The sequence below is a fragment of the Paracoccus sp. NBH48 genome, assembly GCF_015390265.1.
Classification (GTDB): domain Bacteria; phylum Pseudomonadota; class Alphaproteobacteria; order Rhodobacterales; family Rhodobacteraceae; genus Paracoccus; species Paracoccus marcusii.
In genome coordinates this window covers 281,526-337,879 of record NZ_VUOJ01000004.1, presented here as the reverse complement: position 1 = coordinate 337,879, position 56,354 = coordinate 281,526, and the positions used below count along the sequence as shown (strand labels likewise).

General features: G+C 66.8%; 53 protein-coding genes and 2 pseudogenes. 31 read left to right on the top strand and 24 right to left on the bottom strand.

The window, feature by feature from the left end:
- Positions 1-82: 82 nt before the first annotated feature.
- Complete coding sequence (locus F1642_RS08505; protein ID WP_045981894.1) at positions 83-613, bottom strand: nucleotide exchange factor GrpE; 531 nt, start codon at positions 611-613, stop codon at positions 83-85.
- 6 nt (positions 614-619) lie between these two features.
- A pseudogene (hrcA, locus tag F1642_RS08500) lies at positions 620-1,676 on the bottom strand (heat-inducible transcriptional repressor HrcA).
- Between the two features lie 86 nt (positions 1,677-1,762).
- On the opposite strand from hrcA, the gene rph reads away from it, so the two are divergent.
- The 5 genes and pseudogenes from rph to F1642_RS08475 all read left to right on the top strand — a co-directional run bounded on the left by rph (position 1,763) and on the right by F1642_RS08475 (position 4,970).
- Positions 1,763-2,476, top strand: coding sequence for a ribonuclease PH (gene rph, locus F1642_RS08495; RefSeq protein ID WP_046000531.1), 714 nt, complete (start codon positions 1,763-1,765; stop codon positions 2,474-2,476).
- Positions 2,473-3,081 (top strand): non-canonical purine NTP pyrophosphatase, encoded by a 609-nt coding sequence (locus F1642_RS08490; protein ID WP_194885996.1) that lies wholly within the window; start codon positions 2,473-2,475, stop codon positions 3,079-3,081. Before rph ends, F1642_RS08490 begins: the two co-directional genes overlap by 4 nt.
- Positions 3,074-3,448 (top strand): RidA family protein, encoded by a 375-nt coding sequence (locus tag F1642_RS08485; RefSeq protein ID WP_148910807.1) that lies wholly within the window; start codon positions 3,074-3,076, stop codon positions 3,446-3,448. The genes F1642_RS08490 and F1642_RS08485 overlap by 8 nt, the downstream gene beginning before the upstream one ends.
- Positions 3,445-4,610, top strand: a pseudogene (hemW, locus tag F1642_RS08480) (radical SAM family heme chaperone HemW). Before F1642_RS08485 ends, hemW begins: the two are co-directional and overlap by 4 nt.
- 3 nt (positions 4,611-4,613) lie before the next feature.
- A complete protein-coding gene (locus F1642_RS08475) occupies positions 4,614-4,970 on the top strand; it encodes a YbaN family protein (protein WP_194885994.1) in 357 nt (118 codons plus the stop codon).
- A gap of 42 nt (positions 4,971-5,012) precedes the next feature.
- On the opposite strand, the gene F1642_RS08470 is transcribed toward F1642_RS08475, so the two are convergent.
- From F1642_RS08470 to F1642_RS08440, 7 genes are all read right to left on the bottom strand, one after another.
- On the bottom strand, positions 5,013-5,906 hold the full coding sequence (locus F1642_RS08470; protein WP_194885993.1) for a ParB/RepB/Spo0J family partition protein: 894 nt from the start codon (positions 5,904-5,906) through the stop codon (positions 5,013-5,015).
- Positions 5,906-6,691, bottom strand: a complete 786-nt coding sequence (locus F1642_RS08465; RefSeq protein WP_045981902.1) for a ParA family protein — start codon at positions 6,689-6,691, stop codon at positions 5,906-5,908. Before F1642_RS08465 ends, F1642_RS08470 begins: the two co-directional genes overlap by 1 nt.
- Positions 6,684-7,274, bottom strand: a complete 591-nt coding sequence (gene rsmG / locus F1642_RS08460) for a 16S rRNA (guanine(527)-N(7))-methyltransferase RsmG (RefSeq protein ID WP_084693810.1) — start codon at positions 7,272-7,274, stop codon at positions 6,684-6,686. Before rsmG ends, F1642_RS08465 begins: the two co-directional genes overlap by 8 nt.
- Positions 7,271-9,130 carry a tRNA uridine-5-carboxymethylaminomethyl(34) synthesis enzyme MnmG gene (gene mnmG / locus F1642_RS08455; RefSeq protein ID WP_194885992.1) on the bottom strand — a complete coding sequence of 620 codons (1,860 nt, stop codon included), beginning with the start codon at positions 9,128-9,130 and terminating at the stop codon, positions 7,271-7,273. The genes rsmG and mnmG overlap by 4 nt, the downstream gene beginning before the upstream one ends.
- 12 nt (positions 9,131-9,142) lie before the next feature.
- A complete protein-coding gene (gene mnmE / locus F1642_RS08450) occupies positions 9,143-10,408 on the bottom strand; it encodes a tRNA uridine-5-carboxymethylaminomethyl(34) synthesis GTPase MnmE (protein ID WP_194885991.1) in 1,266 nt (421 codons plus the stop codon).
- Between the two features lie 10 nt (positions 10,409-10,418).
- Positions 10,419-11,690: a transcription termination factor Rho gene (gene rho / locus F1642_RS08445; RefSeq protein ID WP_045981904.1), complete on the bottom strand. Its 1,272-nt coding sequence runs from the start codon at positions 11,688-11,690 to the stop codon at positions 10,419-10,421.
- A 127-nt stretch (positions 11,691-11,817) separates the two neighbouring features.
- The gene (locus F1642_RS08440) at positions 11,818-12,264 is read right to left on the bottom strand and encodes a CopD family protein (protein ID WP_194885990.1); all 447 of its coding nucleotides are present in this window, start codon (positions 12,262-12,264) and stop codon (positions 11,818-11,820) included.
- Positions 12,265-12,756: 492 nt separating this feature from the next.
- On the opposite strand from F1642_RS08440, the gene F1642_RS08435 reads away from it, so the two are divergent.
- Genes F1642_RS08435 through F1642_RS08420 form a run of 4 tightly spaced genes read left to right on the top strand, consistent with a single transcriptional unit; the run spans position 12,757 to position 15,846 of the window.
- Positions 12,757-13,611 (top strand): shikimate dehydrogenase, encoded by an 855-nt coding sequence (locus tag F1642_RS08435; protein ID WP_045981968.1) that lies wholly within the window; start codon positions 12,757-12,759, stop codon positions 13,609-13,611.
- A complete protein-coding gene (gene coaE / locus F1642_RS08430) occupies positions 13,608-14,195 on the top strand; it encodes a dephospho-CoA kinase (protein ID WP_194885989.1) in 588 nt (195 codons plus the stop codon). The genes F1642_RS08435 and coaE overlap by 4 nt, the downstream gene beginning before the upstream one ends.
- Entirely contained in the window at positions 14,188-14,895 is a 708-nt protein-coding gene (gene dnaQ, locus F1642_RS08425) for a DNA polymerase III subunit epsilon (RefSeq protein ID WP_194885988.1), read from the top strand. Before coaE ends, dnaQ begins: the two co-directional genes overlap by 8 nt.
- Before the next feature lie 60 nt (positions 14,896-14,955).
- On the top strand, positions 14,956-15,846 hold the full coding sequence (locus F1642_RS08420; protein ID WP_232303326.1) for a YihY/virulence factor BrkB family protein: 891 nt from the start codon (positions 14,956-14,958) through the stop codon (positions 15,844-15,846).
- 37 nt (positions 15,847-15,883) lie between these two features.
- On the opposite strand, the gene F1642_RS08415 is transcribed toward F1642_RS08420, so the two are convergent.
- Positions 15,884-16,687, bottom strand: a complete 804-nt coding sequence (locus F1642_RS08415; protein ID WP_194885987.1) for a response regulator — start codon at positions 16,685-16,687, stop codon at positions 15,884-15,886.
- Positions 16,688-16,818: 131 nt separating this feature from the next.
- On the opposite strand from F1642_RS08415, the gene F1642_RS08410 reads away from it, so the two are divergent.
- From F1642_RS08410 to F1642_RS08380, 7 genes are all read left to right on the top strand, one after another.
- Entirely contained in the window at positions 16,819-16,929 is a 111-nt protein-coding gene (locus F1642_RS08410) for a NepR family anti-sigma factor (protein WP_231558891.1), read from the top strand.
- 55 nt (positions 16,930-16,984) lie between these two features.
- Entirely contained in the window at positions 16,985-17,551 is a 567-nt protein-coding gene (locus F1642_RS08405; protein WP_045981909.1) for an RNA polymerase sigma factor, read from the top strand.
- Between the two features lie 76 nt (positions 17,552-17,627).
- On the top strand, positions 17,628-19,352 hold the full coding sequence (locus F1642_RS08400) for a sensor histidine kinase (RefSeq protein WP_255522284.1): 1,725 nt from the start codon (positions 17,628-17,630) through the stop codon (positions 19,350-19,352).
- Between the two features lie 78 nt (positions 19,353-19,430).
- Complete coding sequence (locus tag F1642_RS08395; protein WP_194885985.1) at positions 19,431-20,126, top strand: paraquat-inducible protein A; 696 nt, start codon at positions 19,431-19,433, stop codon at positions 20,124-20,126.
- Positions 20,123-20,785, top strand: coding sequence for a paraquat-inducible protein A (locus F1642_RS08390; protein WP_194885984.1), 663 nt, complete (start codon positions 20,123-20,125; stop codon positions 20,783-20,785). Before F1642_RS08395 ends, F1642_RS08390 begins: the two co-directional genes overlap by 4 nt.
- Positions 20,786-20,827: 42 nt before the next feature.
- Positions 20,828-22,879, top strand: coding sequence for an intermembrane transport protein PqiB (locus tag F1642_RS08385; RefSeq protein ID WP_139598278.1), 2,052 nt, complete (start codon positions 20,828-20,830; stop codon positions 22,877-22,879).
- A 2-nt stretch (positions 22,880-22,881) separates the two neighbouring features.
- Positions 22,882-23,547: a membrane integrity-associated transporter subunit PqiC gene (locus tag F1642_RS08380; protein ID WP_255522283.1), complete on the top strand. Its 666-nt coding sequence runs from the start codon at positions 22,882-22,884 to the stop codon at positions 23,545-23,547.
- Between the two features lie 118 nt (positions 23,548-23,665).
- Here F1642_RS08380 and F1642_RS08375 read toward each other — a convergent pair whose 3' ends face one another.
- The 3 genes from F1642_RS08375 to F1642_RS08365 all read right to left on the bottom strand — a co-directional run bounded on the left by F1642_RS08375 (position 23,666) and on the right by F1642_RS08365 (position 26,996).
- Entirely contained in the window at positions 23,666-24,043 is a 378-nt protein-coding gene (locus F1642_RS08375; RefSeq protein WP_045981913.1) for a hypothetical protein, read from the bottom strand.
- A 77-nt stretch (positions 24,044-24,120) separates the two neighbouring features.
- A complete protein-coding gene (locus F1642_RS08370; protein WP_194885983.1) occupies positions 24,121-25,947 on the bottom strand; it encodes a hypothetical protein in 1,827 nt (608 codons plus the stop codon).
- Positions 25,938-26,996, bottom strand: coding sequence for a phosphatase PAP2 family protein (locus F1642_RS08365; protein WP_194885982.1), 1,059 nt, complete (start codon positions 26,994-26,996; stop codon positions 25,938-25,940). Before F1642_RS08365 ends, F1642_RS08370 begins: the two co-directional genes overlap by 10 nt.
- A gap of 97 nt (positions 26,997-27,093) precedes the next feature.
- On the opposite strand from F1642_RS08365, the gene F1642_RS08360 reads away from it, so the two are divergent.
- Complete coding sequence (locus F1642_RS08360) at positions 27,094-28,632, top strand: SARP family transcriptional regulator (protein WP_194885981.1); 1,539 nt, start codon at positions 27,094-27,096, stop codon at positions 28,630-28,632.
- On the opposite strand, the gene F1642_RS08355 is transcribed toward F1642_RS08360, so the two are convergent.
- From F1642_RS08355 to F1642_RS08345, 3 genes are all read right to left on the bottom strand, one after another.
- Positions 28,629-29,405 (bottom strand): 3'(2'),5'-bisphosphate nucleotidase CysQ, encoded by a 777-nt coding sequence (locus tag F1642_RS08355; protein ID WP_194885980.1) that lies wholly within the window; start codon positions 29,403-29,405, stop codon positions 28,629-28,631. The genes F1642_RS08360 and F1642_RS08355 overlap by 4 nt on opposite strands.
- A complete protein-coding gene (locus F1642_RS08350) occupies positions 29,392-30,753 on the bottom strand; it encodes a TldD/PmbA family protein (RefSeq protein ID WP_045981916.1) in 1,362 nt (453 codons plus the stop codon). Before F1642_RS08350 ends, F1642_RS08355 begins: the two co-directional genes overlap by 14 nt.
- A 66-nt stretch (positions 30,754-30,819) precedes the next feature.
- Positions 30,820-32,436, bottom strand: coding sequence for a DUF2125 domain-containing protein (locus F1642_RS08345; RefSeq protein ID WP_194885979.1), 1,617 nt, complete (start codon positions 32,434-32,436; stop codon positions 30,820-30,822).
- 75 nt (positions 32,437-32,511) lie between these two features.
- On the opposite strand from F1642_RS08345, the gene F1642_RS08340 reads away from it, so the two are divergent.
- The 4 genes from F1642_RS08340 (at position 32,512) to F1642_RS08325 (ending at position 35,480) form a co-directional block, all read left to right on the top strand.
- On the top strand, positions 32,512-33,138 hold the full coding sequence (locus tag F1642_RS08340; RefSeq protein WP_194885978.1) for an enoyl-CoA hydratase/isomerase family protein: 627 nt from the start codon (positions 32,512-32,514) through the stop codon (positions 33,136-33,138).
- A gap of 173 nt (positions 33,139-33,311) precedes the next feature.
- Complete coding sequence (locus F1642_RS08335) at positions 33,312-34,067, top strand: amino acid ABC transporter substrate-binding protein (RefSeq protein ID WP_045981919.1); 756 nt, start codon at positions 33,312-33,314, stop codon at positions 34,065-34,067.
- 1 nt (position 34,068) lies between these two features.
- Positions 34,069-34,743, top strand: coding sequence for an amino acid ABC transporter permease (locus tag F1642_RS08330; protein ID WP_045981920.1), 675 nt, complete (start codon positions 34,069-34,071; stop codon positions 34,741-34,743).
- Positions 34,740-35,480, top strand: coding sequence for an amino acid ABC transporter ATP-binding protein (locus tag F1642_RS08325; protein WP_194885977.1), 741 nt, complete (start codon positions 34,740-34,742; stop codon positions 35,478-35,480). The genes F1642_RS08330 and F1642_RS08325 overlap by 4 nt, the downstream gene beginning before the upstream one ends.
- On the opposite strand, the gene F1642_RS08320 is transcribed toward F1642_RS08325, so the two are convergent.
- From F1642_RS08320 to F1642_RS08310, 3 genes are all read right to left on the bottom strand, one after another.
- On the bottom strand, positions 35,481-35,903 hold the full coding sequence (locus F1642_RS08320) for a hypothetical protein (protein ID WP_045981922.1): 423 nt from the start codon (positions 35,901-35,903) through the stop codon (positions 35,481-35,483).
- A gap of 69 nt (positions 35,904-35,972) precedes the next feature.
- Positions 35,973-37,385 carry an ATP-binding protein gene (locus F1642_RS08315; RefSeq protein WP_194885976.1) on the bottom strand — a complete coding sequence of 471 codons (1,413 nt, stop codon included), beginning with the start codon at positions 37,383-37,385 and terminating at the stop codon, positions 35,973-35,975.
- Positions 37,372-38,076, bottom strand: coding sequence for a response regulator transcription factor (locus tag F1642_RS08310; RefSeq protein ID WP_194885975.1), 705 nt, complete (start codon positions 38,074-38,076; stop codon positions 37,372-37,374). The genes F1642_RS08315 and F1642_RS08310 overlap by 14 nt, the downstream gene beginning before the upstream one ends.
- A 181-nt stretch (positions 38,077-38,257) precedes the next feature.
- On the opposite strand from F1642_RS08310, the gene F1642_RS08305 reads away from it, so the two are divergent.
- From F1642_RS08305 to F1642_RS08275, 7 genes are all read left to right on the top strand, one after another.
- Positions 38,258-39,499: an ABC transporter substrate-binding protein gene (locus F1642_RS08305; RefSeq protein WP_045981925.1), complete on the top strand. Its 1,242-nt coding sequence runs from the start codon at positions 38,258-38,260 to the stop codon at positions 39,497-39,499.
- A gap of 65 nt (positions 39,500-39,564) precedes the next feature.
- Entirely contained in the window at positions 39,565-40,437 is an 873-nt protein-coding gene (locus tag F1642_RS08300; protein WP_045981926.1) for a carbohydrate ABC transporter permease, read from the top strand.
- A complete protein-coding gene (locus F1642_RS08295; RefSeq protein ID WP_194885974.1) occupies positions 40,427-41,281 on the top strand; it encodes a carbohydrate ABC transporter permease in 855 nt (284 codons plus the stop codon). The genes F1642_RS08300 and F1642_RS08295 overlap by 11 nt, the downstream gene beginning before the upstream one ends.
- Positions 41,282-41,284: 3 nt before the next feature.
- Positions 41,285-42,391 carry an ABC transporter ATP-binding protein gene (locus tag F1642_RS08290; RefSeq protein ID WP_045981928.1) on the top strand — a complete coding sequence of 369 codons (1,107 nt, stop codon included), beginning with the start codon at positions 41,285-41,287 and terminating at the stop codon, positions 42,389-42,391.
- Between the two features lie 14 nt (positions 42,392-42,405).
- Complete coding sequence (locus F1642_RS08285; protein ID WP_194885973.1) at positions 42,406-43,332, top strand: glucokinase; 927 nt, start codon at positions 42,406-42,408, stop codon at positions 43,330-43,332.
- A 113-nt stretch (positions 43,333-43,445) separates the two neighbouring features.
- Complete coding sequence (locus F1642_RS08280) at positions 43,446-45,305, top strand: autotransporter assembly complex family protein (RefSeq protein WP_045981930.1); 1,860 nt, start codon at positions 43,446-43,448, stop codon at positions 45,303-45,305.
- Complete coding sequence (locus tag F1642_RS08275; RefSeq protein WP_194885972.1) at positions 45,305-49,783, top strand: translocation/assembly module TamB domain-containing protein; 4,479 nt, start codon at positions 45,305-45,307, stop codon at positions 49,781-49,783. Before F1642_RS08280 ends, F1642_RS08275 begins: the two co-directional genes overlap by 1 nt.
- Here F1642_RS08275 and F1642_RS08270 read toward each other — a convergent pair whose 3' ends face one another.
- On the bottom strand, positions 49,784-51,376 hold the full coding sequence (locus F1642_RS08270) for a PAS-domain containing protein (RefSeq protein WP_370582836.1): 1,593 nt from the start codon (positions 51,374-51,376) through the stop codon (positions 49,784-49,786).
- A gap of 65 nt (positions 51,377-51,441) precedes the next feature.
- Positions 51,442-52,788: an ActS/PrrB/RegB family redox-sensitive histidine kinase gene (locus F1642_RS08265; RefSeq protein ID WP_245008407.1), complete on the bottom strand. Its 1,347-nt coding sequence runs from the start codon at positions 52,786-52,788 to the stop codon at positions 51,442-51,444.
- Between the two features lie 92 nt (positions 52,789-52,880).
- Between F1642_RS08265 and F1642_RS08260 the strand changes: the two genes are divergently transcribed.
- From F1642_RS08260 to F1642_RS08250, 3 genes are all read left to right on the top strand, one after another.
- Positions 52,881-53,510: an SCO family protein gene (locus F1642_RS08260; protein ID WP_194885971.1), complete on the top strand. Its 630-nt coding sequence runs from the start codon at positions 52,881-52,883 to the stop codon at positions 53,508-53,510.
- A gap of 77 nt (positions 53,511-53,587) precedes the next feature.
- Positions 53,588-54,139, top strand: a complete 552-nt coding sequence (locus F1642_RS08255) for an ActR/PrrA/RegA family redox response regulator transcription factor (RefSeq protein WP_042252328.1) — start codon at positions 53,588-53,590, stop codon at positions 54,137-54,139.
- A gap of 80 nt (positions 54,140-54,219) precedes the next feature.
- Positions 54,220-54,531: an H-NS family nucleoid-associated regulatory protein gene (locus F1642_RS08250; protein ID WP_046000505.1), complete on the top strand. Its 312-nt coding sequence runs from the start codon at positions 54,220-54,222 to the stop codon at positions 54,529-54,531.
- 54 nt (positions 54,532-54,585) lie between these two features.
- Here F1642_RS08250 and F1642_RS08245 read toward each other — a convergent pair whose 3' ends face one another.
- The 3 genes from F1642_RS08245 to F1642_RS08235 are packed head-to-tail and all read right to left on the bottom strand — an operon-like array spanning position 54,586 to position 56,313.
- Complete coding sequence (locus tag F1642_RS08245) at positions 54,586-55,194, bottom strand: HD family hydrolase (RefSeq protein WP_046000504.1); 609 nt, start codon at positions 55,192-55,194, stop codon at positions 54,586-54,588.
- A 6-nt stretch (positions 55,195-55,200) separates the two neighbouring features.
- Positions 55,201-55,716, bottom strand: coding sequence for a protein-export chaperone SecB (gene secB / locus F1642_RS08240; RefSeq protein ID WP_045981936.1), 516 nt, complete (start codon positions 55,714-55,716; stop codon positions 55,201-55,203).
- Positions 55,717-55,773: 57 nt separating this feature from the next.
- Positions 55,774-56,313, bottom strand: a complete 540-nt coding sequence (locus F1642_RS08235; protein ID WP_139598295.1) for an FxsA family protein — start codon at positions 56,311-56,313, stop codon at positions 55,774-55,776.
- Between the last annotated feature and the right edge of the window lie 41 nt (positions 56,314-56,354).

Below are 56,354 nucleotides of genomic sequence, written 5' to 3'. Positions count from 1 at the left end.
TGACCAAGCGTCGCGCCATCGGGAACATTCGGCAAGTCAGCGGAAGGTAGCAGCCCGGCCCGCGGACCGGGCTGCGAATCGGTCAGCTGGCGGGGGTCGAGGACACGCCGACCTTGGCCGGGCGCAGCAGGCGGTCGTGCAGCATGAAGCCGTTATCCATCACCTGGATGATGTGGCCCGCGACGGTGCCGGGGACCGCGGCCTCGAACATCGCCTCGTGGTGGGTGGGGTCGAACTTGTCGCCGGCCTCGGGGCGGATGATGGTCACGCCGTGCTTGGTGAACACGTTGGACAGCTCGCGCAGGGTCAGTTCGACCCCCTCGATCAGGGCGGCGGCGGCGGTGCGCTGCTCCTCTCCCGCGGCGTCCAGCGCGCGGGTCAGGGCGTCATGCACGGGCAGCAGGTCGCGTGCCAGGCGCGATCCGCCGTAATTCTCGGCGTCGCGGCGGTCCTTGTCGGCCCGCTTGCGCGAGTTTTCGGCATCGGCCAGCGCGCGCATCCACTTGTCGCGCAGCTCGTCGCGCTCGGCGGTTAGCTGGGCCAGCGCGTCATCGGGCTCTGCCAGGGGGTCATCCATGAATTCGTCCATGGGCTGTTCGTTCTGCTCGGTCATTTCACTTCATCCTTTCCGGCCGGACAGCACCCGCCCGACCAGCTGCGCGGTATAATCGACGATCGGCACGATCCGGCCGTAATTCAGCCGGGTCGGCCCGATGACACCCACCGCACCCACAATTTTCCGGTCGGCATTCATATAGGGTGAAACCACCAGAGCGGAACCCGAAAGTGAAAAAAAGCTTGTTCTCGGAGCCGATGAAAATGCGCACACCCTCGCCCCGTTCGGTCAGTTCCAGGAACTCGACGATGTCGCGCTTGCGTTCCAGGTCGTCGAACAGCACGCGGATGCGGTCCAGGTCGGCGGCCTCGCGGTCCAGCAGGTTCGCGCGTCCCCGCACGATCAGGCGCGGGTCGGTGGCCTCGGCCCCCCACAGCGCGATGCCCGATTCCACCAGCTCTGCGGCCAGCACGTCCAGTTCGCGCCTGCGGGCGTTGATCTGCTGGGACAGATGGCCGCGCAGTTCGGCCAACGTCTTGCCCTCGGCCATGGCGTTCAGGAAATTGCCGGCCTCGCGCATCGAAGACGGGGTCTGGCCGGGCGGCGGGGTAAAGATGCGGTTCTCGACATGGCCGTCGGCAAAGACCAGAACCACCAGCGCCCGATCCGGCCCCAGGCTGACGAATTCAATATGGCGGATCGGCGCTTCGTGCTTGGGCATCAGGACCAGCGACGCGCCGCGCGTGATCGAGGACAGCGCCGTGCTGACGCGGTCCAGCAGCACCCCGGTCTCGGGGTCGTCATTGCCAAGCGTCTGGTCGATGGCGGCACGGTCGCTCGAATTGACGGCGTCGATCTCCATCATGCCGTCGACGAACAGGCGCAGGCCCATCTGCGACGGCAGGCGCCCCGCGGATGCATGCGGGCTGTCCAGCAGGCCCATGAATTCCAGGTCCTGCATCACGTTTCGGATGGTCGCGGCGCTGACCTTTTCGGACAACGCGCGGGTCAGGGTGCGAGAGCCCACCGGCTCTCCGGTCTCCAGATAGGATTCGACGACCCGGCGAAACACCTCGCGGGACCGGTCGTTCATCTCGTGCAGCAGCGATTCCTGGTTCATGCGCCCCGTCTTGTGACCCCCGGTGGGGTTGCGTGATGGTGCCCCCGGACGGTATGGGCATCCTAACCTCACGAAAAGGAACAGTCATGCGCCCGTCCGGCCGGAATCTAGCCCAAATGCGTCCGATTTCAATTGAAACCGGGGTGATGCGCCACGCCGAGGGGTCCTGTCTGATCCGGTGCGGCGACACGCATGTCCTGTGCACCGCCACCATCGAGGACAACCCGCCGCGTTTCCTGAAAGGCACCGGCCTGGGCTGGGTCACGGCCGAATACGGCATGCTGCCACGCGCCACGAACACGCGCAACCGCCGCGAGGCAGCCCAGGGCAAGCAGTCGGGCCGCACGCAGGAGATCCAGCGCCTGATCGGCCGCAGCCTGCGCGCGGGCATCGATCGCAGCGCCCTGGGCGAACGCCAGATCAGCATCGACTGCGACGTGATCCAAGCGGACGGCGGCACGCGCTGTGCGTCCATCACCGGGGGCTGGGTGGCGCTGCGTTTGGCGGTGAACAAGCTGCTGAAGGCCGGCGCCATCTCCAGCGATCCGATCCTGGACCACGTGGCGGCCGTCAGCTGCGGCATCTATGCGGGTCAGCCGCTTCTGGACCTGGACTATGCCGAGGACAGCGAGGCCGGGACCGACGGCAACTTCGTGCTGACCGGTGCGGGGCGCCTGATCGAGGTGCAGATGTCGGCCGAAGGCGCGACCTTCTCGCGCGACGAGATGGGACGTCTGCTGGACCTGGCCGAGGCCGGGATGGCCGATCTGGTCGCAGCGCAGAAGGCGGCCGTGGCATGAGGCAGTTCACCGACAAGCGGCTGCTGGTCGCGACGCACAACGCCGGCAAGCTGGACGAGATGCGCGCCCTGCTGGCGCCCTATGGCGTCGAGGTGGTCGGCGCGGCCCAGATGGGCCTGGCCGAACCCGCCGAAACCGAGGACAGCTTCGTCGGCAATGCCCGCATCAAGGCACGCGCCGCCATGGAGGCGACCGGCCTGCCCGTCCTGTCGGACGACAGCGGCATCTGCGTCGATGCCTTGGGCGGCGCGCCGGGTGTACAGACCGCGGACTGGGCCGAAACGCCCCAGGGCCGCGATTTCGCCATGGCCATGGAGCGCACCTGGCGCGAACTGGAGGCGGTGGGCGCCCCTGCCCCGCGTCGCGCGCAGTTCCGCTGCACGCTGGTGCTGATGTGGCCCGACGGCCACGAGGAGGTGTTCGAGGGCGTTCTGCCGGGCCAGGTCGTCTGGCCGCCGCGCGGGGCCGAGGGTCACGGCTATGACCCGATCTTCCAGCCCGACGGACACCCCGTCACCCTGGGAGAGATGCCCGCCAAGACCAAGAACAGCCTCAGCCATCGCGCCCGCGCCGTGTCGCGCATGATCGAGGCCTGCTTTGCATAGGCTGACCACCGGATCGCCCTTCGAGGCGCGGCTGGCTTACAGCCGCGCCGTGGTCAAGGGCGACTGGTGCTTCGTGTCGGGTGTCACCGGCTACGACTATGCCGACATGACCATGCCGGAGGATGCCTGCCAGCAGGCGCGCAACTGTTTCACGACGATCTTCTTAGTGCTGGAGCAGGCGGGCTTTGCGCCCGCCGACATCGTTCGGGTGCAGTACACGATCACCGATGCCGCGCTGGTCGACGTCATTGCCCCTGCCCTGTCCGATGCGCTTGGCGACATCCGGCCTGCGGCCACGATGGTGGTCGCGGGCCTGATCCGCCCCGAGATGCGCGTCGAGATCGAAGTCACGGCGTTCCGCGGATGACGGTCCCGGGCGAGGATTGGCGTACCGGGGGTTCGGCCTTTATGTGCATTGGCCCTTCTGCGCGGCCAAGTGTCCCTATTGCGATTTCAACAGCCATGTCGTGGCCCATGTCGATCAGCGCCGATGGGCAGACGCTCTGTCCGCCGAGATCGCACGCCTTGCCGCCGAAACGCCGGACCGGCATCTGGGCAGCATCTTCTTTGGAGGCGGTACCCCATCGCTGATGCTGCCCGAGACGGTCGATGCGGTGATCCGCGCCGCCCGGGCCGGATGGGGCTTTGCCAACGACATCGAGATATCGCTGGAAGCCAATCCGACCAGCGTCGAAAAGGGCCGCTTTCGCGGATTTGCCGATGCGGGCGTGAACCGCCTGTCGATGGGCATCCAGGCACTGAACGACACCGACCTGCACCGGCTTGGCCGCATGCATTCCGTGGCCGAGGCGCGCACGGCATTCGACGTCGCGCGCAGCGTCTTCGACAGGGTTAGTTTCGACCTGATCTATGCCAGACAGGGCCAGGATCGCACCGCCTGGCGGGCGGAACTGCGCGAGGCGCTGTCCATGGCCGTAGATCATCTGTCGCTGTATCAGCTGACGATCGAGCCCGGCACCGCCTTTGGCGCGCGGGCCGAGGCGGGCAAGCTGCGCGACCTGCCGGATGACGACCTGTCAGCCGACATGTATTTCGACACCCAGGACCTGTGCGAGGCTGCCGGCATGGGATGCTATGAGATTTCGAACCACGCCCGCCCCGGCGCGCAGAGCCGTCACAATCTGGTCTACTGGCGCCAGGGGGACTGGGCGGCCGTCGGTCCCGGTGCGCATGGACGGCTGACCCTGCCACACGGACGCATGGCGACCGAGGCGCATCGCATGCCCGGAGCCTGGCTGCAGGCGGTGGAAACCACCGGAACCGGAGAGGTGCCGCGCGACGCCATTCCCGCGCATGAGCAGGCGACCGAGTACCTGTTGATGTCCCTGCGCCTGACCGAAGGCCTGAACGAAGCGCGCTATGCGGCCCTGTCCGGTAAGCCGCTGGAGGAGCATGCGGTGACGTCACTGATCGACATGGGGATGATCGACCGCCGTGATGGGCGCATCCGGGCAACCGCGCAGGGCCGGCCGGTGCTGAACGCGATTCTGCGCGAACTGGCGGCCTGACCGATGCGGCGCCGGATTTGGTTGGTCTTGGGATGGCTGTTTGCCTTGTGCGGGATCGTCGGTGTCGCCTTGCCGGTGGTGCCGACGGTCCCCTTCCTTCTGGTCGCCGCGTGGGCCTTTGCACGATCCTCTCCGACATTGGAGCGTCGGATCCTGGATCACCCCACCTACGGACCACCCGTGCGTGCGTGGCAGGAACGTGGTGTCGTTGGGCGGTTGGCCAAGATCTGGGCCATCACCGCGATGAGCTCCGGGGTCGGCATTTCGTGGTGGGTGGGGATGCCGCCTTGGGTCGTCGCGACTCAGGCGGCGATCTGTGGGCTGGTCGCGCTGTTTCTGGTAACGCGACCCAGCCAATAATCAGGATTTAGCAGTAAATTTCTTACTATATACTATATATGGTCAGCGATTGCCTCCAAGAAGCTGGCACAGCTGATCCAGCTGGTCCAGATCCCGATAGGTGATCGTCAACTGCCCACCATCCGCACCTCCATGTGAAATCTGCACGCGCATCTTCAGATGAGCACCCAGATCTGCCTCCAGCGCCTTGGTATCGGCATCCTTTGCAGCGCTTCGCGAGGCCTTGCGCGGCTTTTCGCCACCGTCCTGCGACAGCTTTCGCACCATCTCTTCGGTATCACGGACTGACAGGCCTTTTTCACTGACCCTACGGGCCAACTGCGCAGCGTTGGGAGCGGTAATCAAGGCGCGGGCGTGCCCCGCACTGAGCTTGCCGTCCTTGACCATATCCTGGACGGAATCGGGTAATGACAACAGCCTAAGAAGGTTTGCGATGTGACTGCGGCTCTTGTTCAGCGCTTCGGCCAGTTTTTCCTGCGTATGACCGAAACGGTCCATCAGTTGCCGGAACGATGCCGCTTCTTCGATCGCATTCAGGTCGGCACGCTGAATATTCTCGATAATGGCGACTTCCAAAACCTCTGTATCCGACATGTCTCGGACGATGACCGGCATCTCATGCAGTTGCGCCATCTGGCCTGCACGCCAGCGCCGTTCGCCCGCGACGATCTGATAGAGATCCTTGTCCTGTGGGTGGGGACGCACGATAAGGGGCTGAAGCACACCGCGCTGTCGCAGGGAGGCGGCAAGCTCCTGTAACGCGTCCGGATCGAAGGTACGACGCGGCTGGTCAGGATTAGCGGTGATCTGCTCGATCGGGAGCATCATGCGATCTCGCGATTGCGCAGGACCTGCGCTGTCCCCCAGGTCCATGTCGGCCATCAATGCGGACAGACCCCGGCCAAGGCCACGTTTCGCAATCTTGCTGTCCGACATCACGCAATCTCCGGGATCAGTTTCAGGCGCGCCGTGAATTCGGTCGCGAATTGACGATAGGCGTGGCTGCCCTTTGACGACGGATCATAGATCAACACCGGCTGTGCATGTGACGGGGCCTCGGACACGCGGACGTTTCTGGGAATGACCGTGGGATAGACAAGATCGCCAAGCGTCTCGCGCGCGTCTGCCTCCACCTGCTGCGACAAGTTGTTCCGATAATCGGACATCGTAAGAAGAATGCCATTTATGCGAAGCTTGGGATTGGCGCCTTGGCGGACCTGCTTCACCGTACCCAGCAATTGCGACAAACCCTCCAAAGCATAGAATTCCGCCTGAAGCGGAACAAGAACGCTGGATGCCGCGACCATCGCATTAACCGTCAACAGACCCAAGGCTGGAGGACAGTCGATCAGCACGATCGTTCCATGTGGTGCATCAGATAGCTGGCGTTCCAAAAGACGTGTGCGATCAGCAACTTGGGACAGTTGTACGTCGGCAGACGCAAGATCGGATGTCGATGGGACAACCCGCAGGTTCGGAACCGCAGTGTCAACGGCTGCAGTCATGAGATCCGCATCCCCGGTCAAAAGGTCATAGACCGTGAAATCACGGTCTTCAGTCCCAATCCCCAGTCCCGTTGACGCGTTTCCTTGAGGGTCCAGGTCGACAAGTATCGTCGGATAGCCTGCTTGCGCCAGGGCGGCACCCAAGTTAACAGCGGTCGTCGTCTTGCCAACGCCGCCCTTTTGGTTCGCGATTGCCACAATATGCTGTTCAGGCATGCGAGACTCCGGTAATTTTCAGGATGGCTGCGTCTGGATCTGTTTTACTTGGAAAGCTGGTAACGTCAAATCGCCATTCCTTCCTTGCTTCGGCGCATTCCGCTTTCCACGAACGGCCTTTCAGGAATATTGCGGTGCCGTTCTGGTGCATGTGCCTTTGGACCATCGAAAGAAGGGCCGATAATGGTGCAAGCGCCCGAGCAGAAACGAAGTTTGCGCCTAGTGGCGGAACATTTTCTATACGACCTGTCAGGATCGATACATTTTGCAACGATAGCTCTCGAATGACGGTGCGCAAAAACGCCGACTTCCGTTGATCGCTTTCAACTAAGGACACTGTCAGAGGGGCCTTCTGAGCATATATGGAGACAACTACTCCAGGGAGTCCGCCGCCGCTTCCAAGGTCTACCCAATTCCCTTCCGGAAATTGTAGTTGATTGAAGATCTGAATGCTGTCCTGAATATGTCTTGTGTTGAACTCCGGAAGTGTCGAAGGCGCAACCAAGTTTATTTTTGCATTCCATTTCCGTACGAGAGCTTCGTATGCAATAAGCCTCTCATGTGTTTCACGTGAAACAATCATGCAGTACGACGCACGCTTGTCTTCGAAGCGACGATCAATAGCGTCAAAGCGGCCGGCGTCATTCCTTCAATCTTTGAAGCCTCGAACACAGTTTTGGGTCGACGATCCGAAAGCTTTCCACGCAATTCAGACGAGAGACCACCCAAGCCGCTGTAGTCAATATCAGGGTCGAGAGATGTGGTCTCATTAGCTCTGATTAACTCAGCATCTTTATTTTGCCGATCAGTATACTGCTCGTACAAAGCATCGTTCCGAAGTTGCACCAATGTTTCACTGGAGACAGCAGCCAGTTCAGGAACAATATCTGCGAGTTTGTCCGGATTAATATCGCTATGACCGAGCAAGGTAAAGACAGTCCTTCTTTGCCCGTCCCTCGAGACGTGGAATCCGGCATTGCTCAGATCATTCGATGATAAGAAAACAGAACTGAGACGATCGCGTGCGTAAGTGTATTTCGATTGACGCGCCTGAAACGACACAGACCGTTCATTCGAAATGCACCCTATCTCCATTGCCATCGGGGTAAGACGTTGATCTGCATTGTCCGCCCGTAAGGTCAATCTGAACTCGGCGCGGGATGTAAACATACGGTAGGGTTCTGTCACGCCTCTCGTGACCAGATCATCGATCATCACACCGATATAGCTGTTTGTCCGACTAAAAGTTACAGGTGCCTTGTCTACCGCCTCAAGTGCGGCATTCAAGCCAGCAACGAGTCCCTGGGCAGCTGCTTCCTCGTATCCTGTCGTTCCGTTAATTTGCCCTGCCAAGAACAGGCCGCGAACTGATCTGACTGCAAGCGTCGTATCTAGGGACGTAGGGTCGATATAATCGTATTCGACCGCATACCCTGGCTGAGTGATCTCCGCGTTCTCCATCCCCCGGATGGAGCGAACATAAGCTAGCTGCACATCCTCAGGCAGAGAAGTTGAAATACCGTTTGGGTAAACGATGTCGCTATCCAATCCTTCCGGCTCTAGAAATACCTGATGAGAATCTTTGTCGGCAAAGCGAATTATTTTATCCTCGATCGAGGGGCAATATCTGGGTCCGCGACCACTGATGTGACCACCATACATCGCAGACTTCTGGATATTCTCGTTGATGATCCGGTGTGTCGTCGCATTTGTATGTGTGATCTTGCAATTGATTTGCTGAACCAACGACACCGCAGGAAGATAAGAGAAGGTGACCGGCGTTTCGTCACCTGGTTGAGATTCCAGACTATCCCAATCGATTGACGATTTTCTGATCCGCGGCGGCGTTCCAGTTTTCAGCCGACCCAGTGGCAGGCCAAACTTGGCAAGGCTTTCACCAAGCCTGCTTGCCGCCCTATCCCCCCAACGACCGGCAGGACGGCTGACGTCTCCAATATGTATCATGCCATTGAGGAACGTGCCTGTTGTTAAAACAACGGACTTAGCACGTACGTCTCTTCCGTCGGATAGGCTTACTCCTTCGACAACCTTTGCATCGCCAAGAAATTCAACAGCCTCGCCGAACACGATATCAACGCCAACGTAGCTGGAGATAAGCTCCCAAGCGGCGGCGCGATAAAGATCTCTATCCATCTGAGCCCTAGGCCCTTGAACTGCAGGCCCTTTTCGACGGTTCAGAAGCCTAAACTGGATACCTGCTTGGTCAGCCAAACGTCCCATCACGCCATCCATCGCGTCGACTTCACGGACTAAATGACCTTTGCCAAGTCCACCGATAGCAGGATTGCAGGATAACGTACCGATGTCCTCGCGGCGCATGGTGACCAGGGCTACGGTTGCACCAAGGCGCGCCGCAGCGGTAGCTGCTTCCAAGCCTGCATGCCCCCCACCGATGACTGCGACGTCGTAATGTTTCACGTGAAACAACTCCTACTTGCCGATGCAAAATGAGGAAAAGATAACATCAAGATAGTCGTCCGCACCGATTCTTCCAAGCAAACGATCTAACGATGCTGCAGATAGACGAAGCTTCTCCGCAATAAGTTCTGGGGGCAATCCCCCTACACCTTCAACTGCCTCAAGTGCGGTGATGATTTCTAAACGCTGCCGCTCATGACTGATCAGACCTGCAGAGGAAACACGGTTTCTCAGTATTTCACCGATGATACCAAGCATTTTATCAATACCATGCCCGGTCAGTGTGGATAGTGTCAGGTCGGCGTCACTTTCATGGATGTCAGCATGGCTGACCGCAATGACGTCATCAGGGTGCCAAAGTTCTTGAACGATATCCCCGTCACGCGAAAGATGGATACGCAGATCAGCACTTTTCGCGCGGTTCAATGCACGGTTTATCCCAATCCTCTCAACAGCATCCTCGGATTCCCGCAAACCTGCCGTATCAAGAAACGTCACGGGCAACCCGTTCAGATCAAACTTAAGTTCAATCACATCTCTTGTCGTTCCCTCCCGATCAGATACGATCGCCACATCTCTCTGGGCCAACCTGTTCAAGAGACTCGATTTTCCGGCATTTGGCGGTCCGATGATAGCGACTTCGAACCCCATCCTGAGCCGTTCGGCCGACGAGAATCCTGCCAACTCGCGCTGCAGCGCTTGGCGCAGTTCTGCGATTGCTTCGAAAACCCGATTGGGAACCTCATCAGGAACGTCTTCGTCTGCGAAATCAACACTGACCTCGACCAAAGCGCCAGCTTCAATCAGAAGTTGCCGCCATTCCAACGCCTTTTGGGCCAACTCGCCGCTCGCGTTGCGCAAGGCCAGCTTACGCTGAGCCTCGGTCTCTGCGGCAAGCAGATCACCCAGCCCCTCGATTTCGGCAAGATTCATCCGGCCGTTCAGAAAGGCTCGCCGTGTGAACTCACCCGCTTCCGCTGGTCTTGCACCCATGCACAGCAGCGCGGACCCGACTCGTCGTGAGATCACAGGTGCACCATGCAGATGCAGTTCTGCCACTTCGTCGCCGGTAAAACTCTGACCCTCTGGGAACCACATTGCCAAAACCTGATCGATTGGCTCGTCGTCGTGCCTCAAGGTCCGAAAATACGCATGACGCGCGTCAGGCATTTGGCCGACAAGACGCTCGGCAGTCAGCCGAGCATTCGTGCCGCTCAGACGGATGACAGAAACTCCCCCCCGCCCAGGCGGGGTGGCTTCTGCAAAGATCAGGTCCATGGCTGCCTCGTCAGGCGTTCATCGAGTCGAAGAACTCGGCGTTGCTCTTGGTCTGTTTCATCTTGGAAATCAGGAACTCTACAGCGTCGGTGGTGCCCATCGGGTTCAGGATGCGACGCAGCAGATAGGTCTTTTGCAGGTCCTTGCTGTCGACCAGCAGTTCCTCTTTCCGCGTACCGGATTTCAGGATGTCCATGGCTGGGAAGACGCGTTTGTCTGCAACCTTGCGGTCCAGGACGATCTCGCTATTGCCCGTACCCTTGAATTCTTCAAAGATCACCTCGTCCATGCGCGATCCGGTGTCGATCAGCGCCGTGGCGATGATTGTCAGGCTGCCACCTTCCTCGATATTGCGTGCCGCACCGAAGAACCGCTTGGGCCGCTGCAATGCATTCGCATCGACACCGCCGGTCAGGACCTTGCCCGAGCTTGGGACAACAGTATTGAATGCTCTACCAAGTCTTGTGATAGAGTCCAAGAGAATCACAACATCTCGTTTATGCTCGACCAGACGCTTTGCCTTTTCAATGACCATCTCGGACACCGCAACGTGGCGGCTGGCCGGTTCATCGAAGGTCGAGGACACGACCTCGCCGCGCACGCTGCGCTGCATGTCGGTCACTTCCTCGGGGCGCTCGTCGATCAGCAGGACGATCAGATAGCATTCCGGATGGTTTTTCTCGATCGAATGAGCGATGTTCTGCAGCAGAACCGTCTTGCCCGTCCGCGGCGGTGCCACGATCAACGACCGCTGACCCTTGCCGATCGGCGCCACCAGATCGATGATCCGGGCACTGCGATCCTTCACCGTGGGATCCTCGATCTCCATGTTCAGGCGTTCGTCGGGGTAAAGCGGCGTCAGGTTGTCGAATGCGACCTTGTGACGGGCCTTTTCCGGCTCTTCAAAGTTGATCTTCTCGACTTTCGTCAGCGCAAAATACCGTTCGTTGTCGCCAGGCGCACGGATGACGCCGTCCACCGTGTCGCCCGTACGCAGCGAGTGCTGACGGATCATGTCCGGGCTGACATAAATGTCGTCCGGTCCGGGCAGATAGTTCGCCTCGGTCGACCGCAGAAAGCCGAAGCCGTCCTGGACGACCTCCAGCACGCCTTCGCCGCCGATCTCCCAGCCCTCCTCGGCATGCTCCTTGAGGATCGAGAACATCATCTCGCCCTTGCGCATGGTTGAGGCGTTCTCGATCTCCCACTCCTCGGCCATCGACAGCAGGTCGGCGGGGCTCTTTGCCTTGAGGTCGGACAGATTCAGGCGTTCTTCGGTCATTCTGATGCAAACTTTCGGCCGCGCGACGTATCGGACGGAGCAGACAGGTGTTCAAGGGAATCCCGTACCGGACGGCCGGGGTTGGGGCGCAAATAAGGCCGCGCCGGTCACGAGTCAATCTTTTCGATCAGAACTTGACGATCACGGCGGTCACGATCCCGACCATCAGCAGGGTCGGGACCTCGTTCATCATCCGATAGGACCGCCCGGCACGGGCCATTCCGGCCGACAGATGCCGCCGTTCGCGCGCGCACCACATGTGAAACACGCTCATCGCGATCACGCAGGCCGCCTTGACCCACGGCCAGGTCATGTCCCAGCTGACGATGCCCGGCGTCATCACCAGGGCCAATCCGCTGACCCACGTGGCGATCATCGCCGGGTTCATGATCAGCCGCAGCAGCTTCTGTTCCATGATCACGAAGCTTGCGACCGGTTCGGCCGATTCTCCTCGGCGTTCGGCGTGATAGACGAACAGCCTGGGCAGGTAGAACAGGCCCGCCATCCACGAAATGACGGCCATGACGTGGAACGCCTTCACATAGGGATAAATCAGGGCCAGTCCGTCGATCATCGCGAAACCTCTCTTCGGTCTTCTCTTAAATAAGAAAGATAAAGAAAGGAATGTTGTTGAAGTAGGGCCTGTGGATAGCAGGAATTGGACTCTGTTCACCGGGATTTCCTCAGAATCGGCCGTTGTGGACAAGCATGTGCGAAAGCGGAAAGCCGACCTGAAAACCGTTTGTAAACAAAGCGATCATATGTGGATAACTTTGCGGATAATGATCTGGCCGCTGATTCCTCCACAGGCCGCCCGATCGGGATGCCCGATTCGTCCCCCTGTGGAAAACGCCCTGCTGTTTTTGCTTTGTTCCAAGGGCAAATCAGGACAGGCAGGGGATTGACGCGGGTTGCCACCAACCCCGGCGCCGATTCCTCCGAGGATTTGTCCACAGCGTGCCTGCCCGATCCGCCACGGATATGCCGCCACATGCCGACAGGGGCTTTCGCCACGCCGTCCGTGTGCCTAGTCTGCACCGAAAGACGCCATGTGATGATCAAGCCGATGCAAGACGACCTGCCCGCCAGCCAGATCACCCACGCGCCCCTGGCCGGCGTGATCGGCATGCCCATCGCGCATTCGCGCTCTCCGCGCCTGCACGGACATTGGTTGGCCCGCTATGGCCTGCCCGGCCATTACGTGCCGATCCCGGTAATGCCCGAACATCTGGCCGAGGTTCTGCGCATCCTGCCGCGTGCCGGTTTCGTCGGCGCCAATGTCACCATTCCCCACAAGGAGGCGGTCCTGACGCTGGCGGACACGGTCACGGACCGCGCGGCCCTGATCGGTGCCGCCAACACGCTGATCTTTCGCCCCGACGGCAAGATCCATGCCGACAATACCGACGGCTATGGCTTCATCGCGAACCTGCGGCAGAACGAACCCGACTGGCAGCCCGATCTGGGCCCCGCCGCGGTGATCGGTGCGGGGGGTGCGGCACGCGCGGTGGTCGCCTCCCTGCTGGACAGCGGCGTCAAGGAGTTGCGCATCGCCAACCGGACGCGGCTGCGGGCGGAACAGATCAAGGCAGAGTTCGGGGCGCGGCTGGTCGTCTATGACTGGGCCCAGGTCGGCAACATGCTGGAAGGCGCATCCACCGTCGTCAACGCCACCTCGCTTGGGATGGATGGAAAACAGCCGCTGCGGGTGCCACTGGACGCGCTGTCGCCCGGCGCCTTGGTCACAGACCTGGTCTATACCCCGCTGATGACCCCCTTCCTGACCGAGGCGCAGGCCCGCGGATGCCGCGTGGTCGATGGTCTGGGAATGCTGCTGCACCAGGCGGCCCCAGGCTTTGAACGCTGGTTCGGCCAGCGCCCCGATGTCGACGACGAGGCGCGGCGGGTCGCGCTGGAATGACCTTTCGTCTTGGCCTGACCGGCAGCATCGGCATGGGCAAATCCACCACGGCACAGATGTTCCGCGATCTTGGTCACCCGGTCTGGGACGCGGATCAGGCCGTCCATCGTCTGTATGCCCCGGGCGGATCGGCCGTGGCGCCGGTCGCCGCCGCCTTTCCCGCGGCCTTGGCTCAGGGCGGAATCGACCGGGGCGCGCTGAAGACCGCGCTTGCCGCCGACCCTGCCGCACTGGCGCGGCTGGAGGGGATCGTCCACCCCCTGGTTGCACGGGACAGGCAGGATTTCCTGGCGCGACATGTGGGCGCACCCCTGGTCGTCCTGGACATCCCCCTGCTGTTCGAAAGCGCACATCCCCCCGATCTGGATGGGATCGCAGTGGTGTCCACCGATCCTGCCACTCAGGCGGCCCGCGTGCTTGCGCGTCCGGGCATGACGCGCGATACGCTAGCCATGATCCTGGCACGCCAGATGCCCGACGCGGACAAGCGTGCGCGCGCCGACTGGATCATTCCGACCGACAGCCTGGATGGCGCCCGTGCCGCCGTCGCCCGCATCGTGAACGAGGTTGCCCCCCATGCGTGAGATCGTCCTGGACACCGAAACCACCGGCTTCGACGCCGAGGGTGCCGACCGCATCGTCGAGATCGGCGCGCTGGAGTTGATGAACCACCTGCCCACCGGGCGCACCTTCCACGTCTACATCAACCCCGAACGGTCGATGCCCAAGGAGGCGTTCGACGTCCACGGCCTGGGCGACGACTTTCTGCGCGACAAGCCGAAATTCGCGGCGATCGTCAGTGATTTCATGGACTTCATCGCCGACGACGCTAAGCTGGTGATCCACAATGCCAGCTTCGACATGAAATTCCTGAACGCTGAACTGAAACGCGCGGGGCACAAGCCGCTGCCATGGTCGCGGGCGCTGGACACGCTGATGCTGGCACGCGAGAAGTTTCCCGGATCGCCCGCGACGCTGGATGCGCTGTGCCGCCGCTTCGGCGTGGACAATTCGGGTCGCGAGCTGCACGGTGCCTTGCTGGACAGCGAACTGCTGGCCGAGGTCTATCTGGAACTGATCGGTGGACGGCAGCCCGACCTGGTCCTGGACAAGCCCGGTGCACAGGACGACGCTGCCCGCAGCCCCGACGGCCAGATGCGCCCGCGCGCCGCGCGTCCCCGCCCCCTGCCGCCCCGCCTGACCCGGGACGAGGCGCAGGCCCATGCCCAATTCGTGGCCAAGCTGGGCGAGGATTCGGTCTGGGCGCGCTTCGCCACGACCTGACGGCGGTCTTGCGCGGGCCGGTTTCGCGGACCATGCTGACGAAAAGAGATGCGGGGCGGGATGCTGGACTGGCTGCGGGATCTGGGATCATTCTGGGGCGCCATCTTCGAGCGGATGGACAAGACCCACATGACGCTGATCGCGGCGGGCGTCGCGTTCTATGCGATGTTTGCGGTGTTTCCCGGACTGGCCGCGATCATCGCGCTGTGGAGCCTGTGGTTCGACCCGATGGTGGTCCTGACCTATCTGGACGTCGCGCATGAATTCCTGCCTGACGGCGCGTCCGACATCGTCGACGACCAGGTGACCACGCTGACGCAAAATGGCCAGACCTCGGTCGGGTGGACGTCATTCGTGTCGTTCATGATCGCCACCGTCGCGGCGCGGGCGGGGGTGGACGCCCTGATCCGCGGTTTGAACGCCGCCTATGGGGTGCGGGCGCATTCGACGATCTTCGGCTTCGTGCTGGCCTATGCGCTGACACTGGTGATCGTCGGGATCTCCCTTGCGGGGCTGGCGACGATCGTTGTGGTGCCGGTGCTGCTGAACTTCCTGGTCTTTGCGCCGGTGCGGGCATCGTTGCTGACGGTGCTGCCTTGGGCGGGGATGTTCCTGCTGGTGATCGTGACCATCGGGGTGCTGTATCGCTACGGTCCCAACGTCAAGACGCCGCGGACGCCGATCTTCACCTGGGGAGCACTGTTCGCGGCCGTGCTGTGGTCGGCGGGGTCGATCGCCTTTTCCGCCTATCTGGGCAGCTTCAACAGCTACAACCGCATCTACGGCTCGATCGGGACCGTGGTGGCGCTGTTGATGTGGTTCTATCTGGCGGGGTTCTCGGTGCTGCTGGGCGCGCTGATCAATGTCGAACTGGCGCGGCGTCGCCGGATGCGTGCGGCACGCGAGGCACGGCGCGGCTTTGACGAACTGCTGGCCGAGAAGGCAAAGTGAAAGGGGCGCCCGGTCCGGGGCGCCCCTGTTCTTGTCCTCAGGCGTTCAGGCCCTCGGTCGAGGCAAAGAACATCGCCTGGCTGACCGCCGAACGCACCTGCTCCTCGCTGTAGGGCTTGGAGATCAGGAAGGCCGGCTCCGGGCGGTCGCCCGTCAGCAGGCGTTCCGGGAAGGCGGTGATGAAGATCACCGGGATGTCGCCCATGCTGCCCAGCAGCTCGTTGACGGCGTCGACGCCCGACGATCCGTCGGCCAGCTGGATGTCGGCCAGGATTAGGTCGGGACGGTGCTTGCCCGCCAGCTCGATCGCGGCGGTGTGTGTGCGGGCGACGCCGGTGACTTCGTGGCCCATCGCCTGGACGATGCCCTTCAGGTCCATCGCGATGATCATCTCATCCTCGATGACCATGACCTTGCCGCGCAGCGCCTGGCCCATCTCGTTCAGCGCGATCTGGACCAGTTCCTCCGCCTCGGCGGCCTCGATCTGCATCACGCGGGCGATCTGGTCGGCGCGCAGCTCCTCGATCGTGCGCAGCAACAGGGCCTCGCGCGAGTTTGGCGTCAGGCCGCGCAGATGGCCCTGGGCCCGGCGTTCACGTTCGGACATCTCGGCATCGTCCACCGGCTGGCCCGAGCTTTGCCAGATCACGTGGAATGTCTTGAACAGCGCGATGCGCAGGTCGTCTTCGCCGTCCAGGACGCTGCGATCGGTCAGGATCGCCTCCAGCGTGGCGGCTGCATAATTGTCGCCGGCGCGCTGGCTGCCGGTCAGGGCGCGCGCATAGCGACGCAGAAACGGAAGCTCGCGCCCGATGGATTGGGCCAGATCGGCAACAGTCATTACACAGTCCTCTTAAATCGCGTATTGCAGGGAACCAACTGAACCCCCTATCGGTTGCATGCTGTGCGCACAAGTTTGTCGGGACTGACACGAATATGACACCAAAGCGAGACGACCGCAGGAGAGCGGCTGTGGAAAAACAGATCGATGAGAACCTGAAACGCGTCTATGAGCAGGATGCAACTGACCAGATCCCCGATCGGTTTCTGGAACTGCTGAAGAAGTTGAAGGAACAGGAATGATCCGTTTCCCGGCCCGGCGTTCCTCGATCCCCAAGCTTTCCGGTGTTTCATTTCCATGACCAATTCCCCTTCGGTTCATCCGCGCGACCAGCTGGTCGACCACCTGCCCGCATTGCGGGCCTTTGCGCTGTCGCTGACCCGCGAGGGGGCGTCGGCCGACGATCTGGTGCAGGACACCATCGTCAAGGCGTGGACGAACATGGACAAGTTCCAGGCCGGAACGAACCTGCGCGCCTGGCTGTTCACCATCCTGCGCAACACGTTCTATTCGTCGCGCCGCAAGACCAAGCGTGAGGTCAGCGACAGCGACGGCATCCATGCCGCCCGCCAGGCGACGCGGCCCGATCATGACGGGCGCCTTGCCCTTCGCGACTTCCGCGCAGCCTTCGACAAGCTGCCCGACGAACAGCGCGAGGCACTGATCCTGGTCGGCGCATCGGGGTTTTCCTATGAGGAGGCGGCCGAGATGACCAAGGTCGCCGTCGGCACGGTCAAGTCGCGCGCCAATCGCGGGCGCCGCAAGCTGGCTGAACTGCTGCACCTGGAACAGGGTGAGGAGTTGAGCATGACAGACCAGGCGACCCTGGCCGTCATGGCGCAGAACAACTACAGTTCTCGCTGAGGCGGGCGGTGTGCTGAGGCGGATCACCCAACGGATGGAATTCACGCGGCGTCTCGGGTTTCGGCTCGGGGCGCTGTTGTCCATTGCGATCCTTCCGATCGGCCTGATCTCTCTTGTCCAGAACCTGCACCTGTCGCGCGAGGCGGAACGCAGTGCCGAAATCGCGCTGCTGGGCCGGACCGCATCGGCCGCCGCCGGAGAGCGGGCCCTGCTGCAAAGCGCATTGGGGGCCGCCGACGCCCTGGGCCCCGCGATCCTGGAAAGCGCCGGCCAGCCCGGCATGTGTTCGGATCTGCTGCGCAATTTCGTGCAGCGCAGCGGCACCTATCGCCATGCGGCCTTCGTGCCGGTGGATGGGCGCGTCGAATGCAGTTCCGCCGGGCCGGACGACCCGCAGCTGGACCTGTCGAACAGCGACATGGTCCGCGATTTCATGCAGAATCCGATGACCGCGGTGACCGCCATGGCCCAGGGGCCGGTCAGCCGGGAACCCGTCGTTGTCGTGCTGCAGCCCCTGTATCGCGACCGCGAATTCCTGGGCCTGACCGCCCTGTCCCTGACGCAGGAGCTGCTGCGTTCCACCCATGCGATGGATTTCGGGACCGAGGGCGCGCGTATCCTGACCTTCAACAATTCCGGCCGCGTGCTGATCGCGGATACCAGCCAAGGCGACGACCCAGCCCAGCTGCTGCCCCGCGACGTGCCCCTGGTCAGCCTGCCCGGACAAGGAGAAGCGACCTTCCGCGCCCGCGCCAACAGCGGAGAGATGCGCGTCTTCACCGTCGTGCCGGTGGTCCCCGGCCTGGTCTATGCCCTTGGCAGCTGGAGCCCCAGCATCGCCGGCGTCGGCCTGTTCCAGCTGTCGCGCTTTGGCGCGGTCATGTTGCCGGTGGCACTGTGGGTTGTGTCGTTGGCGGTCGCCTATTTCGCGGTGTTCCGGCTGGTCCTGCGCCACATCACCGTCCTGCGCGGACAGATGCGTCGTTTCGCCATCGGCAATCGCGACAGCCCGCCCCCTGTCCTGGCGGATGCGCCGACCGAGATCGCAGATGTCAGCCAGACCTTTCATAACATGGCCCGCATCCTGATCCGCGACGAAGAGGCGATGGAGCAGGCCGTCGCCGAAAAGACCGTCCTCCTCAAGGAGGTCCATCACCGGGTCAAGAACAACCTTCAGTTGATCGCCTCGATCATCAACATGCAAAGCCGCCTGATCGACGACCGCGACGCCAAGCGCGTGCTGCGCTCGGTCCAGGACCGGGTGGCGGCGCTGGCCACGATCTATCGCAACCTGTATCAGGCCGAACAACTGGATCAGGTCTATGCCGACCGGTTGATCGCCGACATCATCGCCCAGCTGACCACCGCATCGGCCAGCGCAGGCCGTCACCTGCAGGTTCAGACCGACATCCAGCCGCTGACGATGCTGCCCGACCAGGCGGTGCCGTTGACCCTGCTGACGACCGAAGCCTTCACCAACGCCATGAAATACGCGGGCAATCCGGCGGATGGCGGCGATCCGTGGGTGCGCGTGTCGTTGACCTCTCCCACGCCGGGGCAGGGCCTTCTGGAGGTGGTGAACTCCACCGGCCCGGACGAGGCCGCGGGCGGCACTGGCTTGGGCAGCCAGCTGATCGAGGCGTTCTCGATGCAGCTGGAGGGCGATGTCACCACCGATTCCCAGCCCGGCGCCTATCGCCTGGCGCTGACCTTCCGGCTTGGCCAGGCCGGTTCCGCGGGCGGAAACAGCCCGCGACAGGTCGTCCTGACATCGGCGGCGCGGGCCGGATCGCGGCATTAGCGCCGCGCCTGCGTGCAATTCTGCGTGGCCCGCTCGCGCCATGCTTGCACCGCAGGCCGTCAGGCTTATCTTCGGCGCATGGAACGCGAACAAACATATGATCTGTCGACCGGGGAAGGGCTGATTGCCTGCCCGCTCTGCGACGCCCTGCATGTCCAGGAGGATCTGGACGTCGGAGAGACCGCGCGCTGCATCCGTTGCGGCACGGTCCTGGCCAAGCCGCGCGACGGCGCGTTCGCGCAGCTGATCGCGCTGGCCTTCACCTCGATGGTGCTGCTGGTGGGGGCGGTGTTCTTTCCCTTCCTGGAGGTGTCGGCGATGGGCTTCGGCAATGCCAGCTCGCTGTTCGACGTGGCGCTGGCCTTTGCCGACGGGGTTCTGCTGCCGCTGGTCTTGGCGGTTCTGGCGATGATCATCGGCCTGCCGATCCTGCGCGCGTTCCTGCTGCTCTATACGCTGGTTCCGCTGGCGCAGGGGCGTCCTCCGCATCGCCACGCGGCCATCGCCTTCCGCTGGTCCGAACTGCTGCGCCCCTGGTCCATGGCCGAGATCTTTGTCATCGGCACCGCGGTCGCGCTGATCAAGGTCGCAGGTCTTGCCACCGTCCATCTGGGCCCGGCCTTCTGGGCATTCTGCGCGCTGATCTTCGTGAACCTCGCCAGCCGTGCCTTCATGTGCCAGACCTCGATCTGGGACGCGATCGAGGATGCCGGCATGAAAACCGAGTATCAGGCCAAGACCCCCGCCCCCCTGACCACCCCCGGCGACGCATGAGCGCGCCTGCCGGACAGCCCGATGCCCCCGTCCTGACCGCGCATCGCGCCGGGCTGTCGGGGTGCCACCGTTGCGGCCGGGTCTGGCCCCAGGATCAGGCCCGCTGTCACCGCTGCGGCGCGCATCTGGTCGCGCCCGACCGGCGCGGCCTGCAGAAGGTCTGGGCGTGGTGGCTGGCCGGGCTGATCGCCTATATCCCCGCCAACGTCTTCCCGATGATGAGCACCCAGACCTTCGCGGGCCTTGCCGGCAATTCCGAGGCGACGATCCTGGGCGGCGTGGTCGAGCTGATGCATTACGGCAATTACGACATCGCGCTGATCGTCTTCGTGGCCTCGGTCATCGTGCCGGTGGGCAAGTTCCTGGCCATCGCCTGGCTGGCCGTCGTCGCGGGCCGCCCGGCCAGCGTGGAGCAGGCCCATTCGCGGCTGAAGGTCTATGAGGTCGTCGAATTCATCGGTCGCTGGTCGATGATCGACGTCTTTGTCGTGGCCATCCTGTCGGCGTTGGTGCAGCTGGGCTTCGTCGCCTCGATCCGGCCGGGACCGGCCGCGGTGTCCTTTGCCCTGTCGGTTGCCTTCACGATGCTTTCTGCGCAAAGCTTTGACGCACGATTGATCTGGCGCGGCCTGCCCTTGCGCACCCGCCGCGAACCCTGACCAACTGCATTTCCAGTACGAACGCCCAAGGATCACGACCTCATGACGGACACACCCCCGCCCCTGACGCCGGCCAGCCCGGTGCGCAAGACGGCCGCCCGCGCGGCCCAGGCCGGTATCAACGTCATCTGGATCGTGCCCATCGTGGCGCTGATCGTGACGCTTGGCATCGCCTGGAACGCGTTCCGCGACCGGGGCAGCGTGATCGAGATCGAATTCGCGGACGCCACCGGCATCACGCCCGGAGAGACCACGCTGCGCTTTCGCGAGATCACCGTGGGCGGTGTCGAGGGGGTCAAGTTCACCGACGATCTGTCGCGGGTCGTGGTGTCGGTCCGCGTGGACACCGACGTGGCGCAGTTCATCGATGCCGACGCGTCCTTCTGGATCGTCCGCCCGCAGGTCAGCGCCCAGGGGGTCACCCGTCTGGACACGGTCCTCAGCGGCGCCTTCATCGAGGGTTACTGGGACGCAGAGGTGTCCGAGCCGGCCGCACGCTTCACCGGACTGGACCGCCCGCCGCTGATCCGCAACGATCAGCCCGGCACCTGGGTCACCCTGTCGATGGAGACCGCCGACGGCCTGTCCGAAGGAGCCCCGGTCCTGTTCCGCGGCGTTCAGGTCGGGCGGCTGGAGAACATCCGCGTGGATTCCGGCACCGACCGCGTCATCGTGGACGCCTTTGTCGAGGCACCCCATGACGCGCGGCTGACCAGCGCGACCGTCTTCTGGGACACGTCCGGCTTCTCGGTCTCGCTTGGGACGCAGGGGGTGGCGCTGAACGTCAATTCGCTGTCGTCGCTCCTGCAGGGCGGCGTGGCCTTCGAGACGTTTGTCAGCGGCGGCGCGCCCATCGAACCCGGACAGGAATTCGCCGTTCAGGCGGACGAGGGCACGGCCCGCACCGCCCGGTTCGAGGATGACGACACCCGCCTGCTGCGCGTGGGGATACTGATCGACGACAGCGTCGAGGGCCTGTCCACCGGCGCCGATGTCCAGTTCCAGGGCCTGCGCGTCGGTCGCGTGACCGACCTGGCCGTCAGCCTGACCGAGGATGAGCAGGGCAACACCGTGCCGCGCCAGCTGGTCAGCATGGTGATCTCTCCGCGGCGCATGGGCCTGCCGGACGGATCGACCGCCGACGACGCGCTGGCCCTGCTGACCGAGGAGGTCGGCGACGGCCTGCGCGCGCGCGTGGCTAGCGCCGGATTCCTGGGCACCACCCTGATGGTCGAACTGGTGGACATGCCCGATGCGGGCCCGGCGACGATCGATCTGGAAACGGGTCCGAACCCGCTGATCCCGTCGGTGCCCGGCGATCTGGACGATTTCACCGCCAGCGCCCAGGGGCTGGTCAACCGCATCGGCAACCTGCCCATCGAGGAGCTGCTAACCTCGGCCCGCGACACGCTGGACGGGATCACCGCGCTGGCGACCTCGCAGGACACCCGTGCGATCCCCGGTGCGCTGCGCGAGGCGATCGAGGGGGGCAGCGTTGCCCTGGCCGACATCAGCGCCATCACGGGCGATCTGCGGCAGGCCGAAAGCGGCCAGACCCTGGCCCGGATGCTGGACGAGGCCTCCGCCGCCTTCACCGCCGTGTCCGAGGCCGCCGTGGGCGTCCCCGAGATGGTCGAACAGATCGATAGCGCCGCCGCCTCGGTCGAGGAGTTCGGCTTTGCCGAGATCAGCCTGCAGGCCGAGGGAATCCTGGCCGACCTGCGCGCCATGCTGGGCAGCGAGGATGCCGAACAGCTGCCGCGCAACCTGTCCAACGTGCTGGAATCGGCCACGGGCCTGCTGGACGACCTGCGCGACGGTAACGCCGTGGGCAGCCTTAACAGCGCGCTGGACAGCGCCAGCCAGGCCGCCGACCAGATCGCGGCCTCGGTCCAGCAGCTGCCCGACCTGCTGCAGCGCCTGCAGGTCACCGCGGCGCGGGCCGACACGCTGTTCGCCAGCTATGGCGACCGGTCGGCCTTCAACAACGAACTGATCGGGGCGCTGCGCGAACTGCGGCGTGCCACCTCCTCCATCGGCTCGGTCGCCCGGCTGATCGAACGCAACCCCCGCGCCTTCATTCTGGGACGATAGACATGATGCTGCCCCACCGCGCCCTGCGCCTGCCTGCCCTGCCCATCGCCGTCCTGATCGGGGCGTCCCTGCTGGGCGCCTGTTCCAACTCGGAAAAGACCGGGCGTTTCCTGATCGACCCCCCGGTGGCCGGGGTCCAGGTGCCCAACCGCCTTGGCACCGCGGAACTCAAGGACGTGTCCCTGCCCGAATACGCCGCCGACCAGGAGGTCGCGTTCCAGACCGGCGACGGGGCGGTGCGGTCCAATTCGGACAACCTGTGGGCGGACGACCCGGCCCGGTCCTTCACCACGACGCTGGCCCGCGCGATCAGCGACGTGTCCGGCGCCACCGTCATCAGCGAGCCCTGGCCCCTGGCCCAGCCCCCCGCCCGCATCCTGGAGGTGCGCGTCGAACGCGCCTTGGCGCAGGCCGACACCACCTATCGACTGTCGGGGCGGTATTTCGTGTCCGACGACGGCCTGTCGGGGGGCGGCACGAACCACGCGCGCAGTTTTGACATCCGCGTTCCGATGGCCGCGCAGGGGCCGGCCGCGACGGCGGCCGCGGCCAGCCAGGCGATCTCGATCCTGGCACAGCAGATCGCGACGCTGTCGGGGCCGGGGGCGACCATCGCCACCACGCGTCCGGCCGCGTCCGATCCGTTCGACTTGCCGCCGCTGTTCTGAAAAAGATCGGCGGAAGGCCGCCCCAGACGGCCTTCCGCCGATCCACCCGCAGGACGGGCACCAATACCACCACACCGCTCACGACAGACGGCCCTGCAGGTATCCCTTCCGGCGCGGATCAGGCGCCGGATGTCTCGGTGGGCCCGTGGCCCAGCACCCGGATGATGACCGGCAGCACGAAATGGTCAAAGCAGGTGCGGTCCGGGTTGAAGGCGCCGGGCCGCCCGACGCCGCCGCATTCCTCGCAATCCTCAAGCGTGCCCCAACAGTTCGGACAGGCGCCAAGCGCGCAGGCCAGCATCTCCGCGTGATCGATCAACAGCTCGTTCTCGCGCTCCAGCCGCTGCAGCGCGGCCCAGCTGGGCCGGTCGGCGGTGCCGGTGGTCTGCATCCGCGCCATCGCCCGCCCGACCGACGCGCCGGGCGCCGGGTCCGCGCCCAGCATCCGCAGGGCGGCCAGCATGTCCTGGAATTCCGCGGTGTCCTTGTCCTTCATCGCCTGTCCCCCTGCGGACGATCCGTTCGTCCTGTGCATCGTGATTCGCATGCCGCCGTGAAACCGGCGTGAAAGGATCAGTCCCGTTGCGGTTCGGTCGGCAGGACCGGCACGGGGACGTCCGTCGCCCCCTGCGCCAGCCGGATGATCGCCGCGCGGCTGTCGGGCCGCGCCCCGTCGGCCAGGTGTCCGGCCAGCCAGCGTGTCGCCTGAGGGGCCGCCATCGAGCTGCCGCTCATCACGGCAAAGCTGCCGCTGGTGCGGCCGCGCACGATCATGCCGGGCCGGGCCTGCGACCGGTCCACGCAGGCCAAGAGATCACCGCCCTGCGCCGCCCCGATCAACGAGGCATAGGCCAGCCCCCGCCCGCACCGGTCCACCGCGCCCACCCGCAGGCCGTGCCGCCCCGTCGCATAGGCGTTCACCGTGTCCGCCCGCTGTACCCGCGCGGGGACAGCGGTCCGCGGGTCCAGCAGGACGGGAAACCCCCGGGCGTCCATGTCGGCATAGGCGGGCTGGGACAGCCAGCTTTGCCGCGCCTCTCGCGGGAAACCGCGCAGGACGTCGTCACGCTGGACCGACACCGCGTGATCGCCGTCCCCCTGCACCAGCGCCAGCCCCCACCGGCCGGGCGGCGCCCAGCTGTCGCCCGCGGCCGCGGGGCAGGTCGGTGCCATGATCAGCGTCATGCATTCGCGCCAGCCGTCGGGATGCGGCATCACCCGATAGAACGCCCGCCCCAGATCGCGCCCCCGCCCGTCGCGCAGCGTGCTGGACTGGTCGGGGGCGCAAAAGCGGGTCCGGGCCTCGGTCCCGCCAGGTGGCGTCAGCCCGATCCGCATGGGCCAGTCCGGTCGCGTGGGACGGACCGGCCCCCAGATCTCCAGCGGGGTCTGGGTCCCGTCGTCGGGCGGCAGTTGCCATCCGATCCTGCCCTGGGGACGCAGGGTCGCGCGCAGGCGCGCCATGCGATGATTGCCGGTGGGCAGCACCGCATGCACCGGCCCCAGCCCGGTGGACGCATGGGTCGCCAGCGCATCCAAGAAACGTTCCAGCAGGCCTGTGCCGTCGCGTGGCCCCGCTGTCAGCCCCAAGCTGAGGTTCAGCACCACGGGCAGGCGCACGCTGTCCACAAGCAGGCCATGCGCGGCCTCGACCTGGCGGCACAGCATCCGGGCGCGGGTGATGACGAAGACGATGGCGGCCAGCAGCGGGTCCTGGGCCAGCGTGGCCGAGGTGTCCGCGATCACCCCGGGGGCCAGCGTCACGCCGATCACCGGATGATCGCGGGCACGCGGATCGTCCGGCGCAAAGCCCGCGGCCAACAGCGCCACCGCCGCGCCGTGACCCGCGGCAAAGGCCGCGCTGTGCGTCGTGCGGCGGTCCATCGCCACGACCCCGGCCCTGCGATAGACCGCATCCTCGGCCGCGATCGCGCCCGATTCCAGTCCCGCCAGCCAGCCGCCGATCCTGGCGCCCCGCAGCTCGATTCCCCATGGCAGGTCGCGGCCCGGACCGTCGGGATCGACGCGGGCATCCTGGACCCACAGCGACGCCACCCGCGACAGCGCACCGGGCAGGCGCAGGTGCTGATGTGCGAACGGAATGGCATCGTCGATGACGGCGATGATGCAGCCCCGGTCCGGGTCCGGCAGCGCGCCCGCAGCCATCAGCGGTCCGGCGCCCGCAGGGGCCGGGTCACGGTTCACCGCGTCCGGGGGCAGGACCGCGGATGGCAGGAACCAGGACTGATCCATCCGCCCGAACGCCTGCGCCATCAGCGCGGGAAGGTCGGGCGCGGATGTGGGCGGGGGCGCCCGGTGTCGCCGGCACCACTCCACCAGCGCGGGCGACAGCCCCGCCGGGGCGGGACCCGGGGTAGTCCATGTGGCTGTCAGCTCCACCGGTCCGCCCGTTCGTCCCGGGCGCGCGCGACCAGCGTGGCCCATAACGGCGCGGGGCGCGGGGTCAGTGCAGGTCCCCGCAGCCTTGTGGCGGGATCGGCGTCGTCCAGCATCTCGGCCAGGATGCCATAGTGGAAATCGCGCACGGCCCCGCCGTCGTGATAGAGCCGCCCGTCGAACTGCGCCCCGTGGGCGGTCGCGGCCGGATCGGCGCGGGCCAGCATGTAATGCGCCAGCTGCAACCCCAACACCGCCCCCGCGGCGCTGTCGGCGGGGAAATGCACGCCGGCCACCGTCCGGTTCACCGCGATGCGACAGGCCAGTCGGAACAGCGGGTCGTCGGCCTGCAGCGGCGCCCGTGGGTCGTCCAGCCGCGTCAGCAGCGTGGCCAGGCAAAAGGCCTGGGTCGCATGGCCACTGGGCAGGGTGGGATGGCTGGGACAGGCGATCATCGGCTGGATCAGGTCGCTGAACTGCGTGGGACGCGGACAGGCCAACGCCAGCTTGAGACGCATGACCGCGGCGGTGGTCAGGTCCATCGCGCGGGCCAGCATCTCCAGCGTGGCGGGGTTCCGCGACGGCTCCAGGGGGCGGATCGCGGCAAAGAACGGCATCAGGCCGTGGGTCTGGACCTCGATCTCGGGGGCGCGGTCGGGGCGCAGTTCGGCGTAATGCCCGACCATCGCCGCAGCCTCGCGGAACTGCACCAGATCGGGCCGGTCGATCCGCACCAGCGAGGCGCAGGTTCCGTCCGCCTGGCGGCACAGCAGGCTGGCGGATGATGCACCGGCGACCCCGTCATCGGCCGACAGGGGCAGATCCTCGGACAGTTCCGCCAACAGGATTGCGGCGCGGTGGTCCGGGTCCAGCCGCGCCAGCCGCGCACCCGGCGCCAGCATGGCGGGGGAACCGCCCCGGCCCTGCGGATCCTCGGTCCCCGCGATCGCATCGCGCGTGCGCATCAGGGCAAGGGACAAAAGCGCCCCCTGGCCGTCCGGCATGTCGTCGGACTTGGCATGCTTGGCATGTTTGGCGTGGAACAGGGACATGATGCACCAGGGAAAACAGGAACGGGTGACCCGATTAATCTATCACACGAAGCCGTGATTGGATAACCTTTTGCAAATCGCCCTTTGGGACAACGCCATGGACCGTCTGACCCTGCACCTGATCGGTCCGGTCGAGATGACCGGCCCGGGCGACCGCCGTCTGACGCCGCGGGGCATGCGGGCCCGGGGGGCGCTGGCGGTACTGGGCACGGCCCGGGGCCTGCGCGTCACGCGGGCGCGGCTGCAGGACCTGCTGTTCAGTGACCGCGACCCCGATCACGGCAATGCCAGCCTGCGCCAGCTGCTGAGAGAGATCCGCCAAGGCCTTGGCCCCGCCCGCGACGCGCTGGTCACGGGGCCGGGCTGGGTCGGGCTGGACCCCGACCGGGTGCAGGTGGATCTGGCCGCCCGCCCCGGTCCCGACGGCCAGGTGCCTGAATTCGCGGCCGACCTGGACATCCCCGACCCGGAGTTCGAGGACTGGCTGCGCGATGCGCGCCAGACCGCGGCCGCCCGTACGCCCCAGGTCGCCACGGCGGATGCGCTGCCCGACCTGCTGCTGTCCGACCCGGTGTCCATCGGGCAGGATGCGATGGTGCTTGCCACGATGATCCTGTCCGAGGCCGCGGGCAGGGCCGCAGACCTGCTGCCCATCGCGGTCCTTTCGCCGGGGGCTGCGCCGCGGGGGGCCTATGTACGGGTATCGTCGATGGCGAACGTGCAGGGCGGCGTCTTCAGCCTGCTGGTGCGGCTGATCCACCAGCCGTCGGGCCGGGTGATGTGGTTACAGAGGCTGACGGCGCCGCTGGCCGGCCTGGATGGACGGCTGGACGACCTGGCCGCGCGCTGTTGCCTGGGGATGCTGCAGGTGCTGGACCAGGGGCGGGCGCTTGGGGCGGCGATGGGAATCTCGTTCGCGGACGTGTTCAGCTTTTCCGCGTCCCGTCTGGCGCGCGCCGATCAGGTCCTGGCGCAGCTGGGCGACAGCATCACCCCGGCAGTGACCTTGTCGCTGCGCGCCTGGATCCGCACGACCCACGCCTTTGAACGCCTGACCCCCGATCCCCGCCAGGCCATCGCCGAGGCGGCAGAGCTTGCCGCCCGCGCCCGTCAGGCCGCGCCCTTCCACGCCACCGCCCTTGCCGTGCAATCGGTGGTCGAGGCCTATCTGGACCGTGACCAGATCGCCTTCGACCTGTCGCGCCAGGCCGTGCTGTCCGATCCGGGCAACCCCCTGGCGCGGCTGGCCCATTCCCGCGCGCTGGCCGGTGTCGACCGCTTTGCCGATTCCGCGGCGCAGGCGCGGGCCGGGCTGGACCAGGCGCTGTCCAGCCTGAACCCCGCCAATTGGCACTTGGGAATCGGGGTGGCGATGATGCGCGCGGGCGATCTGTCCGCCGCCACCCGCCACCTAGAGGCCGTGCACCGCTTTGCCCCCGACAACCGCCCTGCCCTGCGCTTCTTGGCCGCCTTGCGTTATGCGCAACGCGACGAGGAAGGCACCGTCCGCGCCCTGCTGGCCCTGCGCAGGCTGGAGCCGGATTTCAGTCTGGACCTGATGGGCAGCGACGGATACCCGGTGGACAGCCTGCGCAGGCTGGGCCTGCTGCAGGTCGCGGGATCACGGCTGATCTAGCGCAGCGCGGCCAGCAGCGCACCGTGCAGGCGCGAGCCTGCCACGATCAGCCCGTCCACCTGCGCGGCCTCGCTGTTGAACCGCATCGGCTGGCCCCGCCGGTCGGTCACGCGCGCGCCCGCGCGTTCCGCGATCAGCGCCCCGGCGGCGATGTCCCATTCCCACGCCGCGCGCAGCGACAGCGCCGCGTCGAACTGTCCCTCGGCAGCAAGGCACAGCCGCCACGCCAGCGAAGACCGGAACTCGCGCCGGAATCCGGGCATGCCGCTGTGCCAGTTCGGCGCATCGGCCACCGCGCGATAGGTCAGCACCCGTGCGCCCTCGATCGCTGCATCGGTCGGGGCGATGGGGGCGCCGTTCAGCGTGGCGGGGCCGTCGACATGGGCAGCATAGGTCAGGTCCAGCACCGGCAGGTGGACGACCGCGGCCACGATCCGGTCGCCCCGTGCCACGGCCAGCGAATGGGAAAACCCGTCCTGCCCGTCGATGAAGGCGCGGGTGCCGTCGATCGGGTCGATGATGAAGCAATGTTCGGCATCAAGGCGGGCGGGGTCGGCCTCGGATTCCTCGGACAGCCAGCCGTAATCGGGGCGCGCGGCGGTCAGGGTCGCGTGCAGGGCGTCGTTGACCGCCAGGTCGGCCTCGGTCACCGGGCCCGCGCCGCCCCCCTTGTCCCAGGCCTGCGGATCGCGCCGCCAGAACCGCAGGGCGATCCGCCCCGCGTCCCGCGCGGCGGCGGTCAGCAAGTCCAGGTCGGCCTCAGCCCCCGGCAACGGTCATGCCCTGGACCAGCAGGCTGGGCACCTCGGTTCCGCGCCACGGCAGGGCGTCGTCGGCGGCCTCCAGCGTCATCAGCATGTCGCGCAGGTTGCCCGCGATGGTGCATTCGTTCACCGGCCAGGCGATGCGGCCGTCCTGAACCCAGAACCCGGCCGCGCCGCGGGAATAATCGCCCGTGGTGCCATTCACCGACGCCCCCAGCATCGACGTCACGATCAGGCCGGTGCCCATTCGTTCGATCAGGTCCTGGCGGCTGACGCGCCCCGGCGTCAGGATGACGTTGCTGTGGCTGGGGGACGGGCTGGAGGCCAGCCCCCGCGCCGCCGATGCGGTGCTGTCCATGCCCAGCTTGCGCGCCGTGGCCAGGTCCAGCGTCCAGCCCTGCAGCACGCCGTCGGCCACGATCATCCGCGCCCGCGTGGGCAGTCCCTCGGCGTCGAAGGGGCGCGACGAGGGATAGCGCGGGCGCAGCGGGTCTTCGGCCAGGTCCATCCCGGCGGGCAGGACGGGTTGGCCCAGGTCGCGCCGCAACCAGCTGGCCCCGCGCGCGATGGACGACCCGTTCACCGCCGACAGCAGATGGCCGATCAGCGAGGCCGACACGCGGCGGTCATAGAGGATGGGATAGGCGCCCGTCGGCGGCTTGCGCCCGCCTGCGCGGGCCAGCGTGCGTTCCGCGGCCAGGGCGCCGATCTCCTCGGGGGTGGGCAGGTCGGCGGCGAAGGTGCGGGATTCGCCCGCATAATCGCGCTCCATCCGCAGCCCCTCGCCGGTGATTGCCACGACCGACAGCGAATGCCCGGTCCGGGCATAGCCACCCGAAAACCCGTTCGACGCGGCCAGCCACATGCGCCGCTGGCTGTAGCTGGCATTGGCCGCCTCGACCTGAGAGATCCCCGCCACGTCCAGCGCCGCGGCCTCGGCGCGCTGCGCCAGGTCCTGCAGGTGCTGGGGTTCGGGTTCGGGCGCGTCCTCGGCCAGTTCCAGGCCGGCGGCGTCGCGATGGCGCGCCAGCTGGCCGGGATCGGCCAGGCCCAGATGATCGTCCACCGGCGCCTCGCGCGCCATGGCGACGGCGCGGGCGGCCATCTCGACGATGGCGGCGTCGCGGTGGTCGGACGACGACACCGCCGCCTGGCGCCCGCCCACCAGCACGCGCAGCCCGATCTCCAGCCCTTCGGCGCGTTCGGCCTGTTCCAGCGCGCGGGCCCGCATGTCGATGCTGACGGACCGCCCGTCGACGGCCAGCGCGTCGGCCTGGTCGGCCCCGGCACGGCGCGCGGCATCGATCAGCGCCTCGGACAGGCGCTGAAGGCGAAGGGGGTCGGCGGCGTCGGTCATGCGGGCCTCACAGGCGAAAGGATCAGGCCGGGACGGATGCCCCGGCCCGCTGTCAAGGGATGCGGATCACTGGATCTGCTGGCCGTTGGCAAAGATCGCACCACCCTCGCGGAACTCGATCTCGGTCTGCAGCTGGTCGGGGTTGCCCTCGACCGGGCGGGCGAACATCGCCATCATCATGCGCGGACCCATCAGCTGCTCCTGCGGCACGACGCCCATCGCGACCAGCGTGTCCAGCAGGCCGTTGATGCCGCCGAACGTGCCCTCGATCTTGCCCAGGGGCTGGCTGGGATCCTCGCCGAAGGTCAGCGCACCGGACAGGTCGGCGGTGGCGCCCACGGCGTCCAGGGCCAGTTCCTTGATGGTCAGGCTGCGCGGCTGCAGGGGCATGGGCGCGGCGCCGTCCGGACCGGGCTCCACCGGCTGCGGAAAGTCGGGATCCATGAAGTTCTGCGTCAGCAGCGCCGTCCCTTCCAGGTCGATGGTCAGGCTGGCCGGATCGCGCGGCAGCGCCGCCTCGGGGTCCAGCGCCTGCCAGATCGCGTCGTCCAGCGTCAGCCCGTCCAGGACATAGGTCAACGCAAAGGGCTGTTCCTGGTCGGATGCCACGATCGGCATGGCCAGCCGGAACCGGTTCTCCGCCGCGCCATAGGCGATCGGGAAGGGCATGCCCGTGGCGGTCAGGTTGGTCGTCATGTCCGTCAGCCCCCCCTCGTAGGACAGGCCGTCCTTGGAGATGCCGACGGCCAGCGTGCCGCTTGCCGCCTGAAAGCTGCCTTCGGAATCGTTGCGGCTGCCATCCGCGGTCAGGGTGCTGGCGGTGAAGCTGCCGCTGGTCGCGCCCATCGCAAAGCTGCCCTTGCCGCCAAAGCCCGCCTGCAGCGCCTGCGTGGGCTGGCTGCCAAAGTTGACCTCGCCCGCAGGACTGGTGCCGTCGCCCTGCATGGTCAGGTCGGCGATGGTGATCGTGGCCTGGAAATCATCGGTCTCTGCGGTGGCCGCCGGGGCGTCGGGCGCCTCGGATGCCTCCGGCGCGTCGGTGGCGTCGGGCGCGGTTTCAGGCGCATCTGTGGCGGCAAGCGACGGCCCCGAGGCGGTGATCTGCGCCTCCAGCGCATCGGCGCGACCCTCGAAGGTCTGGGTGCTGGCGCCGTCGGCGGCGGTGGTGACGGTCTGGCTGCCGGTGACGCCGGTCAGCGTGGCGGTCAGCGGAACCTCGTTCCGGTCGTCCAGCGCGCGGCCCGACATGGTCAGCGTGGGCATGGTCACGTCATGGGTCAGCGCCTCGGGCGTGCCCGAGCTGATCGTCTCGTTGCCGGGGGCGTCCATGGTCATGGAAAAGCCCACGGCCTCGTCGTCGCCCTCGGGCACGGCGCTGCTCTCCAGCGTCATCTGGCCGCCCACGACCGACCGCACGGTGCCGTCGCCGACCGCGGTCAGCACGATTTCGGGCAGGGTCAGGATCATGTCCGGGGCATCGGCCTCTCCGTCGACGGTCAGGACCACGTCGGTCAGGGTGATCGCCTCGTCCGAGGCATCCTCGGACCCGACCTGGACCGCATAGCCCATCTGTTCATAGCTGTCCTGCAGGCTCTGCCAGACTTCGGCGGGGGTGACGTCTGCAAGGGCCGGGCCCGCGCCCAGGATCAGCGCAAGCGCCGAGGTTGCAAGGGGACGGTTCATGGCGGATACCTTTCGCAAACCTGAAATCGGGGGGATTCCTGACACAGTGCCGCCGAAAGGGAAAGGGAACAAGTCGTGATCCGCAGCCACCACCGGGACGGCCTGTCCCTGCTGACGATCGACCGCCCCGACAAGGCAAACGCCCTGACCGCCGACATGCTGCGCGACCTGCGCGCGGGTGTGGCGCAGGCCCTGGACAGCGGCGCGCGGGCGCTGATCCTGACCGGGGCGGGCCGGGTCTTTTCGGCCGGCGCGGACCTGGACCAGGCCCGCGCGGGTCTGGCCACGGCCCCCGAATGGGAGGATCTGTCCGCCGCGCTGGCCGCCCTGCCCTGCCTGACCGTCGCCGCGCTGAACGGGTCGCTGGCCGGGGGCGCCTTCGGCATGGCGCTGGCCTGCGACATCCGCCTGGCGGTGCCCGATGCAAGGTTCTTCTATCCGGTGATGCGGCTGGGCTTTCTGCCGCAGCCAAGCGACCCGGCGCGCCTGGTGGCGCTGGTGGGGCCCGCGCGGGCGCGGATGATCCTGATGGCCGGCGCCCGGATCGACGCGCCCGAGGCGCTGGCCTGGGGCCTGGTCGACCGCATCCTGCCCGCGCCCGACCTGATGGAGGCCGCGTGCGCCCTGGCCACCGATGCCCTGGCAGCCGACCCCGCCCATGTCGCCACGATCAAGGCGATGACGCGGCCTTCGCGCGCTTGATCGCGGTCCCCGGACCCGTCATGGAACGAAGTTCCCCGCCCGCCGTTGCGCCAGCAGGGCTTGTTCCTGCGGTGCTGCGGCCTGCCGCATCTTTGTCCTTTTCTGCCACCGCCCCGCTTGCGGATCGCATTGCCAGATCGCAGGTAACGTCCAAGAACCTATGGAGATTTCCCGTGCGCACGCTTGTCCTGACCGCCGCCCTTGCCCTGACCACCGCCCTGCCCGCCGCGGCCGACACGATCCGCGTCGGGATGTCCGGCGGCTATTTCCCCTTCACCTTCACCCGTGCGGATGAACTGCAGGGCTTCGAGGTGGATTTCCTGAACGCCATCGCCGAAGAGACCGGCGACGAGGTCGAATTCGTCACGATGTCCTTTTCGGGCCTGATCGGCGCGCTGGAATCGAACCGCATCGACACCATCGCCAACCAGATCACCATCACCCCCGAACGCGAGGCGGCATTCGCCTTCACCCAGCCCTATGTCTATGACGGCGCCCAGATCGTCACGCGCGAGGGCAACCCGGCCGCGATCGAGGGGCCGGATAGCCTGGACGGCAAGACGGTCGCGGTGAACCTGGGGTCGAACTTCGAACAGCTGCTGCGCGAACTGCCCAATGCCGACCAGATCGACATCCGCACCTATGAAAGCAACATCGAACAGGACACGGCGCTGGGCCGGGTCGACGCCTTCGTCATGGACCGCGTGTCCTCGGCCCAGGTGATCGCGCAGAGCCCGCTGCCGCTGGAACTGGCCGGAGAGCCCTTCTCGGAGATCAGGAACGCCCTGCCCTTCCGCAACGACGAGGCCGGTCAGGCGCTGCGCGACCGCGTTGACGCGGCCATCACCACCCTGAAGGAGAACGGCACCCTGGCCGAGATCTCTCAGAAATGGCTGGATGCCGACGTGACGCAGCCCGTGTCGCAGTAACATGCGGCCTCTGGACACCGCCTACATGTGGGACCTGGTCCCGGTCATCGCCGGCTATGTGCCGCTGACGCTGTTCATGGCGATCGTCGCGATGGTGGCGGCGCTGACCCTGGGGTCGGCGCTGGCCATCGTGCGCGTGCTGCGCGTGCCGGTCCTGGACCGCATCGTGGCGGTGTTCATCAGCTTCTTCCGCGGCACGCCGCTGCTGGTGCAGCTGTTCCTGTTCTATTTCGGCCTGCCCCAGATCGTTCCGGCGATGACCGGCATCGACGGCGTCACCGCCGCAATCATCGGCCTGACGCTGCATTTCTCGGCCTATATGGCCGAGAGCATCCGCGGCGCCATCCTGGGCGTCGACCGCAGCCAGTGGGAGGCGGCAGCCTCCATCGGCATGACGCAAGGCCAGCTGCTGCGCCGGATCATCCTGCCCCAGGCTGCGCGGACCGCGGCGCCGACGCTGATGAACTATTTCATCGACATGATCAAAAGCACCTCGCTGGCCTTCACCCTGGGGGTGACCGAGATGATGGGCGCCGCCCAGAAGGAGGCCGCAGGCAGCTTTCTGTACCTGGAGGCGTTCCTGGTGGTCGCGCTGTTCTATTGGGTGATCGTCGAAACCCTGTCGGTCGGCCAGCGCCGGCTGGAATCCAGCCTTGGAAAGGCCGTCGCACGATGAGCTGTCAGATCGAGATCACCGGACTGGTCAAGCGCTTTGGCGACAACACGGTTCTGGACGGCATCGACCTGTGCCTGGAGCCGGGCGAACGCGTGGCGATCATCGGGCCGTCAGGAACTGGGAAATCGACCCTGCTGCGTTGCCTGAACTGGCTGGACACGCCCGATCAGGGCACGATCCGCATGGGCGACGTGACGGTCGATACCGCACGCGCGACCAAGGCACAGATCCTGGGCCTGCGGCGGCGGACGGGGTTCGTGTTCCAGAACTATGCGCTGTTCGCCAACAAGACCGCCCGCGGCAACATCACCGAAGGGCTGACCACCGTGCGCGGCTGGTCCGCCGACAAGGCGCGGGCGCGGGCGGATGACATTCTGGCTCAGATCGGCTTGGCGGATCGGGGCGACAGCTATCCGGCGGCCATGTCCGGCGGTCAGCAGCAGCGCGTCGGCATCGGTCGCGCGATGGCGCTGGATGCGGACCTGATGCTGTTCGACGAACCGACCAGCGCGTTGGACCCCGAATGGGTGGGCGAGGTTCTGGACCTGATCCGCCGCATCGCCGACGGACGCCAGACCATGCTGATCGTGACCCATGAAATGCAGTTTGCCCGCGAAATTGCGGACAGGGTGGTCTTCATGGAAGGTGGGCGCATTGTGGAACAGGGGCCGCCTGCGCAGATCTTCGGCAACCCGCAGGACGACCGCACGCGGGCCTTCCTGCGTCGCGTGGGCTGATTACAGCCCTGCGACCTGGAAATAGGCCTGCGTGCTGCGGTCATCACTGAAGCCGATGCCACTGGCGATGATGCAGCTGGTCTGATCATCGCGCGGCGCAACCAGTGTCCATGTCCCCAGCTGATCGGACCCCCACAGCTGCGTGCCTTGCACGCCGGTCATGTCGACGGGATGTTCCGCAAAATCCTGCTCCAACGTCGCGGCGATTTCCGCATCATCGGCGCAATAGGGCTGGTCATCGACGGCCATTTCCGAAACCGGCATTGTCTGGATGTCCTCCAGCAGGGCAGCAGGCTCAATGCCCTGCATCGCGCTCCAGCCCTGAACCGGCTGATTGGGGCTGGCCGACAACGCCGGCGTGACGCTGAGCAGCGCCACGACGCCGGCGCAGCCAAGGCGGGTGATGCGGTCTGCACGGGTCATGATGATAGCCTTTCTTGCGAATTCCCCAACAAAACGCGGTTTTGTTCGCAAGAGTTCCGTCGGCCCGTCTTACGCCCAGCTGCGCGCCAGTGCCAGGCGGGCCTCCAGCCCCTGCGGCGCGCGGTGGAATTCCAGCCGTCCGCCATGCTGCGCGGCGATGGTCGACACAATGGCCAGGCCCAGCCCGACGCCGCTGGCGGTGCCGGCATTCTCTCCGCGCTGAAAGGCCCCTGTCAGGCGCGCCAAGTCGTCCTCGGTCAGGACCGATCCGCGGTCGGTGACCGAGATCCAGGCCTCGTCCGCGTCGCCGCCGGTCAGCACCTGCGCCTCGCGCCCGTATTTCAACGCGTTGTCGATGAGGTTGGACAACGCGCGGCGCAGCGCGGTGGGCTGGCCGCGCATCAGCAGGGCGTGGCTGTCCACCGTCGGACGGCTGGTGGTTCGGGAAAACAGCGTGCCGGCGCGGGCAGGGGGCAGCGACGACTGGCGCAGCGTCACGGGCAGGCCCACGTCTTGGTAATCGGCCACGACCGCCTCGGCCAGGGATGTCAGGGACAGCTGGCGGAACGGTTCGGCCCCGATTTCGGCACGGGTATAGGTCAGGACGCCGTCGATCATCGTCGTCATCTCGTCGATGTCGCGGTCCAGCCGGTCGCGCAGGGCGGCATCCTCGATCATCGCGCTGCGCAGGCGCAGACGGGTGGCGGGCGTGCCCAGGTCGTGGCTGACCCCCGACAGGACCAGGGCCCGATTCTCCAGCGCGGCGCGGTCCTGGGCGACATAGGCGTTCACGGCCTCGGCGGTCTGGCGCAGCTCGATCACGCCGCCGACGGGCAGGGCGGCGGTGCGGGCGCGATGATCGCGCAGCGCGGCCGCAAAGGCGGTGAACGCCCCCGCGACCCCCGCCACCCAGCCCAGCAGCAGGGCCAGCGCCCCCAGGGCCAGCGCGCCAGCCAGAAGGCGGCGGTCGGGCGGCGCGGCCTGGCAGCCCCAGACGGGCGCACCGTCCACGCGGATCCATGGGCCGGTGTCCTGCTGGACGAACAGTCGCGGCTCGCTGCAGAACCGCGCCAGGGTGCGGGTGATCGAGGCCAGGCCCGCGGCCTGGCTGCCGCCGCCGACGGATTGCACCTCGGCCGCGGGATAGGTCAGGTCGGGCGACTGGATGCGCACCGACAGCCGCGCGCCCTGCGACAGGTCGGGCCTGCCGCCGCCGGTCAGGGTGATCACCGTCTGCCGCCAGCCGGGCGGCAGGTCGGGCGCGGCGCGCAGCTGGACCTGGGACAGGCCCTGGGGCAGGGCGCTGCCCGCCTCCAGGCTGTCGGCCAGCGCCAGACCGGCGATATAGGCGCGGTTCAGATGCGCGTCCCAGGCCGCGTCGCTGGCGGTCCACAGCCAGACCGACCCGCCGCCCGCCAGCATCGCCAGCACGACCCACAGGCTTGCCACCACCCGCAGCGACAGGCGGTCAGTCAGCGTCACGCGCGACCTCGGCCGACAGCACATAGCCCAGCCCGCGTTCGGTCCGGATCAGCGCCGGGTCGGTCTTCTGGCGCAGGCGGCCGACCAGCATGTCGATCGCGCGCCCCTCGGCCGCCTCGTCGTCGTCCAGCGCGGCGGCGATCTCGTCGCGGGTCAGGGGGATCAGCGGATTGGCCAGGAACACCCGCAGCAGCGCTGTTTCGCGTGACGACAGGCTGACCTGCCAGCCGCCGGGGGCGGTCACCTCGTCGCGCCGCGCGTCATAGCGCCAGCCCGCGAACCGCAGCACGCTGTCGCGCTTGCGGTGGGACAGGCTGGGTGCCCGGCCCGCGCGGCGCAACACCGCCCGGATGCGCGCCAGCAGCAGGTCGGGGTTGAAGGGCTTGGCGATATAGTCGTCCGCACCGACCTCGTAGCCGGCCATGCGCTGGTGGTCGGCGGACAGGGCGCTGACCATGATGATGGGCACGTCCTGCGCCTCGCGGATCTCGGCGCAGATCGCCACGCCGTCGTCATCGCCCAGGGACACGTCCAGCAGGATCAGGTCCACCCGGCCGCCGCGCAGCGCGGCCAGCGCGGTCACGCGGCTGTCAGCGCGCGTCACGTGCAGGCCGTGGCGCTGCAGATAGGCGGCCAGCATGGCGGCCATGTCGGCGTCATCCTCGACCAGCAGAAGGCGGTGCAGGCTCATCAACAGTCCTCCGATCCGTGATCTAGCATCGCAGGGAGGGGTTACGTAACAGTTTGTAACGTAACGCTGCGAAAACTGCTGGGCGCATGGCTGCACTGCGTTGCGGACATGACTGGGCTTGCGGCATGATCGACCCACACGCGGATCACCGAATCCGCGCGGGATAGATCTGGGAGGATCCATGAACATCAAATCCGTTCTGGCGGCTTCGACCGCCGTGATGCTGGCTGCGCCGGCGATGGCCGAACCCACCGCAGAGGTGCTGCACTGGTGGACGTCCGGCGGCGAGGCGAAATCGGTCGCCGTCCTGCAGGAGCAGTTCGCGGCCGAGGGCGGCACCTGGACCGACATGCCCGTGGCCGGCGGCGGCGGTGACGCCGCGATGACCGCACTGCGCGCCCGAGTGCTGGCCGGCAACGCGCCGACCGCCGTGCAGCTGAAGGGCCCCGCGATCCAGGAATGGTACGAGGAGACCGGCCTGGCCGACATCGGCACCGTTGCCGAGGAGAACGGCTGGGCGGACGTGCTGCCCGCGCAGATCGCCGCCCACATGAAGTGCGAGGACCAGTGGTGCGCCGCACCGGTGAACGTCCACCGCGTGAACTGGATCTGGGGCAACAAGCAGATCCTGGACGAGAACGGCATCGAGATGCCCACGACCTGGGAAGAGTTCAACGCCGCGGCCGAGAAGCTGCAGGCCGCGGGCATCACGCCCCTGGCCCATGGCGGTCAGAACTGGCAGGACGCGACCATCTTCGAGACGGTCGTTCTGGGCCTGGGCGGGCCGGAATTCTATCAGCAGGCGCTGGTCGATCTGGACCCCGAGGCGCTGACCTCGGACACGATGAAGCAGGTCTTCGACCAGATGCGGACCATCCGCGGCTTTGTCGACGACAACTTCTCGGGTCGTGACTGGAACCTGGCCACGGCCATGGTCATGAACAACGAGGCCGCCTTCCAGATCATGGGCGACTGGGCCAAGGGAGAGTTCCTGGCCGCCGGCAAGCAGCCGGGCGTCGACTTCGTCTGCGCGCCCACCCCGGGCGAGGGCTTCCTCTACAACGTCGACAGCTTCGCCTTCTTCGAGCTGGACGGCGAGGACAAGCAGCAGGGCCAGGCCCTTCTGGCCAGCCTGATCATGGGCCCGGACTTCCAGAAGACGTTCAACCTGAACAAGGGCTCGATCCCGGCCCGCACCGACGTTGCGCTGGACGACTTCGACGACTGCGCCAAGCAGTCGAACGCCGACATGACCGCGGATGCGGAAAACGGCTCCCTGCTGCCCAGCTATGCGCATGGCATGGCGCTGCGCGGCGCGCCGGCCGGTGCGATCACCGACGTGGTGACCGCGCATTTCAACAGCGACATGTCGTCGGACGACGCCGTGGCGCAACTGGCCGACGCCGTCGCCAACGCGATGTGATCACGGCCTGACGACCCCGCGCCCCGGATCGCGGGCGCGGGGTTTTTCTTTGGGGGTTTACCGGAATGGAATGGCTTGAACGCAACGTGCCCAAGGTCGTCTTGGCGCCGTCCTTCGTGGCGATCCTGGTCTTTGTCTATGGCTTCATCGCTTGGACGGCCTGGATTAGCTTCACCCGCTCGCGGCTGATGCCGCGCTATGAACTGGACGGTATCACGCAATATCAGCGGCTGTTCGACGCCCCCCGCTGGGACGTGGCGATGAACAACCTGTTCATCTTCGGCGCCCTGTTCATCGTCATCTCGATGGCGATCGGGCTGATGCTGGCGATCTTCCTGGACCAGAAGATCCGGGCCGAGGGCGTCCTGCGCACCATCTATCTCTATCCCATGGCGCTGTCGCTGATCGTGACGGGCACCGCCTGGAAATGGATCCTGAACCCGGGCCTGGGCATCCAGCAGGCGATCCGCGGCTGGGGGTTCGAAAATTTCACCTTCGACTGGCTGATCAAGCCCGAAATGGCGATCTATACCGTCGTGCTGGCGGCCGTCTGGCAGGCATCCGGGTTCGTGATGGCGCTGTTCCTGGCCGGACTGCGCTCGGTCGACACCGAGATCATCCGCGCGGCCCAGGTCGACGGCATTCCCACGCACCGCATCTATTCCGCGATCATCATCCCGACGATGGCGCCGATCTTCCTGTCGGCCTTCATCGTGCTGGCGCACCTGGCGATCAAGGCGTTCGACCTGGTCATCGCGCTGACCGGCGGCGGACCGGGCTATGCCACCGACCTGCCCGCGACCTACATGTACGCCATGGCGTTCTCGCGCGGCGACCTGGGGCAGGCGGCGTCCAGCGCCATGATCATGATGATGGTCATCTTCGCCATCGTGGTTCCCTATCTCTACAGCGAATTGAGGCCGCGCCATGACAAGTAAGACCGTGCTGCGGTGGGGCCTGTACGGGATCCTGATTCTGTTCGCCCTTTTCTATCTGATGCCGCTGTTCGTCATGCTGACGACATCGCTGAAATCTTTGGAGGAGATCCGCACCGGCAGCCTGCTGGCCCTGCCGCGAGAGATCACCTTCGCCCCCTGGGCCGAGGCCTGGTCGTCCGCCTGCGCCGGCACCCAGTGCGAGGGCCTGCGCCCGTTCTTCTGGAACAGCGTCCTGATGGCCGTGCCCGCGGTGATGATCTCGACCATCATCGGCGCGCTGAACGGCTATGTCTTCGCCCAGTGGCGGTTCCGCGGCGCGAACCTGTTCTTTGCCGCGATCCTGTTCGGCTGCTTCATCACGTTTCAGGTGGTGCTGCTGCCGATGGCGCAGATGCTGGGCCTGATGGGCCTTGCGGGCACCATTCCGGGGCTGATCTTCGTCCACGTGATCTATGGCCTGGGCTTCACCACGCTGTTCTTCCGCAACTACTATGTCACCATCCCGCAGGAACTGGTGCGCGCGGCCAAGGTCGACGGGGCGGGCTTCTTCCGCATCTTCTGGTCGATCTTCCTGCCCATTTCGCTGCCGATCATCACCGTGTCGGTCATCTGGCAGTTCACGCAGATCTGGAACGACTTCCTGTTCGGCGTCAGCTTCAGCGGGGCCGGGTCGCAGCCCGTGACCGTCGCCCTGAACAACATCGTCAACTCCACCACCGGCGTCAAAGCCTACAACGTGGACATGGCCGCGGCGATCATCGCCGCCCTGCCCACGCTGCTGGTCTATGTCGTCGCCGGCAAATACTTCATCCGCGGCCTGACCGCCGGCAGCGTCAAGGGATAAGCCATGCCCATTCTGGAAATCGACCACCTGCAGAAAGCCTATGGCGACACCCATATTCTGCACGACATCAACATCAGCATCGACGAGGGCGACTTCCTGGTGCTGGTCGGCCCGTCGGGCTGCGGCAAGTCCACGCTGCTGAACTGCATCGCGGGGCTGGAGCCGATCACCGGCGGCGCCATCCGCATCGCCGACCGCGACGTGACGGGCGTCAGCCCCAAGGACCGCGACATCGCGATGGTGTTCCAGTCCTATGCGCTCTACCCGACGATGTCGGTCGCCAAGAACATCACCTTCGGCATGAAGGTGCGCGGCGTCGACAAGGCGACCCAGGCCACCAAGCTGGCCGAGGTGTCGCGCCAGCTGCAGATCGAACCGCTGCTGGACCGCAAGCCGGGCCAGCTGTCGGGCGGCCAGCGCCAGCGCGTCGCCATGGGTCGCGCCCTGGTCCGCGACCCCGCGCTGTTCCTGTTCGACGAACCGCTGTCCAACCTGGACGCGAAGCTGCGCGTGTCCATGCGGACCGAGATCAAGAAGCTGCACCAGGACCTGAACGCATCCATCGTCTATGTCACCCATGACCAGATCGAGGCGATGACGCTGGCCACCAAGATCGTCGTCATGAAGGGCGGCGTGATCCAGCAGATCGGCACCCCGGCCGAGATCTACAACAAGCCCGCCAACATGTTCGTGGCCGATTTCATGGGCAGCCCGGCGATGAACCTGATCCCGGCCCGCGTCCGGTCCGAGGCGGGCCAGACCCGGATCGAGATCGACCGCCCCGGCGACACGCCGCTGGTCATCACCGACCCGGTGGCCCGCGACCTGCCCGACCAGATCGTCCTGGGCGTGCGCCCCGAGGACATCCACGAGGCGACGGGCAATGCCCATCTGCCCGGAACCGCGCAGGGTGCGGGCGGCGACGTGATGATCGAGATCGTCGAACCGGCGGGTGCCGACACCTTCGCCGTCACCCATCTGGGCGGCAAGGCTGTCACCGCGCGGCTGCGCGCGGAAAGCGCCGTCCGGGCGCGCCAGCCGTTTCCGCTGGCATTCGACCTCTCGAAAGTGTCGTACTTCTCGCCTAAGGACGGGGAACGGCTGAACTGAGAAGGGGTGACAGCATGGCGATGCTTCTGGGCGATGTGGGCGGAACCAATGCGCGGATGGCGATCGCGCGCAACGGGTCCATCGACGCCGGCACGGTCACCCGCTTCAAGGGCGACGACTTTGCCAGCTTCGACGACGTGGTGCGCCAGTTCATGGCGGAACAGCACCAGCCCAACATCTCGTCCATGTGCATCGCCGTGGCGGGACCGGTCAGCGGCGGACGCGCGCGGCTGACCAACCGCGACTGGTCCTTTGACGAGGACAACCTGGCGCGGCTGACCGATGCCGACCAGGTGCGGCTGATCAACGACCTGTCGGCGCTTGGCTATTCCACCCCGTCGCTGGCGGGCGAACAGCTGGGCACGCTGCGCGCGGCCCCTGTGACCCGCGCCCGCAACGGGCAGGCGCTGGTCGTGGGCCTGGGCACCGGCTTCAACGTCTGCGCGGTGCGCGTGCTGCCCGGCGGCGCGATCACCGTCCTCGAGGCCGAGGAGGGGCACACCCATCTGCCCGCCAACATCATGGCCCGCCTTCAGGACCGCGTCGGCACCGCCGCCGCGGCCGGCTTCTTCTCGACCGAGGAGACGTTCGCGGGCCGCGGCCTGTCGCGCCTGCACGCCGCGATGACCGGCACCGCCCCCATGCGCAGCGAGGACGTCGCCCGCGCCGCCGAGGCGGGGGATCCGGCGGCCGTCGCGACCTATGACCTGTTCGCCGAACTGGTCGGGCTGTTGTGCCGCGAACTGTCGCTGCGCTTCATGCCGCTGGAGGGGCTGTTCCTGGCCGGCAGCGTGGGCCGCAGCATCGCCGACCGGATGGCGCTGTTCGAACCGGCCTTCCTGGCGGAAAGCCACATGCGCCATATCCCTGAAAACACGCCGGTCTTTCTGATCCGCGACGATATGGCGGCGCTGCACGGCTGCCTGGCGGCCCTGAGCTAGGCTTCGCCGGTCCCGCAAAGGTTAACTGCCAATCCGGGAAAATCCCCAAAGATTGCTGGATTCGCCCCGTCGATCCTGTTTGAATTGCCGCAAGCAAAAAGACGGGGCAGGCGATGCGGGCATATCTTAGGGCGATCCTGGTGGCAGGGACGGCGCTTGGCGTGGCGGGTGCCGCGATGGCGCAAAGCAGCTCTCCGTTCTCGGGCCTGTTCGGCGGCAGCAGCGAATCCGAGGGGCCCGTCGCGCTGGACGTGCAGGTCGCCGGCGGGGACGAGGGGCTGACCCGCCAGATCCGCCAATCGCTGCTGCTGACCGGCGCGCTGAACGAGGATCGCACCACCGGACAGGACGTGCTGGCGGCCGCGCGCGGCGATTACGCCCGCATCCTGGGCCTGCTGTACGATCAGGGGTTCTACGACGGCGCCGTGACCATCACCCTGGACGGGGTCGAGGCCGCCGAGGTGGCGCCCCTGGACGCGCCCGCCCAGGTGTCCCGTGTCGTCGTGACCGTCGATCCCGGCCCGGTCTTCCGCTTCTCACGCGCCCAGATGGCCCCGGTGGCCCCCGGCACCGAGGTCCCGGACGAATACGCCACGGGCGAGATCGCGGGCACCGGCGTCATGCGCAGCACGGCCCTGGCGGGTGTGGACGGTTGGCGCGCCTATGGCCATGCCAAGGCCGATGTCGCCGACCAGCAGATCGTGGCCGATCACGACGCCGATCAGGTCGACAGCCGCATCGCCCTGTCACCCGGCCCGGCCGTCACCTTCGGGCGCATGTCCGTCAGCGGCAACCAGCGCCTGAACGAACGCCGCCTGCGCAAGATCGCCGGCTTCCCCGAGGGAGAGCGCTTCGACCCCCAGGAACTGGACACCGTCCGCCAGCGCCTGCGCCGCACCGGCGTGTTCTCGGCGATCACCCTGCAGGAGGCAGAGACGCTGAGCCCCGGCAACACGCTGGACGTGGACTTGGCCGTGGTCGAACAGCCCCCCCGGCGCATCGGGGCCGGCGCCGAGATCTCGACCACGGACGGGGCGCTGGTGTCGGCCTATTGGATGCACCGCAACCTGCTGGGCGGGGGCGAGCGTCTGCGCATCGACGGGCGGATCAAGGACATCGGATCCGAGACCAGCGACCGCGACGACGAGTTGACGATCCGTCTGGAACGCCCCGCTACGATCACCCCCGACACCACCGCCTATGTCGAGGCCGAGGTGGCCCAGATGCGCGAGGAGGATTACGACGAGGACCTGGCGACGTTGGGTTTCGGTCTGAACCACATCTTCAGCGATCGCCTGACCGCCGACGCGGCGCTGGAATACCAGTACTCGCGCGTCTTCGACGCCAACGGGCGCACCGACTTCAAGGTCCTGGCCCTGCCGATGGACGTGATCTGGGACCGCCGCGAGGATCAGAACAACGCCAAGCGCGGCTTCTATCTGTCCGCCGAGGTGACGCCCTTTGCCGGATTCGAGGACACCAGTTCCGGCATGCGCGCCCTGGCCGAGGGGCGGGCCTTCCGGTCGTTCGGCGCCGATGACCGGTTCACCCTGGCGGGTCGGGCGCGGGCCGGATCGGTCTTTGGCAGCGAGCTTGCGACGACGCCGCGCAACTATCTGTTCTTCTCGGGCGGGGGCGGCACGGTGCGCGGCCATCCCTATCAGTCCCTGGGGGTCGAGGAGATCGCGGGCCCGGACGGCCCGATCAAGACCGGCGGCCTGTCGGTTGCCAGCGCCACGGCCGAATTCCGCGTCCAGGTGCGCGAGAAGATCGGCGTCGTGGCCTTTGCCGATTACGGCCAGGTCTGGACGGGCGACGCCTTCGGCGGCGAGGGCGACGATCATGCGGGCGCCGGTCTGGGCGTGCGCTATGACACGCCGATCGGTCCGCTGCGGTTCGACGTGGCCGGGCCGGTCAGCGGCGACACCGGCAACGGCGTGCAACTTTACCTTGGATTGGGGCAGGCATTCTAATGCGCAAGTTCTGGATCACCGCCTTTGTCGTCCTGTTCCCGATGGCCGTGCTGGGCCAAAGCGCCGCCGAGATCAGCGCCGAGGCCGACAGCGACCGCGGATTTCTGACCGGACTGCTGGAAAGCAACCTGTCCGGAGAGGGGCGCCAGGTGGTGATCGAGGGGTTCCAGGGCGCGCTGTCCTCGCGCGCGACCTTCACCGAACTGCGCATCTCGGACGAGGACGGCGCCTATCTGACCCTGCGCAACGGCGCGATCCAGTGGAACCGCAGCGCCCTGCTGCGCCGCCGGATCGAGATCGCGGAGCTGTCCGCCGACGAGATCCTGCTGCCCCGCCTGCCACAGTCGGACGAACCGGCCGTGCAGGCCGAGGCGCCGGTCTTTGCGCTGCCCGAACTGCCCGTGTCGCTGAACATCGAACAGATCCGCGCCGACCGCGTGATGCTGGGCGAACCGGTCATCGGGGTCGAGGCCGCGCTGAGCATCTCGGGCGGCATCAGCCTTGAGGGGGGCGAGGGCACGGCCCAGCTGACCGTCGATCGCCTGGACGGCCCGCGCGGCCAGTTCGTGCTGGACGCTGGCTATGCCAACGAGACGCAGATCCTGCGCCTGAACCTGGGCCTGGACGAGGCCGCCGACGGCCTGCTGGCCAACCTTGTCGGCATCTATGACAAGCCCGCCCTGACCGCCCAGATCAGCGGCGAGGGCCAGATCCGCGATTTCGCCGCCGACATCCGTCTGGCCACCAACGGCCAGCCCCGCATCACCGGAAAGGTGAGCGCCAACGGCCAGACCGGCGCCGACGGCACCCCCGGCACCGGATTCCGGTTCCAGCTGGGCGGCGATGTCGCGTCGCTGCTGCGACCGCAGGACCGGGCCTTCTTTGGCCAGGACACGCAGCTGCTGGCCGAAGGCTGGCGGGCCGAGACCGGCCGTCTGGACATTCCGCGTCTGGACATCCACACCGAGGCGCTGCGCATTGCCGGGTCGCTGTCGACGAACGACCAGTCCGCACCCCAGCAGGCCAACCTGCAGGTGATGCTGGGCCGCGATGCGGGCGCCCCGCAGGTGCCCGTCCCGCTGCCCTTCGCGGGCGAGGGGGCGACGGTGGATTCCGGGCGGCTGACCTTTGACTATGACGCGGCGCAAAGCGACGGCTGGCGCCTGGACGGGGGCATCGGCGCGCTGAACCTGGACGGGGTGGCGCTTGGCGCGCTGGACCTGGCCGGGCGCGGCCAGATCTTCCTGGACGAGGGCGCCCTGTCCGAGGTCATCGGCGCCATCGATTTTGCCGCCCGCGATCTGGATTTCGACGACGCGTCACTGGCCGAGGCCGTGGGCCCGCAGATCGAGGGGCGGACCGGGTTCAACTTTACCCCCGGCAACGCGGTCGACATCACCAACCTGCGGGTCCGTGGCGCGGATTACGGTCTGGACGGCAACTTCCTGGTCTCGGGCCTGGGCAGCGGCATCACGCTGTCGGTGGATGCGGGTGCCCGGTATACCGACCTGACGCGCCTGTCGGGCGTCGCGGGCCGGCCGCTGACCGGCAGCGCGGATGCCACGGTCGAGGGCTATTACGTCCTGCTGAACCGCAGCTTCGACATCGACGCGCGCGTGTCGGGCCGCGACATCGCGCTGGACCAGCCGCAGCTGGACCGGCTGCTGGACGGCGAATCCACGATCCTGCTGCAGGCGCGCCGCGACGAGCTGGGCCTTGAGGTCGAGGATTTCCGCGTCAACGCCAGCCGCCTGACCGCGACCGCGCAGGGCCTGATCAACTCGACCTCCAGCAATCTGCGCGCGCAGGTGTCCATGCCGTCGCTGGCGGATGCCGGCCCCGAACTGGGCGGGTCACTGGAGGCCACGGCCGAGGTCACCGGACCGCAGAACCAGCGGCGCCTGACCCTGAACGGTCAGGCCCAGGATCTGCGCATCGGCATCGAGGCGCTGGACAATGCGCTGAGCGGGCAGACCGAGCTGACCGCCAGCGCCCTGCAGACGGCGGAGGGCTTTCAGCTGGAGGATTTCCGGCTGGCCAATCCGCAGCTGAGCGCGGATGCGCAGGGCAGCTTTGCCCAGGGCGCGCTGGACGCCGTCGCGCGGGTGGCGGTCGTTGACCTGTCCTCGATCCGCGCCGATTGGGCGGGCGGGTTTCAGGCCCGCGCCACGCTGCGCGAGGAGGATGGCGCACGGCTGATCGACGTCACCGGCAGCGGGCAGGACCTGTCCCTGGGCGCGACGGGGGCGGATGGCGCGCTGACCGGGACGACCCAGCTGGCGCTGCAGGCGTCGGAACGCGACGGGGTCGTGACGATCACCGAGGGCCGGCTGACCAATGACCAGATGCGCGCGGTGGTGCAGGGGACCTATGGTCTGGGCGTCACCGATCTGACCGGCGACGTGAACGTCGCGTCGTTGGCGCCCTTCGGGCCGGGATGGCGCGGCAGCCTGCAGGCGCAGGGCAGCTTTGCCGAGGCCGGCGACGGCATCCGCAGGCTGGCCGTGACCGGGACCGGGCGCGACCTGTCCTTCGGTCAGGCGCAGGTGGACGGCGCCCTTGCGGGCGAGACGCGCCTGTCCGTGACCGGCACCGAACAGGGCGGCATCTTCACCATCGACACCGCGCAGGTCGAGAACCCGCGCCTGTCGGCCAGTGCCACGGGCCAGGTCGGCGCCGGGGCGACCGATGTCGCGGCCACGCTGAACGCGGGCGATCTGCGGTTCCTGGGCAACGGCATCAGCGGCGCGGTCCAGGCCGAAGCGCGGCTGACTGATGACGGCACCACGCGCCGGATCGAGACCACCGGAACCGCCAGCGGCCTGTCCCTGGGCCAGCCGCGGATCGATCCGATCCTGGCAGGGCAGACCCGGTTCGACGTGGCCGCCAGCCAGGGGGCGCAGGGCATCTCGGTCCAGCGGCTGAACGTGACCAACCCGCAACTGCAGGTGACCGCGGACGGGGCGCCCGCGACGGGCATCAACCTGAACGCGCGGCTGGCCGATCTGGGACTGATCGTCCCCGAATTTCCGGGCGCCGTCGCGGTGACCGGAACCGTGCGCGAGGAGGGCCCGTCCTTTGCGGTCGACCTGCGCGCCACCGCGCCGGGCAGCACCGACCTGCGCATCGCGGGCACCGCCGCCCGCGACGGATCGACCGTCGATCTGGGCGTCAATGGCAGCGCGGATTCCGCGCTGGCCAACACGACCCTGCGGACCCGCAGCGTGTCGGGCCCGCTGGCGATCAACCTGCGTGTCCAGGGCGCCCCGTCTCTGCAGGCGGTGTCGGGACAGGTGCGGCTGACCAACGGCCAGCTGGCCGATCCGGGCCTGGGCGTGCGGCTGGACGGGATCGACGTCACCGCCGGGTTCCAGTCGGGGCGGCTGCAGATCGACGGGGCGGCCAACGTCTCGGCCGGGGGGCGGGTGACGCTCTCCGGGCCGGTGGACCTGACGAACGGGGCGACCGACATCTCGGTCGCGCTGGCGCAGGTCGTGCTGCGCGACCCGAACCTGTACCAGACGATCATCGACGGGCAGGTCCGCTTCAGCGGAACGGCCGCGACCGGCCAGACCCTGTCCGGCCGCATCGACCTGGGTGAGACCGAGATCCGAATCCCCTCGACCGGCCTGGGCGGCGCGCGGGCGATCCCCGACATCACCCATGTCGGCAACCAGCGCCCGCCGGTCCGCGCCACGCGCGCCAAGGCCGGGCTGGAGCCCTATCCCAGCCAGGCCTCGCGCGACGCGGGCATGTCGGGGCCGCCGGCCACGCCGGGACGGCCGCCGGCGCTGGACCTGGTCATCAACGCGCCCAACCGGGTGTTCATCCGCGGCCGCGGGATCGACGCGGAACTGGGCGGCGGCTTCCGCATCCAGGGCACCGCCCGCAACGCGATCCCCATCGGCAACCTGCAGCTGATCCGCGGTCGGGTCGACCTGCTGGGCAGCCGCTTCAACCTGACCGAGGGTCTGGTCGAGCTGCAGGCCAGCCTGATCCCCGTCATCCGCCTGGTCGCCGAGACCGAGCGCGACGAGATCACCACCCGCATCATCATCGACGGAGAGGTCCGCGACCCCGACATCACCTTCGAATCCTCTCCGGAACTGCCGCAGGAGGAGGTGCTGTCCCAGCTGCTGTTCGGGCGGGGGCTGGACAGCATCAGCCCGCTTCAGGCGGCACAGCTGGCCAATGCCATCGCGGTGCTGGCCGGGCGCGGCGGTGACGGGATCATCAGCAACCTGCGCGAAAGCGCGGGCCTGGACGACCTGGACCTGACGACCGACGACGAGGGCAACATCGAACTGCGTGCCGGACGCTATCTGTCCGAGAACGTCTATACCGACGTCTCGGTGGGCGAGGGGGGGCGGTCGTCGATCAACCTGAACCTGGATATCACGCAGTCGCTGCGGGCGCGGGGATCGGTGGGCAGCGACGGGGGCAGCTCGCTTGGGGTGTTCTTCGAACGCGACTACTGATCAGTCGGCGCCGATCGCGCTGGACAGGGGGCGCGTGTCTTGGGGCAGGCCCTGGGACATCACCTGTCCCGAGGCGATGCCGAAACGCAGCATCCGCCGCCCGCCCGACAGGATGGTGACGGTCCAGCCCAGCAGCTGGCCCTGGGGGCCGGCCATCGCGCCGCTGGCCCGCGGCGCATCGGCATGGTTCAGCGCGTCGCGCAGCGCCGCAAAGCCCCGCCCGGCGGGGGCCGCGGCCTCCCAGGTGGCGATGGCATCCGCCAGGCTTTCGGGCGGCGCGCCCCACAAGCTGCGATAGGCCTGGTTCGACAGGACCAGTTGGCCTGCGTCCGAAAAGACCACCAGCCCGTCCTCCAGCCCGTCCAGGACATGCGCGCCCAGCAGCAGCTCTGCCCGGAATTCGCGGGTCAGCGACATTTCAGACGTGATGTTCTCGAACAGGAAGGCCACCGCGCCGTCAGGATGGGGGCGGCCGGTGACGCGATAGGTCTGCCCGCCCGGCAGGGACCATGTCTCGACGTGGTGGCCGTTGGCGGCGGCGCTTTCCAGATTGGCCATGTGCTGTCGCCAGCTGCGATAGTCCTTGGGTTCGGGCACCATGCGCTGTTCGCGCAGCTGGTCCAGGAAATCGAACAGCGACGGCCGCGCGGTCAGGAAGCCCGTCGGCAGGTTCGTCAGGTCGATCAGCGCCGGGTTGAACAGCTGCAGGTTCCGGCCCTGGTCAAAGATCGCCAGCCCGATCGGCAGGTCGGCGAATGTCTTGGTCAGGGTCTGGACGAAATCGCGCAGGCTGCGTTCAGCGCGCACGGCGGCGTCCGCGGGCAGGGCGAACATCATCACCTCGTCGCCCATGCGGTGGCTGTGGCAGTCGTACCAGGACACCGCGCCCTGATCCTCCAGTCCGGCGCGGCGGGTGGCGGTGCCTGCACCCGGCACGGGGCGCGGCGCGTCCAGCAGGCGGGGCAGGGGCCAACCAAGCGCCTCGTCGGACCGGGCCTCGGCACGGCGCAGATAGGCGGCGTTGGCCCAGGTCACGCGGTCCTCCTCATCCAGGCGCCAGACCAGCATCGGCGTCTGGTCCAGCGCGCCGCGCAGCAGGTCCAGCTCCTCCTCCATCGCCTGCAGGGACATCGAATCGACCACGATGCCCGCATGTTCGGCGCCCGGATCGGTGACGCTGACGCGCCACAGCCGGTCGCCCAGATCCTCGGCAACAAGGCGCAGGGTAGCACTGCCCCGCCCCTGCTGGCCCACCAGCTCGATCCGACCAAGGCGGGGCAGCATGGACAGGCGGTCGGGCGCGTCGGGAAAGCGCGGTCCGATCCAGCGCATCAGGCGCAGCCAGTCGTCATCCGGCGCGCCCATCCGGTCCAGCAGCGCGCGGGCCGGCGCGGTCGCGTCGACCAGGCGTGCGGCGCGGAACAGGAACACCATCGGCTGCACCTTGCCGTCCAGCGCGTGCCCGGCCCGTGCCGCGCGGCCCTGGCCCGGTTGTCGGCGGTCCCAGACCCGGATCACCGCCACCGCCAGAAGCACCGAAGCCGTCCCGCACAGGACCGCCATCGCCACAAGACCTGCACCCTGAATGTCCACTGCCGACGCCCCCTTCCGTTCGATGGGACCATAATCCGGGCTTGATTAACAGGGCGTTAAGAAACTCAGGCGTCGAAGGTCGGATTGTGGGCCAGCGCGATCCGGTCCTGCGCGCGGATGCGGTCCAGCGGCCAGCGCACCGACACCATGGCACCCGGCCCGCCATTGGCAAAGGTCAGCCGCGCGCCCGACCGTTCCAGCAGCGTCTTGGCGATGAACAGGCCCAGGCCCATCCCTTCGTAGCTGCCGCGCTGCGCCTCGGCGCGCCGGGTCAGATAGGGGTCGCCGATCCGCGACAGCAGGTGCGGCGGATAGCCCGGCCCGTCGTCGCGCACCGTGACGACCAGCGCGCCCTGGGTCACCTGGGTCTCGATCACGACGCGGTTTTCTGCAAAATCGACGGCGTTCTGGATCAGGTTGCGCAGTGCGTGGATGATGGCCGGATCGCGGTGGATCACCGGGCCTTCGGCATGGATCTCGATCAGGGGGCCGCGGTCCATGTGGGGCTGGGCGGCGTCCTCCAGCACGGCGCGCAGCGGGGCCGCGCGCATGTGCAGGTCGTCCTTGCCCGCGCGCCCCATGCTGCGCAGGATCGCCGCGCAGCGGTCGGCGCTGTCGCGTAGGGCGATGGCATCGGCATGCAGGTCGGGGCGGTCGCGCAACTCGTCCGCCAGTTCGCCGGCGATCAGCTTGATGGTGGCCAGGGGGGTGCCCATCTCGTGCGCGGCGGCCGCCACGACGCCGCCCAGATGCTGCAGACGCTGTTCGCGCGACAGGGCCATCTGGGTCGCGAACAGCGCGCCCGAGGTGTCCGACAGTTCCGCCGTCACCCGATGCGCGTAACCCGCAAAGAACACCACGCCGATGACCAGCGCGACCCAGTGGCCGACCGCCAGGATCGGCTCCATCCGCAGGATCTGGCCGTCCGGATCGCGCAGCGGCAGCCCGAAGACCGCCGCGACCGAGATCAGCGCCACCGTGGCCAGCCCCAGGGCCAGCACCTGCCGCGCGTTCAGCGACGCGGCCGCGATCGTGACCGGCGCCAGCACCAGCAGCGCGAAGGGATTGGCCATCCCCCCGGTCAGCGCCATCAGCGTCGAGATCTGGACCAGGTCGAAGGACAGCTGCCGCACCGCACGCCCCGGAGAGGTCCGTTTGTGCGGGCGCAAAAACAGCCACAGGTTCATGGTGATCGACGCCGCGATCAGCAGGATGATCGGCGTCTTGACGAAGCCGATGCCCATCATCCACGCGACGATGACTGCGGCCATCTGCCCGCCGATGGCGAACCAGCGCAACAGCACCAGCGTGCGCATGCGGATCGGTTCGGCCTTTGGGGTGTCGATCGGCCGCGACATGGCCTGGTGCAGGTCGGGATCGGCGATGTCGTCGGGGGCTGTGGATGTGGACATCGTCGACCCTTGCTGCGACATTGCCCGATCTTGATACCCGCGCGCCGATGGACGATCAATGCGGGCATTTGACACGCGAAGGAGGCCCGCCAATGACGGACCGGAAAATCCTGCTGATCGGCACTGCGGCCGCCATCGGCGTGCTGGCGGGCGGGGCGCTGTTCCTGACCATGCGTCCGGGCGACGACCAGTTCGCGCAATGCAGCAGCAGCAGCGTCGCGGGGGGCATGGATGCCTTTGGCACACCCTTCACCCTGACGCGCGACGACGGCCAGCGTGTCACCGACCAGGATGTCTTCGACAAGCCGACGCTTCTCTATTTCGGCTATACCTTCTGCCCCGACGTCTGCCCCCTGGACAGCGCCCGCAACGCCGAGGCCGAGGCCCTGCTGACTGAGGCCGGAGAGGATGTGCAGACCGTCTTTGTCACCGTCGATCCCCGCCGCGACACCCCCGAGGTTCTGGCGGACTATACCGAATTGTTTTCCGACCGCATGATCGGCCTGACCGGCAGCGACGAGGAGATTGCCGCCGTAAACAAGGGCTGGCGCAATTACTTCAAGCTGAATGACGAAGAGGATCAGGAATATTATCTGGTCGATCACATGACAAATACCTATCTGGTGATGCCAGGCGGAAAGACGGTCGAATTCTTTTCCCGCGAAACCACCCCCGAACAGATTGCCGAGACCGTCGCCTGTTATGCCGATGCCTCTGCATAAGGCAGTTTGTCGCATGGGGTTTGATATTGCCCGCGCGGCTTCCCATTTGCCGTTAAATTCCGTGAAAAGGCCAACAGATGGATCAGTTGAACGCACAAATCGGCCCCGACGCCTCGCTGCTGCTGGTCGACGATGACGAAATCTTCGTGACCCGCCTGGCGCGCGCGATGGAAAAGCGCGGGTTTCAGCCGGAAACCTCGCTGACCGTGGCCGGTGCGATGCGCCTGATTGAACGCCGTGCGCCCGCCTATGCGGTCGTGGACCTGCGTCTGGAGGACGGGAACGGCCTTGACGTGGTCGAGGCGCTGCGCGAACGGCGCGCCGATGCCCGTATCATCGTCCTGACCGGATACGGCGCCATCGCCACGGCCGTCGCCGCGGTGAAGATGGGTGCCACAGATTATCTGGCAAAGCCTGCCGACGCGAATGACGTGACATCCGCATTGCTGTCCAGCGGAGAATTGCTGCCGCCGCCACCGGAAAACCCGATGTCCGCGGATCGCGTGCGGTGGGAACATATTCAGCGCGTCTATGAGCAATGCGAGCGCAATGTCAGTGAAACCGCGCGCCGATTGCATATGCATCGCCGGACATTGCAGCGTATTCTGGCAAAACGCGGACCACGGTGACGATTTAAATATATTGAACGTTTAAAGAAACGGTCTATATTGGATGGGGATTAACATTCCCTATATAGAAACCGGAACCAATGAGCATCGATTTCGACACTATGTCCCTCAAGGAAATGCGCGACCTGCGGACCAAGCTGGATCGCGCGATCAATTCCTATGAGGACCGCAAGCGGCGCGAAGCCCTGACGGCCATCGAGGAAGCCGCGCGCGAGCATGGCTTCAACCTGTCCGAGCTGACCGGCGCCAAGACGCGCAAGTCCGGGACCGTCGCCCCGAAATACGCCAACCCGCAGGACCCGACGATGACCTGGACGGGTCGCGGCCGCAAACCGCGCTGGGTGCAGGAAAGCCTGGAAAGCGGCAAGGAGCTGGACGATCTGCTGATCTGATCCACGCATCGCCGACGTGATCGACAGGGGGCCTTTGCGGCCCCCTTTTGCGTTTCAGCGTGTCTTGTCGATTAGGGCGATCAGCTGTGCGAACTGTTCAAGATACGCGGCCCGTGTCTGGGCGGGCGGGCGCAGGGTGATCTGCAGGTCTGGCAGCATCTGCGCCTCGGGGACGGGGAAAAGACGCCGCGCCTCGGGCAGGGCAAAGCCTGCGATGGTCACGGCCTCCAGGCGGGCGGACACGCGGTCGGCGGCCTTGATGCGCCGCTTGACCGCCACGGGCAGCGTCGCGGGCAGGCCGAACCGACGGTGGATGGCCGAGGCCAGCCGTTCATCCATCGCCCTGTATTCCCGCCCCAATGCCGCCTTGACCGGAGAGATCATGTCCCCGATCACGTATTCCGGCGCATCATGCAGCAGGGCCGCCAGCCGCCAGCAGGGATCGCCGCCGGGGTTCAGCCCGTCGAAGATCTGTTCCACCAGCAGCGAATGTTCGGCCACCGAATAGGGCCAGTCGCCGCGCGTCTGGCCGTTCCAGCGCGCGACGAAGGCCAGACCGTGGGCGATGTCCTCGATCTCGATGTCGAAGGGCGTCGGGTCCAGCAGGTCCAGCCTGCGGCCCGACAGCATCCGCTGCCAGGCACGCGATGCGGGCTTGGCCATTGGGCCTCAGGACAGGCGCTGATCAGCGGGTGCCGCCTGCGCGGTCTGGGCGCGGCGCGCCAGTTCCTGGCGATACAGCGCCACGAAATCGACCGGGTCCATGTTGAACGCCGGGAATCCCCCGTCGCGGGTCATGTCCGAGATGATGCGACGCACATAGGGGAACAGCATCCGCGGGCATTCGATCATCAGGAAGGGGTGCAGCTGATCCTGCGGCACGCCCTCGATCTGGAACACCCCGCCATAGTCCAGCTCTGCCAGGAACAGCGTCGCGCCGTCGCCCTTGTTGGTCGAGGTGACGCGGTACTTGGTGATCACCTCGAACTGGGTGTCGCTGCCGCGCTTGCGGGCGTCCAGGCTAACCTGGACGGTGATCTCGGGCTGGACCTCGCCCTGGGGTGCGCCCTTCTGGGCCACGGCGTTCTCGAAGGACAGGTCGCGGATGAACTGTGCCATGATCTGCATGCGCGGCTGTGCCGCTGCTGCGGGCTGTGCGCCGTTCTGCGGGGTTTCTTCGGCCATGGTCCTACCTTTGTGATGCGGATTTGTCCCAGCTTGTAGCAGGCCGGCCGCCTGCCCTCAATGCCGGGTCCAGCCCGACCCGCGTCCCGGCCGCGAGGGCCCCGTGTCGTCGGTGTCTAGCGGCAGATCGACGGGCGGACGGCGGTCGTCCTCGTCTGCCACGACGAATTCGCCGTCGATCACGCCCTTGTCATAGGGCGGGCGATGCGGGTCGCGGCGCATCGTCGCAGCATGCATCTGGACCCGCGATGCCCGCACGCGGCGCGCAAGCTGCGCCATCAGCATCGTCCGGACCGCGGGGATCAGCAGCAGCAGACCCAAGGCATCGCTGAAGAACCCCGGCAGCAGCAGCAGCAGGCCCGCGGCGATGATCATCGCGCCATGCGCCAGCGGGCGTGACGGATCGCGCATCTCGGCTAGGCTGCGCTGGATCTGCATGCCGGCCCGCGCACCCTGGCTGCGCATGATGGCGACGCCGGCCACCGCCGACAGCAGCACCAGCGCCAGCGTGGGCCACAGGCCGATCAGGCCCCCGACCTGGATGAACAGCGCGATCTCGATGATCGGCACCACCAGAAACATGGCGATCAGCCGCATGTGAATTCCCCTTCCTGCCGGCGCGGAAACTGGACTTGCGC

Excerpts from the sequence above, each read along its gene's own strand:
- F1642_RS08505 (WP_045981894.1), bottom strand. The coding sequence starts at position 613 with ATGACCGAGCAGAACGAACAGCCCATGGACGAATTCATGGATGACCCC.
- rph (WP_046000531.1), top strand. The coding sequence starts at position 1,763 with ATGCGCCCGTCCGGCCGGAATCTAGCCCAAATGCGTCCGATTTCAATT.
- F1642_RS08490 (WP_194885996.1), top strand. The coding sequence starts at position 2,473 with ATGAGGCAGTTCACCGACAAGCGGCTGCTGGTCGCGACGCACAACGCC.
- F1642_RS08475 (WP_194885994.1), top strand. The coding sequence starts at position 4,614 with ATGCGGCGCCGGATTTGGTTGGTCTTGGGATGGCTGTTTGCCTTGTGC.
- F1642_RS08470 (WP_194885993.1), bottom strand. The coding sequence starts at position 5,906 with ATGTCGGACAGCAAGATTGCGAAACGTGGCCTTGGCCGGGGTCTGTCC.
- F1642_RS08465 (WP_045981902.1), bottom strand. The coding sequence starts at position 6,691 with ATGCCTGAACAGCATATTGTGGCAATCGCGAACCAAAAGGGCGGCGTT.
- rsmG (WP_084693810.1), bottom strand. The coding sequence starts at position 7,274 with ATGATTGTTTCACGTGAAACACATGAGAGGCTTATTGCATACGAAGCT.
- mnmE (WP_194885991.1), bottom strand. The coding sequence starts at position 10,408 with ATGGACCTGATCTTTGCAGAAGCCACCCCGCCTGGGCGGGGGGGAGTT.
- rho (WP_045981904.1), bottom strand. The coding sequence starts at position 11,690 with ATGACCGAAGAACGCCTGAATCTGTCCGACCTCAAGGCAAAGAGCCCC.
- F1642_RS08440 (WP_194885990.1), bottom strand. The coding sequence starts at position 12,264 with ATGATCGACGGACTGGCCCTGATTTATCCCTATGTGAAGGCGTTCCAC.
- F1642_RS08435 (WP_045981968.1), top strand. The coding sequence starts at position 12,757 with ATGCAAGACGACCTGCCCGCCAGCCAGATCACCCACGCGCCCCTGGCC.
- coaE (WP_194885989.1), top strand. The coding sequence starts at position 13,608 with ATGACCTTTCGTCTTGGCCTGACCGGCAGCATCGGCATGGGCAAATCC.
- dnaQ (WP_194885988.1), top strand. The coding sequence starts at position 14,188 with ATGCGTGAGATCGTCCTGGACACCGAAACCACCGGCTTCGACGCCGAG.
- F1642_RS08420 (WP_232303326.1), top strand. The coding sequence starts at position 14,956 with ATGCTGGACTGGCTGCGGGATCTGGGATCATTCTGGGGCGCCATCTTC.
- F1642_RS08415 (WP_194885987.1), bottom strand. The coding sequence starts at position 16,687 with ATGACTGTTGCCGATCTGGCCCAATCCATCGGGCGCGAGCTTCCGTTT.
- F1642_RS08405 (WP_045981909.1), top strand. The coding sequence starts at position 16,985 with ATGACCAATTCCCCTTCGGTTCATCCGCGCGACCAGCTGGTCGACCAC.
- F1642_RS08395 (WP_194885985.1), top strand. The coding sequence starts at position 19,431 with ATGGAACGCGAACAAACATATGATCTGTCGACCGGGGAAGGGCTGATT.
- F1642_RS08390 (WP_194885984.1), top strand. The coding sequence starts at position 20,123 with ATGAGCGCGCCTGCCGGACAGCCCGATGCCCCCGTCCTGACCGCGCAT.
- F1642_RS08385 (WP_139598278.1), top strand. The coding sequence starts at position 20,828 with ATGACGGACACACCCCCGCCCCTGACGCCGGCCAGCCCGGTGCGCAAG.
- F1642_RS08380 (WP_255522283.1), top strand. The coding sequence starts at position 22,882 with ATGATGCTGCCCCACCGCGCCCTGCGCCTGCCTGCCCTGCCCATCGCC.
- F1642_RS08375 (WP_045981913.1), bottom strand. The coding sequence starts at position 24,043 with ATGAAGGACAAGGACACCGCGGAATTCCAGGACATGCTGGCCGCCCTG.
- F1642_RS08365 (WP_194885982.1), bottom strand. The coding sequence starts at position 26,996 with ATGTCCCTGTTCCACGCCAAACATGCCAAGCATGCCAAGTCCGACGAC.
- F1642_RS08360 (WP_194885981.1), top strand. The coding sequence starts at position 27,094 with ATGGACCGTCTGACCCTGCACCTGATCGGTCCGGTCGAGATGACCGGC.
- F1642_RS08350 (WP_045981916.1), bottom strand. The coding sequence starts at position 30,753 with ATGACCGACGCCGCCGACCCCCTTCGCCTTCAGCGCCTGTCCGAGGCG.
- F1642_RS08345 (WP_194885979.1), bottom strand. The coding sequence starts at position 32,436 with ATGAACCGTCCCCTTGCAACCTCGGCGCTTGCGCTGATCCTGGGCGCG.
- F1642_RS08330 (WP_045981920.1), top strand. The coding sequence starts at position 34,069 with ATGCGGCCTCTGGACACCGCCTACATGTGGGACCTGGTCCCGGTCATC.
- F1642_RS08325 (WP_194885977.1), top strand. The coding sequence starts at position 34,740 with ATGAGCTGTCAGATCGAGATCACCGGACTGGTCAAGCGCTTTGGCGAC.
- F1642_RS08320 (WP_045981922.1), bottom strand. The coding sequence starts at position 35,903 with ATGACCCGTGCAGACCGCATCACCCGCCTTGGCTGCGCCGGCGTCGTG.
- F1642_RS08310 (WP_194885975.1), bottom strand. The coding sequence starts at position 38,076 with ATGAGCCTGCACCGCCTTCTGCTGGTCGAGGATGACGCCGACATGGCC.
- F1642_RS08305 (WP_045981925.1), top strand. The coding sequence starts at position 38,258 with ATGAACATCAAATCCGTTCTGGCGGCTTCGACCGCCGTGATGCTGGCT.
- F1642_RS08300 (WP_045981926.1), top strand. The coding sequence starts at position 39,565 with ATGGAATGGCTTGAACGCAACGTGCCCAAGGTCGTCTTGGCGCCGTCC.
- F1642_RS08295 (WP_194885974.1), top strand. The coding sequence starts at position 40,427 with ATGACAAGTAAGACCGTGCTGCGGTGGGGCCTGTACGGGATCCTGATT.
- F1642_RS08290 (WP_045981928.1), top strand. The coding sequence starts at position 41,285 with ATGCCCATTCTGGAAATCGACCACCTGCAGAAAGCCTATGGCGACACC.
- F1642_RS08285 (WP_194885973.1), top strand. The coding sequence starts at position 42,406 with ATGGCGATGCTTCTGGGCGATGTGGGCGGAACCAATGCGCGGATGGCG.
- F1642_RS08280 (WP_045981930.1), top strand. The coding sequence starts at position 43,446 with ATGCGGGCATATCTTAGGGCGATCCTGGTGGCAGGGACGGCGCTTGGC.
- F1642_RS08275 (WP_194885972.1), top strand. The coding sequence starts at position 45,305 with ATGCGCAAGTTCTGGATCACCGCCTTTGTCGTCCTGTTCCCGATGGCC.
- F1642_RS08265 (WP_245008407.1), bottom strand. The coding sequence starts at position 52,788 with ATGTCCACATCCACAGCCCCCGACGACATCGCCGATCCCGACCTGCAC.
- F1642_RS08260 (WP_194885971.1), top strand. The coding sequence starts at position 52,881 with ATGACGGACCGGAAAATCCTGCTGATCGGCACTGCGGCCGCCATCGGC.
- F1642_RS08255 (WP_042252328.1), top strand. The coding sequence starts at position 53,588 with ATGGATCAGTTGAACGCACAAATCGGCCCCGACGCCTCGCTGCTGCTG.
- F1642_RS08250 (WP_046000505.1), top strand. The coding sequence starts at position 54,220 with ATGAGCATCGATTTCGACACTATGTCCCTCAAGGAAATGCGCGACCTG.
- F1642_RS08245 (WP_046000504.1), bottom strand. The coding sequence starts at position 55,194 with ATGGCCAAGCCCGCATCGCGTGCCTGGCAGCGGATGCTGTCGGGCCGC.
- secB (WP_045981936.1), bottom strand. The coding sequence starts at position 55,716 with ATGGCCGAAGAAACCCCGCAGAACGGCGCACAGCCCGCAGCAGCGGCA.
- F1642_RS08235 (WP_139598295.1), bottom strand. The coding sequence starts at position 56,313 with ATGCGGCTGATCGCCATGTTTCTGGTGGTGCCGATCATCGAGATCGCG.